43 protein-coding genes (1 of these 43 running past the window's edge) are annotated in these 57,671 nt (G+C 72.8%); 25 read left to right on the top strand and 18 right to left on the bottom strand.

Annotation, left to right across the window (positions count from 1 at the left end; genetic code table 11):
• Positions 1 to 1,059, top strand: partial view of an ABC transporter substrate-binding protein gene (locus ACIPN7_RS12600; protein WP_400542125.1) — the 3' portion only. 345 nt of this gene lie to the left of the window's left edge; the window shows 1,059 of its 1,404 coding nt (coding positions 346–1,404); its start codon lies beyond the left edge, outside the window; the stop codon is at positions 1,057 to 1,059.
• A 102-nt stretch (positions 1,060 to 1,161) separates the two neighbouring features.
• Here the strand turns inward: ACIPN7_RS12600 and ACIPN7_RS12595 are convergent, their stop codons facing one another.
• The 4 genes from ACIPN7_RS12595 to ACIPN7_RS12580 all read right to left on the bottom strand — a co-directional run bounded on the left by ACIPN7_RS12595 (position 1,162) and on the right by ACIPN7_RS12580 (position 9,652).
• A complete protein-coding gene (locus ACIPN7_RS12595) occupies positions 1,162 to 3,924 on the bottom strand; it encodes a PKD domain-containing protein (RefSeq protein ID WP_400542122.1) in 2,763 nt (920 codons plus the stop codon).
• A gap of 63 nt (positions 3,925 to 3,987) precedes the next feature.
• A complete protein-coding gene (locus tag ACIPN7_RS12590; RefSeq protein ID WP_400542119.1) occupies positions 3,988 to 5,163 on the bottom strand; it encodes a sugar phosphate isomerase/epimerase family protein in 1,176 nt (391 codons plus the stop codon).
• A 29-nt stretch (positions 5,164 to 5,192) separates the two neighbouring features.
• Positions 5,193 to 8,507: a family 16 glycoside hydrolase gene (locus ACIPN7_RS12585; RefSeq protein ID WP_400542116.1), complete on the bottom strand. Its 3,315-nt coding sequence runs from the start codon at positions 8,505 to 8,507 to the stop codon at positions 5,193 to 5,195.
• 116 nt (positions 8,508 to 8,623) lie between these two features.
• Positions 8,624 to 9,652: a LacI family DNA-binding transcriptional regulator gene (locus tag ACIPN7_RS12580; protein ID WP_400542113.1), complete on the bottom strand. Its 1,029-nt coding sequence runs from the start codon at positions 9,650 to 9,652 to the stop codon at positions 8,624 to 8,626.
• A 137-nt stretch (positions 9,653 to 9,789) separates the two neighbouring features.
• Here ACIPN7_RS12580 and ACIPN7_RS12575 point away from each other — a divergent pair, with 137 nt between their 5' ends.
• The 5 genes from ACIPN7_RS12575 (at position 9,790) to ACIPN7_RS12555 (ending at position 14,302) form a co-directional block, all read left to right on the top strand.
• The gene (locus tag ACIPN7_RS12575; RefSeq protein ID WP_400542110.1) at positions 9,790 to 10,119 is read left to right on the top strand and encodes a hypothetical protein; all 330 of its coding nucleotides are present in this window, start codon (positions 9,790 to 9,792) and stop codon (positions 10,117 to 10,119) included.
• 267 nt (positions 10,120 to 10,386) lie between these two features.
• Entirely contained in the window at positions 10,387 to 11,271 is an 885-nt protein-coding gene (locus tag ACIPN7_RS12570) for an ABC transporter permease (RefSeq protein ID WP_400542107.1), read from the top strand.
• A gap of 65 nt (positions 11,272 to 11,336) precedes the next feature.
• Positions 11,337 to 12,389 (top strand): ABC transporter substrate-binding protein, encoded by a 1,053-nt coding sequence (locus ACIPN7_RS12565; RefSeq protein ID WP_400542104.1) that lies wholly within the window; start codon positions 11,337 to 11,339, stop codon positions 12,387 to 12,389.
• The gene (locus ACIPN7_RS12560; RefSeq protein ID WP_400542101.1) at positions 12,386 to 13,216 is read left to right on the top strand and encodes an ABC transporter ATP-binding protein; all 831 of its coding nucleotides are present in this window, start codon (positions 12,386 to 12,388) and stop codon (positions 13,214 to 13,216) included. Before ACIPN7_RS12565 ends, ACIPN7_RS12560 begins: the two co-directional genes overlap by 4 nt.
• A 12-nt stretch (positions 13,217 to 13,228) precedes the next feature.
• Positions 13,229 to 14,302: a Gfo/Idh/MocA family protein gene (locus ACIPN7_RS12555; protein WP_400542098.1), complete on the top strand. Its 1,074-nt coding sequence runs from the start codon at positions 13,229 to 13,231 to the stop codon at positions 14,300 to 14,302.
• On the opposite strand, the gene ACIPN7_RS12550 is transcribed toward ACIPN7_RS12555, so the two are convergent.
• Both ACIPN7_RS12550 and ACIPN7_RS12545 read right to left on the bottom strand, forming a co-directional pair.
• Positions 14,275 to 14,844: a hypothetical protein gene (locus ACIPN7_RS12550; RefSeq protein ID WP_400542095.1), complete on the bottom strand. Its 570-nt coding sequence runs from the start codon at positions 14,842 to 14,844 to the stop codon at positions 14,275 to 14,277. The genes ACIPN7_RS12555 and ACIPN7_RS12550 overlap by 28 nt on opposite strands.
• Before the next feature lie 171 nt (positions 14,845 to 15,015).
• Complete coding sequence (locus ACIPN7_RS12545) at positions 15,016 to 16,182, bottom strand: epoxide hydrolase family protein (protein WP_400542092.1); 1,167 nt, start codon at positions 16,180 to 16,182, stop codon at positions 15,016 to 15,018.
• A gap of 100 nt (positions 16,183 to 16,282) precedes the next feature.
• On the opposite strand from ACIPN7_RS12545, the gene ACIPN7_RS12540 reads away from it, so the two are divergent.
• Positions 16,283 to 16,858 (top strand): CGNR zinc finger domain-containing protein, encoded by a 576-nt coding sequence (locus ACIPN7_RS12540; RefSeq protein ID WP_400542089.1) that lies wholly within the window; start codon positions 16,283 to 16,285, stop codon positions 16,856 to 16,858.
• A gap of 83 nt (positions 16,859 to 16,941) precedes the next feature.
• Here ACIPN7_RS12540 and ACIPN7_RS12535 read toward each other — a convergent pair whose 3' ends face one another.
• From ACIPN7_RS12535 to ACIPN7_RS12525, 3 genes are all read right to left on the bottom strand, one after another.
• Positions 16,942 to 20,793 carry a S8 family serine peptidase gene (locus tag ACIPN7_RS12535; RefSeq protein WP_400542086.1) on the bottom strand — a complete coding sequence of 1,284 codons (3,852 nt, stop codon included), beginning with the start codon at positions 20,791 to 20,793 and terminating at the stop codon, positions 16,942 to 16,944.
• Between the two features lie 163 nt (positions 20,794 to 20,956).
• On the bottom strand, positions 20,957 to 21,202 hold the full coding sequence (locus ACIPN7_RS12530; protein ID WP_400542083.1) for a hypothetical protein: 246 nt from the start codon (positions 21,200 to 21,202) through the stop codon (positions 20,957 to 20,959).
• 80 nt (positions 21,203 to 21,282) lie between these two features.
• Positions 21,283 to 21,516 carry a hypothetical protein gene (locus tag ACIPN7_RS12525; protein WP_400542080.1) on the bottom strand — a complete coding sequence of 78 codons (234 nt, stop codon included), beginning with the start codon at positions 21,514 to 21,516 and terminating at the stop codon, positions 21,283 to 21,285.
• Between the two features lie 106 nt (positions 21,517 to 21,622).
• Between ACIPN7_RS12525 and ACIPN7_RS12520 the strand changes: the two genes are divergently transcribed.
• The 6 genes from ACIPN7_RS12520 to ACIPN7_RS12495 all read left to right on the top strand — a co-directional run bounded on the left by ACIPN7_RS12520 (position 21,623) and on the right by ACIPN7_RS12495 (position 31,745).
• Complete coding sequence (locus ACIPN7_RS12520) at positions 21,623 to 22,498, top strand: phosphotransferase (protein WP_400542078.1); 876 nt, start codon at positions 21,623 to 21,625, stop codon at positions 22,496 to 22,498.
• 9 nt (positions 22,499 to 22,507) lie between these two features.
• On the top strand, positions 22,508 to 22,747 hold the full coding sequence (locus tag ACIPN7_RS12515; RefSeq protein ID WP_400542075.1) for a hypothetical protein: 240 nt from the start codon (positions 22,508 to 22,510) through the stop codon (positions 22,745 to 22,747).
• Between the two features lie 69 nt (positions 22,748 to 22,816).
• Positions 22,817 to 26,245: an exodeoxyribonuclease V subunit gamma gene (recC, locus tag ACIPN7_RS12510; RefSeq protein WP_400542072.1), complete on the top strand. Its 3,429-nt coding sequence runs from the start codon at positions 22,817 to 22,819 to the stop codon at positions 26,243 to 26,245.
• A complete protein-coding gene (locus ACIPN7_RS12505) occupies positions 26,245 to 29,622 on the top strand; it encodes a UvrD-helicase domain-containing protein (protein ID WP_400542070.1) in 3,378 nt (1,125 codons plus the stop codon). The genes recC and ACIPN7_RS12505 overlap by 1 nt, the downstream gene beginning before the upstream one ends.
• Positions 29,619 to 31,433 carry an exodeoxyribonuclease V subunit alpha gene (recD, locus tag ACIPN7_RS12500; RefSeq protein ID WP_400542067.1) on the top strand — a complete coding sequence of 605 codons (1,815 nt, stop codon included), beginning with the start codon at positions 29,619 to 29,621 and terminating at the stop codon, positions 31,431 to 31,433. The genes ACIPN7_RS12505 and recD overlap by 4 nt, the downstream gene beginning before the upstream one ends.
• A 78-nt stretch (positions 31,434 to 31,511) precedes the next feature.
• Positions 31,512 to 31,745: a hypothetical protein gene (locus ACIPN7_RS12495; protein ID WP_400542065.1), complete on the top strand. Its 234-nt coding sequence runs from the start codon at positions 31,512 to 31,514 to the stop codon at positions 31,743 to 31,745.
• A 9-nt stretch (positions 31,746 to 31,754) separates the two neighbouring features.
• Here ACIPN7_RS12495 and ACIPN7_RS12490 read toward each other — a convergent pair whose 3' ends face one another.
• A complete protein-coding gene (locus ACIPN7_RS12490; protein WP_400542063.1) occupies positions 31,755 to 34,994 on the bottom strand; it encodes a BTAD domain-containing putative transcriptional regulator in 3,240 nt (1,079 codons plus the stop codon).
• Between the two features lie 100 nt (positions 34,995 to 35,094).
• Positions 35,095 to 35,976 (bottom strand): C40 family peptidase, encoded by an 882-nt coding sequence (locus ACIPN7_RS12485; RefSeq protein ID WP_400542060.1) that lies wholly within the window; start codon positions 35,974 to 35,976, stop codon positions 35,095 to 35,097.
• A 139-nt stretch (positions 35,977 to 36,115) separates the two neighbouring features.
• Between ACIPN7_RS12485 and ACIPN7_RS12480 the strand changes: the two genes are divergently transcribed.
• The 5 genes from ACIPN7_RS12480 (at position 36,116) to ACIPN7_RS12460 (ending at position 42,838) form a co-directional block, all read left to right on the top strand.
• Positions 36,116 to 36,856, top strand: coding sequence for a YdcF family protein (locus ACIPN7_RS12480; RefSeq protein ID WP_400542058.1), 741 nt, complete (start codon positions 36,116 to 36,118; stop codon positions 36,854 to 36,856).
• A 78-nt stretch (positions 36,857 to 36,934) separates the two neighbouring features.
• The gene (locus tag ACIPN7_RS12475; protein ID WP_400542055.1) at positions 36,935 to 39,655 is read left to right on the top strand and encodes a hypothetical protein; all 2,721 of its coding nucleotides are present in this window, start codon (positions 36,935 to 36,937) and stop codon (positions 39,653 to 39,655) included.
• Positions 39,652 to 40,596, top strand: a complete 945-nt coding sequence (locus ACIPN7_RS12470) for a carbohydrate ABC transporter permease (protein WP_400542052.1) — start codon at positions 39,652 to 39,654, stop codon at positions 40,594 to 40,596. Before ACIPN7_RS12475 ends, ACIPN7_RS12470 begins: the two co-directional genes overlap by 4 nt.
• Before the next feature lie 11 nt (positions 40,597 to 40,607).
• Entirely contained in the window at positions 40,608 to 41,489 is an 882-nt protein-coding gene (locus ACIPN7_RS12465) for a carbohydrate ABC transporter permease (protein WP_400542049.1), read from the top strand.
• 20 nt (positions 41,490 to 41,509) lie between these two features.
• Positions 41,510 to 42,838: an ABC transporter substrate-binding protein gene (locus tag ACIPN7_RS12460; protein ID WP_400542047.1), complete on the top strand. Its 1,329-nt coding sequence runs from the start codon at positions 41,510 to 41,512 to the stop codon at positions 42,836 to 42,838.
• Here the strand turns inward: ACIPN7_RS12460 and ACIPN7_RS12455 are convergent.
• Positions 42,819 to 43,679, bottom strand: coding sequence for a helix-turn-helix domain-containing protein (locus ACIPN7_RS12455; RefSeq protein WP_400542044.1), 861 nt, complete (start codon positions 43,677 to 43,679; stop codon positions 42,819 to 42,821). The genes ACIPN7_RS12460 and ACIPN7_RS12455 overlap by 20 nt on opposite strands.
• A gap of 154 nt (positions 43,680 to 43,833) precedes the next feature.
• On the opposite strand from ACIPN7_RS12455, the gene ACIPN7_RS12450 reads away from it, so the two are divergent.
• Entirely contained in the window at positions 43,834 to 45,030 is a 1,197-nt protein-coding gene (locus ACIPN7_RS12450) for a Gfo/Idh/MocA family protein (RefSeq protein ID WP_400542041.1), read from the top strand.
• A 148-nt stretch (positions 45,031 to 45,178) separates the two neighbouring features.
• Positions 45,179 to 45,598, top strand: a complete 420-nt coding sequence (locus ACIPN7_RS12445; RefSeq protein WP_400542038.1) for a cupin domain-containing protein — start codon at positions 45,179 to 45,181, stop codon at positions 45,596 to 45,598.
• 81 nt (positions 45,599 to 45,679) lie between these two features.
• On the opposite strand, the gene ACIPN7_RS12440 is transcribed toward ACIPN7_RS12445, so the two are convergent.
• The 6 genes from ACIPN7_RS12440 to ACIPN7_RS12415 form a co-directional block, all read right to left on the bottom strand.
• On the bottom strand, positions 45,680 to 46,768 hold the full coding sequence (locus ACIPN7_RS12440) for a hypothetical protein (protein ID WP_400542035.1): 1,089 nt from the start codon (positions 46,766 to 46,768) through the stop codon (positions 45,680 to 45,682).
• Between the two features lie 124 nt (positions 46,769 to 46,892).
• Entirely contained in the window at positions 46,893 to 47,423 is a 531-nt protein-coding gene (locus ACIPN7_RS12435; protein WP_400542032.1) for a DUF1269 domain-containing protein, read from the bottom strand.
• 167 nt (positions 47,424 to 47,590) lie between these two features.
• Positions 47,591 to 48,154 (bottom strand): flavin reductase family protein, encoded by a 564-nt coding sequence (locus ACIPN7_RS12430; RefSeq protein ID WP_400542029.1) that lies wholly within the window; start codon positions 48,152 to 48,154, stop codon positions 47,591 to 47,593.
• A gap of 9 nt (positions 48,155 to 48,163) precedes the next feature.
• A complete protein-coding gene (locus ACIPN7_RS12425; RefSeq protein ID WP_400542026.1) occupies positions 48,164 to 48,940 on the bottom strand; it encodes an SDR family oxidoreductase in 777 nt (258 codons plus the stop codon).
• A 179-nt stretch (positions 48,941 to 49,119) separates the two neighbouring features.
• Positions 49,120 to 49,614, bottom strand: a complete 495-nt coding sequence (locus ACIPN7_RS12420; RefSeq protein WP_400542023.1) for a hypothetical protein — start codon at positions 49,612 to 49,614, stop codon at positions 49,120 to 49,122.
• 89 nt (positions 49,615 to 49,703) lie between these two features.
• Positions 49,704 to 50,540, bottom strand: a complete 837-nt coding sequence (locus ACIPN7_RS12415; protein WP_400542020.1) for a helix-turn-helix domain-containing protein — start codon at positions 50,538 to 50,540, stop codon at positions 49,704 to 49,706.
• Between the two features lie 414 nt (positions 50,541 to 50,954).
• Here ACIPN7_RS12415 and ACIPN7_RS12410 point away from each other — a divergent pair, with 414 nt between their 5' ends.
• The 5 genes from ACIPN7_RS12410 (at position 50,955) to ACIPN7_RS12390 (ending at position 57,457) form a co-directional block, all read left to right on the top strand.
• Positions 50,955 to 52,388 (top strand): amidohydrolase family protein, encoded by a 1,434-nt coding sequence (locus ACIPN7_RS12410; protein ID WP_400542017.1) that lies wholly within the window; start codon positions 50,955 to 50,957, stop codon positions 52,386 to 52,388.
• Positions 52,389 to 52,463: 75 nt separating this feature from the next.
• Entirely contained in the window at positions 52,464 to 53,228 is a 765-nt protein-coding gene (locus tag ACIPN7_RS12405) for an ABC transporter ATP-binding protein (RefSeq protein WP_400542014.1), read from the top strand.
• Positions 53,225 to 55,162, top strand: coding sequence for an FtsX-like permease family protein (locus tag ACIPN7_RS12400; RefSeq protein ID WP_400542011.1), 1,938 nt, complete (start codon positions 53,225 to 53,227; stop codon positions 55,160 to 55,162). The genes ACIPN7_RS12405 and ACIPN7_RS12400 overlap by 4 nt, the downstream gene beginning before the upstream one ends.
• Before the next feature lie 56 nt (positions 55,163 to 55,218).
• Positions 55,219 to 56,769, top strand: coding sequence for a Na+/H+ antiporter (locus ACIPN7_RS12395; RefSeq protein ID WP_400542008.1), 1,551 nt, complete (start codon positions 55,219 to 55,221; stop codon positions 56,767 to 56,769).
• A gap of 25 nt (positions 56,770 to 56,794) precedes the next feature.
• Positions 56,795 to 57,457: an Atu4866 domain-containing protein gene (locus tag ACIPN7_RS12390; protein WP_400542005.1), complete on the top strand. Its 663-nt coding sequence runs from the start codon at positions 56,795 to 56,797 to the stop codon at positions 57,455 to 57,457.
• Positions 57,458 to 57,671: the final 214 nt, after the last annotated feature.

The raw sequence follows: 57,671 nt of genomic DNA, 5'->3' as shown, positions 1-57,671 counted from the left end.
CACACCTCCAACTACCCCGAGTTCGTCGACCAGGGCCAGCTCCTCCCGCTGGACGACCTGATCGAGGAGTCGGGGTACGACGTCGGGCAGCTCGGCGTCGGCGTCGACACCTGGACGTACAGCGACGGCGCCACCTACGGCCTGCCGAAGGACTGGGCGACGGTCGGCTTCTTCTACGACAAGGCGAAGCTCGCCGACGCGGGCCTCACCGAGGACGACGTGCAGAACATGACCTGGAACCCCGACGACGGCGGCACCTTCGAGAAGGTGGTCGCCCGCCTCACGGTCGACGAGAACGGGGTACGCGGCGACGAGCCGGGCTTCGACAAGGAGAACGTGGCGACCTACGGGATCAACAGCCTCGGGTCCAACGGGATCAACGGGCAGGACACCTGGGCCAACTTCGCGTCGACCACCGGCTGGGAGCTGGGCGACAAGGACTCCTTTCCCACCACGTTCCGGTACGAGGACGAGCGGTTCGTGCAGACCGCGAAGTACCTGCGCGGCCTGGGGGAACGCGGCCTGTCGCCGGTCGAGGGGCAGTTCACGCTCGGCCCGGCCGAGCAGCTCGGCACGGGCAGCGTCGCGATGGTCTCCGGCGGGTCCTGGTACGCGACGACGTTCTTCGCGCTCGACGGCGTCGACGTCGGGATCGCGCCCTCGGTGCAGGGCGAGGACGGGCAGCGCGCCGGGCTCTCCAACTCGAACGCGGACTCCGTCTGGGCGGGCAGCAAGCACCCGGAGGCGGCGTTCAAGTGGGTCGCCTACATGAACTCGCCCGAGTGCCAGGACATCGCGGGTGCCGACGGCACCTTCTTCCCGTCGATCGACGCGTCGATGGAGAAGACGCAGGCCGCCCTGCTCGACCAGGGGATCGACGTGACGCCCTACACCCAGCAGTTCGTGGACGGGACGCTCTTCGAGACGCCGGTGTTCGCCGGCGGCCAGAAGATGGGCTCGGCGATCAGCCCGCTGATGGAGGGCTACTTCACCGGGCAGCGCGAGGACGACGTCTTCGCGGAGATGGACGAGCTGAGCCGGGAGATCCTCGCGGAGTAGCCGAGCCGGAGCACATCAGGAGCAGATCAGAGAGAAGCAGGGACAGGACGCCGGCCCGGACCACCGCGAGGAGGTCCGGGCCGGCGTCCGTCCGGAGCAGGCTCAGCGTCGGACCGTCAGCTCGACCGTCGTCCAGTCCCGGGTGCCCTCGCTGTCGGTCGCGATCAGCCGCGCCGTGTACCGGCCCGGGTTCTCGTAGACGTGCGTGACGCTCTGCCCGTCCGCGGTGGTCCCGTCGCCCAGGTCCCACTCGTAGGAGGCGATCTCGCGCCCCTCGGGTGCCACGGCCGAGCCGGACAGGTCCACCGAGAGGCCCGCACGTCCGCCCTCCCGGCCGGCCTCGGCCGTCACGACCGGGGCCGTGGCGTCGGCGACGCCGCGCCCGTGGAAGACGAGCCAGTCGAGGCCGAGGTCGGCGCCCCCGGCCGGCTGGCGCTTGCTCTTCGCGACGAGGTACAGCGTGGTGGCGCCGCCCTCCTCCTGGAGGTCGATCGTGGGCGAGACGACCTGGCCGGCGCCGGTCGCCGCGGCGACCGGGACCTGCCCGAGCTTGCGCCCGGTCGGGCTGCCGGCCCGCACCTCGACGGTCGCGTCGGCGGCGCCGCGGACGGCGCCGACCGTCAGGGCGTCGATGCCGCGCAGGTCGACCGGGCCGAACGCGATCCAGTCGCCGTGGTCCACGTCGGTCACCAGCCGGCCGCCGCGGGCGTCCGCGCCGTCCGCCACGGTGACGCCGGAGCTGTCGACGTAGAACTCGGCCTCCTTGTCGCGCACCTGCAGGCGGTTGGTGTCCTGGCCGGCCAGCGCGGGGACGCCGTCGGCCCCGAGGTCCTCGTAGCCCGCCCCGAGCACGGGGTAGACGTTCTGCCCCACACCGTGGTCGGCGGGGTCGAGGAACACCGACCCGGAGCACCCGGTGTAGTTGTCCAGCGGGTGCGCGTGGGTGTCGTGACCGAGCTGGGTGTTCACCGTGACCTGCTCGCAGTCGATGGTGCCCGCCGCGGTGGAGCCGTCCTCGGCGTCGGCCACGTCGACGGAGTACGGGACGGTGTCGCCGAGCTCGGCGAAGCCGCCGTGGTACGGCGCCCCGAAGGAGACGTCCGGCCGCGTGTTGCCGACCGTGATCTTCTGCACGGAGACACCGGCGAACCCCTCGCTGTCCGTGACCGTCAGGCGGGCGCTGAACTGGCCCCGGTCGGTGTAGGTGTGCGTCGGGTCGGCCTCGGTGGAGTCGACGACGCCGTCGTTCTCGAAGTCCCACGCGTAGGTGATGCCGAGCCCGTCGGGGCTCTCGCTGGTGGCGCCGTCGAAGGCGACGGTGAGCGGTTCGTGGCCGGAGTCGACGTCGGCGGTGAACCGCGAGATCGGCCGCCGGCCGTCGGCCGCGTAGTCGATGCGGTAGATGCCGGCGTCGGTGTTGCTGCTACCGCGGCCGGCGCCCGACCCCCGGCCGAAGTCGATGATGTAGAGCGAGCCGTCGGGGCCGAACTCGGCCTCGAACGGGGCGACGAACGTCTCGCCCTCCAGGAACGGGTCGATCGAGGCGAGCTCGCCGGTGGCCTCGTCGAGCGAGAGCACCTTGTAGTAGTTGCGGGCGTACTCGGAGACGAACCAGTGCCCGTCAAAGCTCTCGGGGAACTTCGTCTTGACGTCGAGGTCCGGGTCGTAGCGGTAGACCGGGCCGCCCATCGGGGCCGCCCCGCCGGAGCCGAGCTCGGGGAACTCCTCGGACGGTCCGTAGCCGTACCAGACGAGCGGCTCCTGCGACGGCGGGAGCTCGCGCAGGCCCGTGTTGTTGGGCGAGTCGTTGACCGGGTTGGCGCAGTCGAACGGCTCGCCCGAGGCCCCGGTGGCGAAGTCGTAGTCGATGTACGCCTGGTTGTCGGCGTGGCAGTACGGCCAGCCGTGGTTGCCCGGCTCGGTCATCCGGATGAACTCGACCTGGCCGTCGGGTCCGCGCAGCGGGTCGGCCACGCGGGCGTCGGGCCCGTAGTCGCCGATGAGCACCGCGCCGGTCCCGGGGTCCACGGTGATGCGGAACGGGTTGCGGAAGCCCATCCCGTAGATCTCCGGACGAGTGCCCTCGGTGCCCGGCGCGAACAGGTTGCCGTCCGGGACCGAGTAGGTGCCGTCGTCCTCCGGGGTGATCCGCAGGACCTTGCCGCGCAGGTCGTTCGTGTTGGCGGACGTCCCCTGCGCGTCCCAGCCGCGGCGGCCGGGACGCTCGTCGATCGGGGTGTAGCCCTGTTGGTCGAAGGGGTCGGAGTTGTCGCCGGTGGCCACGTAGAGGTCGCCGTCAGGGCCCATCGCGAGCGAGCCGGCCATGTGCGAGTTGGCGCGGCCCTCGCCCCGCCAGATGGTGTAGTCGAGCAGGCGTTCCTCCGACGCCGGGTCGATCACGTCGTCCGGCCCCATGGTGAACCGCGAGAGGTTCATCTTCGCCACGTCGGGGTCGCTCCAGAGCAGGTACAGCCACCCGTTCTCGGTGAAGTCGGGGTCCAGGGTCAGGCCCAGGAGGCCGTCGGACTGCGTGAGCAGGTCGAGCGAGTAGTCCAGGTCCAGGGCCGTGGTCTGGCGCAGCGTCTCCTGGTCCAGCACCACCACCTGGCCGGTGCGCTGGATGTAGACGACGCGGCCGTCGTCGGCCACGTCGAGCTCGAACGGGTCGGCGAGCCCCTCGGTGACCAGGGGGACCTTGTCGAACGCGGTGGCCTCGGCGTGGTCGGAGCCGGCGTGCTCGGAGCCGGGCGGGACGTCGTGGGCGGTGGCGGCGGTGGTGGCGGGGACCAGGGCACCGAGCGCGACGACCAGACCGGTCGTCGCGGCCAGTGCCCGGCGGTGTGCCCGGCGGTGCGGTGCGGACATCAACACTCCCTCGTGCTGGGTCGGATGGTGCGGGGTGGCCTCCGGGGGGAGGGCGGGTGCGGCTCAGTAGCGCAGCTCGGCGAGGTAGCCGAGGCTGGTGCACGCGGAGGTCACGCCGTCCGGGGACGGCTGGTCGTGCTCCGTGAAGCCGTACCGGACCCCGGCGAGCGGCGCGGCGGCGAAGATCTCGGCGAAGTCGATGGTGCCCGCGCCGACGTCGGCGAAGGAGCCGTCCTCGGCGATGTCCTTGAGGTGCAGCAGCTCGAACCGGCCCGGGTAGCGCGCGAACAGGTCGGTGGCGGCGGTGTCCGTGCTGGCGGCCCAGTACACGTCGAGCTCCATGGTGACGAACGCCGGGTCGGTCTCACGGACCAGCACGTCGTAGCCCGTGACCCCGTCCTCCTCGGTCTCGAACTCGAACCCGTGGTTGTGGTAGGCGACCCGGATGCCCTCGGCGCTCAGCCGCTCACCCGCCTCGTTGAGGATCGCGGCGGTCCGGGAGTAGTCCGCGAGGGTCCACGAGCCGGAGCCCGAGATGCGCACGTACCTCGCCCCGATCGCGTGCGCCTCGGCGACCACCAGGTCCACGTCGTTCTGCAGGTTCGACAGGCTCACGCCGAGCGACGGCACCTCCAGCCCCGCGGCGTCCGTGAGCGGCGCCAGCCCCGCGGCGGAGTAGCCGTAGAAGTTGCCGGCGCTGCCCGAGGGCTCGATGTTCCGGAAGCCGCACTCGGCGAGCGCCGCGAGCGTCCCCTCGGCGTCGGTGGGCATGGTCGCCCGGACCGTGTAGCCCACCAGGCCGATCGCGGACAGGTCGACGGACCGGCTGCCCGTGACCGGGTGCGGTCTGCCGACCTCCGAGACGGTGGCGGCCTGGACGACGTCCCGGCGCTCGCCGGCGGTCAGGACCCGCTCGCGCACGAGGTCGCTGGTCACGGCGGAGACCGTGCGGACGAACCTGCCGTGCGTCGCGAACGGCGCGTCGGCCATGATCTCGTCCATGACGGTGCAGCCGGCACGGGTCTCGCGGTTGGGCACGCCGGAGTCGGCGTCGGCGCCGAACCAGGCGGTGGCCTGGCTGGTGTAGCCGTAGGCGCAGGCGGTGGTTCCGGCCGTCGCGGACGGCGCCAGGACCGGCAGGGCCAGGGTGGCGACCACCGCGGCGGCGAGCCACGGCTTGGTGGTGCGGGTGCGGGTACGGGTACGTGTGCGGATCGTGTTGCGGGCAGTGCGTTCCATCAGATGAACCTCTCCGTCGAGGGACCAGGTCAGCGGACGGTCAGGTAGACCGTCGTCGTGCTCCGCCGGTAGACGGTGTCGCCCAGGTACTCGACGGACACCGGGTGCACTCCGGCCGCCAGCCCGGACGTGGGGAGCCGGAGCCGGGCGGGGCCGCGGCCGAGGGTGGCCTTGACCGACGTGTCCCCGACGGTGACCCGGACGGTCCCCGTCGGCGCCGGGCGGCCCGTGGTGCCGGCCACCTGTACCACCGACACCACCTCGCTGCCCGCCCGGACCGTCGACGGGGTGAGCTGCGCCGAGACCCCCGACGCCAGGCCCTGCCTGGTGGTCTCCTGCTCGGCCAGGCGTTCGATCCAGACGTTGCGGAACTGCGGGTTCAGGCCGGGGTCGCCGTGGTCCTGGAGGCGGATGTGGCCGGGGGCCGGGCCCTCCGCCCGGCCGTTGCCGGTCTTGCCGTCGATCGCCACGTCGTCGTGCACGAGCTGCCCGTTCCACCAGAGCGACAGCCGCGCGTCCTCGGTCTTGGTCCCGGCGGCGTCGAACCGGGCGGCCCGGAACACGAGGTCGTACGTCTGCCACGTGCCCATCGCGGTCGCGGCGTTCACGTCCGGGGCCTTCTTCAGGTAGATCGAGCCGGCGTCGTTCGTGGCCGGCGGGTCGATGCCGAAGGACTCCAGGACCTGGACCTCGTAGCGCTCCTGGATGTAGACGCCGCTGTTGCCGCGGGCCTGACCCGTGACGTCGTCGGCGTGCTGGGGCTGGTACCACTCGGCGTGCATCCGGAAGTCGCCGAACGTCTCCTTGGTGCGGATGTCGCCGCCGAAGGACTCCATCGTCCCGTCCGCGACGGGCCACGTCGCGGCCCCGCCGCCCACCTTCTCCCACGCGTCGAGGTCGCCGCCGTCGAACAGGGGGATGCGTTCGGTGGGGGTGACGGTGAGGCTGTCGAGGTTGACGTGACCCACGTCGTCGCCGTCGTACGCGTAGGCGATGGTGTTCGCGCCCTCCCGGAGCTCGATCGTCTCGGTCTGCGTGGCCCACGTGGACCAGCTCACGGTGCTGTCGAGCCAGACCTGCTTCTGCTTGATGCCGTTGACGTACAGGCTCATCGACCGCGGCACGGGGCTGGGGTCGGAATTCTGGCCGTTCGCGTAGCGCAGCGCCAGGTCGTGCGGGCCCGCCTCGTCGGCCTCGACCGCAAAGGCGGTGCGCGCGCCGGGCTCCCAGTTGTGGTCCACGAACCCGGCGCCCGAGTACCCGGCATGGTTGGTGTTCCAGCCGGCGCCCCCGGAGATGTCGGCGGCCTCGGCCTCGTAGACGGGCGGCGGCGTCGAACCGTCGGGCAGGCGGTTCAGCGTGTACCAGGCCTCGGTGCTCCACAGCTCCTCGCCGCCCTCGGCCGCGAACGGCCGCGGGGAGTGCACATTGACGACCCGGCCCGGCTTGAGCCCGTCGATGGCCAGGGTCACCGTCCTGCGGTCCGCGGACAGCGTCGCCGAGGTGACGTCCAGGTCCTCCTCGTCCACCTTGGGCCCGCCGTACTGCGGCGTGGAGACGTACCGCCACTGCGCCGCCTCGTACTTCCCGGCCAGGTCTTCGGCGGTCTCCTGCGAGAGCGGCTGCGTGTACTCGATCTCGAAGCCGCCGTCCACGGCGCGCATCTCGAGCATGTCGAACGCCCGGCTCTCGTCGAAGGTGAGCTTCTGCAGGCCGTAGCCGAGCTTGCCCGCCTGGCCCCAGTTGCCCGACCAGCCGATGCCGCCCACGTAGATCGAGCCGTCCGGGCCCACGCTCGTCCGGCTGACGCCGGACTCCAGCCCCTGCGTCATGCGGAACACCGCGCCCTGCTCCTGGCCGGCGACGTCCTCCAGGTAGACGCGCTGCAGGCCGCCGTAGGTCACGTCGCCGATGGCCATCTGCCCGGCGAACACGCCCTCGGTGAGGATGACGGGGTTGCTCGGAGAGTTGGAGATCTCGCCGTGCGGCATCCACACCACGGGCTCGGTCACCGGCTGGTCGTCGTAGGGGCCGTCCGGGTTGGTGTAGTGGTTGTAGAACGCGCCCTCCTGGACGCGCACCAGCTTCGACGTCGGCACGTGCATGCCCTGGTTGTCGGTGACGTACATGCCGCCGTCCGCCCCGAAGCCGAGGCCGTTCGGGGTGCGCAGGCCGCCCGCGAGGTACTCGACCTCGCCCGTGTCCTCGTCGATCTTCAGCACCGAGCCGCGGTTCTCGACGAGCTGCGGGTCGCGGGTCGCCCCGCCGGGCACCATTGCGATGCCCGTGGAGACGTAGAAGTAGCCGTCCTCGTACAGCAGGCCGAACGCGAACTCGTGGTAGTTGCCGCCGAACGGCCAGGTCGCGACCTCGCGGTACTCGTCGGTGACCTCGTCGCCGTCGGTGTCCACGAGCTCGGTCAGCCCGTGCTTCTCGGAGACGTAGATGCGGCCGTCGACGACCTTGAGGCCCATCGGCTCCTCGAGCTCCTCGGCGATCTTCGTGTACGTCACGTCGTCGGCGCCGCCGTCGCCCGTCACGTTCTCGACCAGGTACACCTCGCCGAGCACCGTCTCGCGGTCGCCGCCCCACGTGGCGATGGCCATGCGCCCGTCGGGCAGCCAGTCCATGCCGGTGACCTGCGGCTCGAAGCCGTCCGGGCGCAGGTTCGTCAGCGTGTAGTCGGGGTGCACCTCGGTCAGGGGCAGGCCGTCGCCCGGCGCCTCGTCGACGCCCTCGCAGACCTTGCGGCCCGGCGAGGTCACGCGCGTGACCTCGGCGTCGGTGCTCAGCACAGAGGTGGGCACCAGCACGAATGCCGCGGCACCCGGCGGGCGCCACTCCAGCTTCAGGCGCTGGTCGAAGTCGCCGTCGAAGTGGTCGATGCGCAGGGCGTGGTAGCCGGCCTCCAGGGCGGCCGAGCCGTCCTTCGGCGTCGCCCCGTGCTTGCCGGGGTGGTCCACCACCAGCGTCTCGTCGAGGAGCAGCCGCGCGCCGTCGTCGCTGGTGACCCGGAAGTCGTAGGTGCCGGCGTCGGGCACGTTCAGGTAGCCGCTCACCTCGGTGACGAACCGGTCGGCGAGGCCGAAGTCGGCCGCCGTGGTCCAGTCGATCGTCGGCATCAGCTTGTCGACGTTCGGCGTCTGGCCCGGCTTGAGCGTGCAGTAGTCGTCCAGCGGGACCTGGACGTCGAACACCCGCAGGGTGACGCCGGGCTCCTGGGGCCGGGTGGGGTCGGTGGCCGCCTGGGCCGAGGCTTGCGCCGCAGCCGGGAGCACCGTGAGCGGCAGCACGAGCACGCCGAGCATCGCGGCGAGCGTGCGGTGGGTCGATCTGCGTTCCATGGGCCTGCCTCTCCATCGAGGACCTTGCCTGGCTGGGACCGTGCCTACGCCACGTCACTATGCGGTGAGCGGTAACCCCGGACAACGAGTTGCCACTTGTTGCCCCTGGCCCCGGGTCAGGCGCGGCGGGCGGTCGAGCCGCGTTCGACGAGCTTCGCCGGGAGCAGCGCCGGGGCCGACAGGCTGGGCGAGGCGCCGGACGACGGGGCGCGGAGCTGGTTCAGCAGGCGCTGGACGGCGAACGTCCCGAAGTGGCGCAGGGGAGAGGCCACCGTGGTCAGCGGCGGGGTGCAGAAGTCGGAGCCGAAGATGTTGTCGAACCCGACGACGCTCAGGTCACGGGGGATCTCGACCCCGAGCCGCGTCAGCCCGCGCATCGTGCCGATCGCGACGAGGTCGTTGTAGGCGACGGTCGCGGTCGCGGAGTGGGTGGTCAGCGCCTGGGCGGCCGAGAGCCCGCCGGCGAGCGTCGGCGCGAACGGACCGAGGCGCCACGCCCGCAGGCCGAGCTCCTGGGTCGCCTCGCGGAAGGCGCGCCAGCGCATGCCGTCGGCCCAGGACGCCTCGGGGCCGGCCAGGTACGTCAGCCGGGCATGCCCGAGGCCCGCCAGGTGCTCGACGGCGCGCCGCATCCCCTGGGCGTTGTCGGTCACCACGCTCGGGACGTCCGTGACGACGCGGTTCATCACGACCGTCGGCCGCTGCTTGGCGACGGCCCGGATCGCCGCGTCCGAGAGCCGTGACGTGGCGAGGACGACCCCCTCTACCAGGGGCAGCGTGCGCTCCAGGGCCCGGCGCTCCGCGCCGCTCGACTCGTGCGCGTCCACCACCAGCAGCGTGTACCCGGAGTCGATGGCGGTCTTCTCGGCGCTGCGGATGATCTCGAAGAAGAACGGGTTGGTCAGGTCGGCCACGACGATCGCGAGCAGCGCGGTCCTGCCGTCCGGCAGGCCGCGCCCGATGGGGCTGGTCCGGTAGCCGAGCTCGTGGGCCACGCGCCGGATGCGGTCCGCCGTCTCCGCGTTGACGCGCCCCGGCCGGGAGAACGCCCGCGAGACGGTCGAGGGCGCGACGCCGGCGGCCCTGGCGACGTCGTAGATGGTCGGTCTGTTCCGAGAGCTCCCTGTTTCGCCAGTTTCGCCCATGCGCGGGGAGCGTACGGCGAGCGGACGGCCACGGCAACCATTTGCCGTCGACGGCCCGGGCGCGGCACGTCCTTGCCTGCCCGGCAAGAGGTGGCAACACCTTGACCGCCCCGGGTGCGGCACCCTCGAATGACGGCATGACCCTGCCTACCGGCCCGCTCGACGTGCCGCCCGAAGCGCTCGCCGGCCCCGTGGCGGACGAGGCGGTGGCGGACGAGGCGGTCCAGGTCGAGGCCGCGGAGAGCGAGCTCAGGCGCCTCGGCCTGGAGGAGATCCGCGTGCGGCACCACGGCGACCTGGCGCGGCTCGAGGCGCCGCACGCCGACCTCGCGAGCCTGGCGGTGGAGCCCCTGCGCGGGGAGGTGCTGCGGGCCGTGCGGTCCGCGGGCTTCCGGTCGGTGGCCGTCGACCTGGAGGCCGTCACCGAGGCCGGCGCGGACGCCGTCCTCGACCCGGGCGACCGCTGACGGCGGCTGACCCGAGCCCGGTGGCAACCGCCGCCGCCCGGGGGCGTGCGGCGGCGGGGCAACAAGTGGCAACTCGTTGTCCGGCCCGGGCGCGGCTCATAGTGTCCGTCGTGACGCGCAGCTCCACCGGCCGGGGCTGCTGACCTGCTCTACCGACCGGCACCACCCGGACGACGACGTCCGGCGTGCCCCGACCCGCTGCCCCACGGGTGTCGACGTCCGCCCCGTGCGACGAAACGGAAAGAGCGAACTATGGAGGATCACGCCATGGTGACCACCCAGGAGGCCCGCCCCGCGACCCCGTCCTCGCGCGGGCCCGGGTCCCGGCCGACGACGCCGCCTGCCGGCGGGACACCGCTCGGGACCCGGGCGCTGACGCTGCTCGCGGAGTCGTGGCGGCCGGTGGCGGTGCTGTTCGCGCTCTTCGCGCTGTGGTGGTTCGTGGCCTGGCGCGAGCTGGTCCCGGCCTACCTGGTGCCCTCGCCCGGCGCCGTCGCCGAGACGATGGTCGCCGAGTGGGCGATGCTGCTGGAGCACACGTGGGTGACCACGCTGGAGACGATCGTCGGCTTCGTGCTCGCCGCCGTGATCGGCGTGGCGGCGGCCGTGCTGCTGGTCTACTCGAGGACCGCGGAGAAGTCCCTCTACCCGCTCATCCTCTTCGCCCAGGTCATCCCGAAGATCGCCATCGCCCCGATCCTGGTGGTCTGGTTCGGGTTCGGGATGACGCCGAAGATCGTCCTGGCCGTCCTCATCGCCTTCTTCCCGGTCGTCGTCTCGGCCGTGGCGGGACTGCGGTCGGTCGACCCGGAGCTGCTGGAGATGTCCGCGACGATGGGCGCCTCGCGGTGGAAGACGTTCCGCAAGATCCGCTTCCCCGGCGCTCTCCCGCAGCTCATGTCCGGCCTCAAGGTCGCGGTCACCCTCGCGGTCGTAGGCGCCGTCGTCGGCGAGTTCGTCGGCGCCGACCGCGGTCTCGGGTACGTGCTGCTGCTCGCCAGCGGCAACCTCGACGCGCCGCTGCTCTTCGCCGACCTGATCCTCATGTCGCTCATCGGCGTGGTCCTCTTCGTGCTGGTCGAGGTGCTCGAACGCCTCTTCATCCCGTGGCACGCGTCGCGGCGCGGGAACCTCGCGCTCGCGACCGTCTGATCCCCGGACCGCACTCTTCCGCGTTCCCGCCGTCCCCGTGGCGGCACGACCAGAAAGGCTCTCCCATGCGTGGTGGCAACAAGCGTGACGGCAGGATCCGTGGCCGCAAGACCGTGCTGTCGCTGGCCGTGGGCGGCGTCGCCCTGGCGACGGTCGCGGCCTGCGGGCAGACCGCGGGTGGCGGGTCGGGCGAGCAGAACGCCGAGGGCCTGAGCGAGGTCACGGTGACCCTCAACTGGGTGCCGTACGGCGAGCACGCGCCGTTCTACTACGGCGTGGCAGAGGGGATCTTCGAGGACGAGGGGATCGACCTGACGATCCAGCCGGGCAACGGGTCCGGCAACACCGTGCAGCAGGTGGCGCAGCGCAACACCGACTTCGGGTGGGCGGACACCCCGCCGCTGGCGAACGGGATCAGCTCCGGCATGCCGGTGCGCAGCGTCGGCGTCTTCCTGCAGACCGGCCCCAGCTCCGTCGAGTTCTTCGACGACCAGGGCATCACCGAGCCCGCCGACCTCGTGGGCAAGACGGTCGGCGGCACGCCCGGCGACGCCATGTACGGCACCTTCCCGGCGTGGCTGGAGATCAACGGCGTGGACCCGGACGACGTGACCGTGGTCAACGTCGACGCCGCGGGCAAGATCGCCGCGCTGATCGAGGGCAAGGTCGACGCCATCCAGGGCTTCTACCACGACCAGGCGCCGACCATCGAGAACCAGACCGGCAAGGAGGTCTCCGCCCTGCCGTTCTCGGAGTTCGGCATGAACATGCTCGGCACCGGCCTCCTGGCGCACGAGGCGACGATCGAGAGCGACCCCGAGCTGGTCCAGGCGATGGTGCGGGCGACGTCGAAGTCGTTCCTCGCGGCGTCGGAGGACCCGGACGCCGCCGTGGCCGCGATGGCGGCCGGCGCCGAGCAGGCGCCCGAGGAGAGCGTGCTCGCGGCGCAGCTCGAGGCGACGATCGGCCTGCTCAACCTGGAGGCGGCCCCCGCGCCCGGCGTGAACACCGAGGAGCAGTGGACGGACACGCTCACGTTCCTGACGGAGAACACGGAGTTCGAGGGCGAGTCCACGCCGGACGCCTACTGGGACGCGACCTTCGGGGAGGACCTGTGACCGCGACGACCGGGCCCACGACCGAGCACGGCGCGGCCGCGCGGCCCGCCGACGTCGAGCCGATCATCGAGGTCGCGCACCTCACGCGGCGCTTCACGTCCAAGCGGTCGGAGACCGTCGCGCTCGACGACGTGTCGCTCGCCGTGCGGCCCGGGGAGTTCGTCACGATCGCGGGGCCGTCGGGCTGCGGCAAGTCGACGCTGCTCAAGATCATCGCGGGGCTCACCCTGGCCACCGAGGGCGACGTGCGCCTGTACGGGCAGCCGGTCACCGGGCCGCAGCGCGAGATCGGCTTCGCCTTCCAGCGCTCGGCCCTGCTGGAGTGGCGGGGCGTGCGCAAGAACATCCTGCTCCAGGCCGAGATGCGCGGGATGGACCGGCGTCGGGCGGAGGAGCGCGCGGACCACCTCATCGAGCTCACCGGCCTGACCGGGTTCGAGCGGGCCCTGCCGCACGAGCTGTCCGGCGGCATGCAGCAGCGCGTCGCGCTGTGCCGCGCCCTGCTGCACGAGCCCCGGGTGCTGCTCATGGACGAGCCGTTCGGCGCGCTCGACGCGCTCACGCGCGAGCAGATGAACATCGAGATGAACCGGATCTGGCGCGAGACCGGCACCACCGTGGTGCTGGTGACCCACTCCGTGCCGGAGGCGGTGTACCTGGGCAGCCGGATCGTCGTCATGAGCCCGCGACCGGGCCGGATCGTGGAGACGCTCGAACCCGGGCTGCCGGAGCGCCGCGAGTACGGGCCGACGCTCGCCGACCCGCGGTTCACGGCGGCGGCGGAGCGCCTGCGCGAGCTGCTCGGCGCGAGCCATGCGACCGAGTGACCGGGTCCGGCCGTGACCGCGGGCTCGCCAGGGGCCGGTCTCGGGGTGGGCATCGTCGGGATGGGCGGCATCGGCGCGATGCACGCCCGGGCGCTCGGTGAGCTGGGCGGGCGGGCGCGGCTCGTCGCGTACAGCGGCCGGGCGCGCCCGCCGGAGCCGGCGGACCCAGGCGTCCCGCCGGCGGTGCGTCTCGAACCCAACGAGGTGATCGCCCACCCCGACGTCGACGTCGTGGCGATCTGCACGCCGAGCGGCACGCATGCGGCGCTGGCGCTGGCGGCGCTGGAGGCCGGCCGGCACGTCGTCGTCGAGAAGCCGCTCGCGCTCGACGTCGACGACGCGCTGCGGGTCGCGGCTGCGGCGCACGAGCGCGGGCTGAGCGTCTCGATGATCTCCCAGCGACGCCTGGAGGCCGAGCACGTCTCGCTCCGGCGGGCACTCGACGACGGCGCGCTGGGCGAGCTGCGGCTCGCCATGACGCACGTGCACTGGCACCGCGACGACGACTACTACCGCGCGGCGGGCTGGCGGTCCACGACGGCGCAGGGCGGCGGGTCCCTGATGAACCAGGGCGTGCACAACGTGGACCTGCTGCGCTGGCTGTGCGGCACGGTCGAGTCGGTGACGGCGCAGTCCGCCACGCTCGCGCACACGATCGAGGCCGAGGACACGACCGTGGCGACACTGCGGTTCGCCTCGGGGGCGCTGGGCCTGGTGACCACGACGACGGCGACGCCGCCGGGGTTCCCCGCGACGATCGCCCTGTTCGGGTCCCGGGGCTCGGTCGAGCTCGGGCAGGGGGAGGTACGCCACTGGGACGTCCCGGGGGTGCCGGAGCCTCGGCCCGGCCGCACCGCGAGCGGCGCGGCCGAACCGCTGGCGATCGGGCACGCGGGGCACCTGGCCCAGTGGACGCGGATCATCGACGCGCTGGAGACGTCCTCACCGGTGCCCGTCGGGATCGACGACGCCGTGGAGACCGTGCGGCTGCTGTGCGCGATCCAGACGGCGGCGGTGACTGGGGCGACGGTGCGGCCGACGGACCTGGGCCGGACCTGTCAGTCCCAACCGGGACCGCAGTTGTGAATCATCCACACGGGGTTCCAGTTCGCGTCGAGCGCCGGGGCGCCTGACCCGGTGTACGGGTTATAGGTCGACGTGTGGGACCAGAGATTGTTGTAATAGCTCTGGCCCTTGAAATATGACGTCTGACCATAGGTCTGCTTGTCGACGTACCATCCGTCCAGCTGCCAGTTGTGCACCTGATAGACATGGCACGCGTACAGCTTGAAGATCTTCCATGCGTCGTGGACCGGGTCCCACACAGCGGTGCAGAGGGTGCCGTTGCTGCAGCTGTACGTTCCGCCCCTCCGCACGAGCTCGAATGACACCGACGGTGTGATGGTCGGCGAGACGGCCTGGACCCCGATGCCCGTGGTGGCGGCGACCTCGCCGCGCGGAGCGGGCGGAGCCTGGTAGAGCCGGCCGTCACCCGGCGTGTCGGAAAGCTCTGTCACCGCGCTCGCGCTCTCGGGTGTCTGGGCCGAGGCGGGGCCCGCGACGAAGAGGCCCAGCAGGACCGCGGCCACTGCTGTGAATGCGGCGGCCCCCGTATGCAACCTACTCATATGAACTCCTCCATTGTTGTTGTGCTCGGCGAGCACATCTGGAGGTTGTCACCCCGGAGAATTGGTTTCCATCACGTTCGGTCACGACCGAATGAAAGAGGTGTTATTCGGTTCTGACCGAATGGGAAATGCGGGAAGCGCTCGGACCGCGACGGTGAGATACCGCCGGGTTCACCCGCGAGCGGCCAGCACCGCGGCGAGGCCGTCCCGCAGGTCCTGGACGAAGTACCCGGGAACCTCCAGCGACGGGAAGTGCCCTCCGGTCTCCGGCGTCGTCCACCGCACGATCTGGCGGAACCGCTCCCGCGCCCAGGGGCGCGGCCACCGCTCGATGTCGCGGGGGTAGGTGGTGATCGCCGACGGGACGTCGACCCGGAGGTCGGGGTCGAGCGAGGCGTGGCTCTCGGCGTAGATGCGGGCCGACGACGCGCCGGTCGCCGTCAGCCAGTAGAGGGTGACGTCGTCCAGCACGCTGTCGACGGGGATCGTCTCGAACGGGCTGTCCCGTGTGTCCGTCCACTCCGCGAACTTGTCGAGGATCCAGGCGAGCAGCCCGACCGGTGAGTCGACGAGCGAGTAGCCGATGGTCTGCGGCCGGGCCGCCTGCTGCTTCGCGTACGCCGCGCGGCGTCCCCAGAAGTCGTGAGACTCCTCGACCCAGGTGCGCTCGGCCGCCGTCAGCCCGTCCGTCGACAGGCCGGGCGGCGCCTGCGCGACCGTGGTGTGGATGCCGATCACGTGCTCCGGGAACCTGCCGCCGAGGATCGTGGTGATGACGCCGCCCCAGTCGCCGCCGTGGGCCAGGAACCGGTCGTAGCCGAGCCGCCCCATCAGCTCCACCCACGCGGCGGCGATCTTCTCGATACCCCACCCGGTGGTGGCCGGCCGGTCGCTGTACCCGAACCCCGGCAGCGACGGGACGACGACGTGGAACGCCGGCGCGTCCGCGCTCGTCGGGTCGGTCAGCTCGTCGACGACGTCGGTGAACTCGGCGATGCTGCCCGGCCAGCCGTGCGTCAGGACCAGCGGCGTGGCGTCGGGCCGTGGGGAACGGCGGTGCAGGAAGTGGATGCCCAGGCCGTCGATCATCGTGCGGAACTGGCCGATCTGGTCAAGGCGCGCCTCGAAGCGCCGCCAGTCGTACCTGGTGCGCCAGTGATCGACGACGTCCACGAGGTCGGCGAGGGGAACGCCCTGGTCCCATCTCTGGGACGCCGGCGCGGCGCGGACTGTCTCGGCCTCCGGCAGCCGGGCCGCGGCCAGCCGGGCACGCAGGTCGTCGAGATCGGCGTCGGTCGCATGTGCTTCGAACGGCTGCACGTCGCTGGGCTGGTTCATGAGACCTCCTCGTCGGTGGCGCCGGCTCAGGGTCGAAGGAACCGGCTAAGACGGTTCTAACAGGCCTCCGCGACGGGACGCAACCGGCTAAGGTGGTTCCATGAGTGCTCGGTTCCCTGACTTCCGCCTCGGCAAGGTGCTCGCGACGAGCTTCACGGGGACCCTGTCGGAGCGGCACGGCGACCCCGTGGAGCGCATCCCGACGCCGGGCCGGCTCGTCGACTGGCTCACGGTGAGCGGCCTGGCCGTGGAGTCCGCCACCGCGGCCCAGCTCGACCGCGCGCGGGAGCTGCGGGAGGCGATCCACGAGGCCGCGACGGCGGCAGCGCAGCAGGAGCCGCTCCCTGCCGCCGCCGTCGAGGTCATCAACGACTTCAGCACGCAGGGTCGGGCCTCGGCCGTCCTTACCCCCGAGGGCGGTCGGCGATGGCGGCTCTCCTCGGCGTCAGCCGTCGACGATGCCCTCGGGGTTGCTGCCGCCGACGCGATCAGCGTCCTCGCGGGGGAGCGGGACGGAAAGCTGTCCCTGTGCGCCTCCCCGACGTGTCGGGCCGCCTTCTTCGACACCAGCCAGAGCCGGTCGCGCCGATGGTGCGACATGGGCACGTGCGGGAACCGCGAGAAGAAGGCACGCTTCCTCGCCAACCAGCGCAAGGATGCCGGGTCGCGGAGCTAGCGGGCGGCTTGCTTCTCGTTCGGGCAGCAACGAAGGCCCCCGCCGCAGGGCGGGGGCCTTCGTGTCCTACCGGACCGGACAACTCAGTGGCGGGCGTTCACCGCGAACGCGTCGATCACCGTCTCGGAGAAGGTGGCTCCTGCCGCGTCCCGTGCCTCGGAGCGCAGCGAGACCGTCGTCGACCCCGGCGGGGCCGTGACCGTGGCGGAGTACGCGCCGGCCCCGTCATGCCCCGGGCCGTGCCCGGACGCCCGGTTCACGCGCACCGGCGTCCAGTGCTCGCCGCCGTCCGTGGAGGACCACAGCTTCAGGCTCGTGACGGGTGCTGCCCCGGCGGCGCCGTCCTGGTGCGAGACCTGGAGGTCCAGCTCCGTGGAGCGCCGGCCCGCCGTGTTGTACGCGTCCAGGCCCTGTACGCCGTAGTCGAGCTGGAGCAGCGGGAGCACCTCCGGGGCCTTGCTGCTGCCCGAGACGAAGCCCCACTCGGTCGTCACGTCCGTCGACATCGGCCACCAGGGCGTGTCGCGGTGCGTGTCCAGCCGGATGCGGAACCGGTCCTTGCCGGTGCCGACGTCCTGCGTCGCGTACGTGCCGTTCGCGTCGTCGGTCAGCAGGTCGTCGCCCTGCCAGACCCGGAGCCGGCCCGTGGAGGCCTCGTCCGGACCCCACTCCTGGGCGTGGCCCTCGCCGTCGACCCGGTAGGGCAGGTCGATCCCGAGGGTGCTGCCGTCGCGGTAGACCGCGGCGTCCTGCGGGGCGGCCGGGGACGCCCAGAGCCCACCGTGGTGCACCTGGGCGTTGTAGGTCTCCTGAGGCTGCCGCCCCGGCTCGTAGGTCACCGCCTCACCATCGATCCACGCGGGCCAGGCGTTGAGGCCCTGGGCGGCGGTGGAACCGCGCTGGAACCGCACGCCGGGCTGGGTCGAGTAGTAGACCGTCCGCCCGCTCACCGCGCCCGTGGTCCAGGACTGCTGCCAGCCGCTCATCGTGCTGCCGCTGGTGATGGTGAGCCGCTCGGCGTTCCGGAGCCCCGCGGCGAACGGCTTGAACGACCGCAGCTCGGTCTCGACCGCCGCGAGGTCCTTGGCCGAGGGCCGGTAGGTGAGCGATCGGGGGATCGTCCGCCCCTGTTCGCTGTAGCCCAGCGCGTACTGGTAGGACGGCGTCGCGCGGCCTGTGCCCCGCAGCGTCGCGCCTCGCTGTGCGGCCTCGACGAGCTTCAGACCGAGGTCGCGCTTCAGCGTCAGCGTGGGCACGGCCTGGTCGTTCATGGTGTTGATCGTCCGGTTGTCCACCTGGTGGTAGAACGGGCCCGGGGTGGACCCGTACACGATCACCGCCACGGCGCCCGCGTCCCGCGCGGCCTGCGACTGCGGGTTCAGCGTGAGGTCGCCGGTGTCCTCGACCAGCACGACGGCGCCGTCCGCGTGCACCGCGGCCAGCTCCTCGGGGGTGCCGGTCCCGCCGTCCACGAGGCGTGCCGAGATCCGTCCCTCGTACCGCGGGGACCGGACCGCATGGCCCAGCTCGCGCGACACGTCGAGCGTCCGGCCGGCGCCCACAGCGGCGACGTCGAGCAACGGCTGGTCCAGCAGGTAGCGCGACGTCACCGTGGTCTCGCCCGCGAGCGGGCCGCCGTCCCGCAGCACGTACGCGTTCAGCTCCATGCCGCCGGTGTAGTCGCCGGTGCTGAACGAGGTGCCCGTGGTCACCGGGCCGCTGCGGCCCGGCAGGTCGCGGACCAGGTCCGAGGCCAGGGCACGGGGCGCCACCTTCTTGGGCGTCTCCATGCGCACCGGCACCGCCGCGCTGCCGTCCAGCGTGAGCGTGGCGTCACCGGCCGTCAGGTCGGCGTCGCGCGTGAAGCTGACGACGCCGTCGAAGTAGGCGGCCGACGGCGACACCGCGTCGAAGAGCTGGCCCTGGACCGCGTAGCGGCCGGCGGGCAGGCGCACTTCGGCCACGCCGTCGGTGAACTGGAACCACTGGTTCACGTTCGGGTCGTCGATGCCGTGGACCCAGCCCGCGTCCGGGTTGCCGGCGGGCCGGCCGCCGAGGCGGCTCGCCTCGATGCGCAGCGTGTACATGTCCGGGTCGCTCTGGAACGCCAGCACGGTCCGCACGGCGGGGAACCCGGCCCCGGTCGCGCGGAGCACACCGGCGAAGACGTCGGGCTCGTCGGAGCGCGGGTCGATGGTCACGTCCGCGGACGCGGAGCCGTGGGCGGGGATCGTCAGGGTGTCCGTGGACAGGGACGCCACGCCCGTGGGGACGGGCACACCGTCGCCCGCGTTGACCGAGAGGGCGAGGTCCACGTCGACGGCGGTGCCGGAGTCGTTCGTGTACGTGACGGTCTGCGTGCGCGGGGTCTGGTCGGCACGGGGCGAGTCGAACAGCCCGAAGGAGAGCGAGGCCGGCGTCGCGTAGACCGCCTCCCCGATCGCCCCGGGCACCCAGGCGCGGCCCGCGCCCTCGGCGAACACCGAGTTGCCCGCCGGCTGGGCCGAGCCCATGAGCACCGACTTTAGGGCCTCGCCGTCCAGCTCCGGCCGTGCCTGCTTGAGCAGCGCGGCCGCCCCGGCCACGTGCGGCGTGGCCATCGACGTGCCGGACATGGCGGCGTAGTGGTCGCCGACCGGCACGTCGGGGGTGGTCCCGGCGGCGCGGGCGGCGACGATCCCGTCGCCGGGCGCCGCGATGTCGGGCTTGATCGCGTAGTCGCCGGCCCGCGGTCCCATCGAGGAGAAGTACGCGATGTCGTCGGAGTCGGTCACCGCGCCGACCGTCAGGGCGCTGTCCGCGGTACCGGGCGTGGTGACCGTGAAGGGGGTGCCCCAGTTGCCCTCGTTGCCGGCCGCGATGGTGACGAGGGTGTCGTAGCGCTCCGAGATCGAGTCGACGGCGAGGGCCGCGGGGTCGGTGCCGTCGGTGTACGCACCCCGTACGCCCAGGCTCATGTTGATGACGTCCGCGTCGTTCGAGGCCGCCCACTCCATGGCGTCGATGGCCCAGGACTCGTCGCCCTCGCCGTCGTCGTTCAGGACGCGGCCGTTCAGCAGCCGGGCGCCGGGTGCGACGCCGCGGTTCTCGCCGTCGGACGCCTCGCCGCTGCCCGCGATGATCGAGGCGACGTGCGTGCCGTGGCCGAGGGCGTCGTGCGTGCTGCCCGAGCCGGTGAAGTCCCGTTCGAGGGCCACGGTGCCCTGGTCCAGGTCGGGGTGGGTGGTGTCGATGCCGGAGTCGAGGACCGCGACGGTCACGCCGGTGCCGTCGATGCCGAGGTCCCAGGCGTCGGTCGCGCCGATCTGGGGCGTGGAGTCGGCGTCGGACACCTCGAGCGGGGCGTCCAGCCACACCTTGCTCACGGTCCGGCCGTCCTCGACGGCGTCCACGAGCGGGCGGGCGCCGTCCGCCGGGACGTCGCCCGCGACCGCGTCGATCGACTCCAGGGTCCGGTCGACGTCGAGGTCGAGCGTCCGCCAGGTCGGCTCCGTCGATCGGGCCGCGCGGGCGGTGGTGGTCTGCACGATCACCGGCAGGCCGGTGTCCGCGTCGTCGTCCTGCGCCGCCTCCAGTGCGGTGACGTCGAAGAGCCGGAGGTCCAGCCTCGCCGGCACCAGGTCGGCGACGTCCGACGGGACGACGAAGTAGTGGCCCGCGGCGTCGCCGAAGGCGGCGTAGCTGACCGGGCGACCGTCGGGCCGCGGCGCGGCCTCGAACCCGACGGTCGGTGCGCCGTCGGCAGCGGTGCTGGTGGTGACCCGGTCACCGGTGACGAGGACGACGTCGGTGTCCGGGACGTCCGGGACCGAGGGTGGTGCCTCAGGTGTCGCGGCCACTGCCGGCGGCGCGGAGCCTACGGCTGCCGCCGTGGGCAGGCCGCCCACGACGAGTGCGGCGGCAGTGGCCGCGACAACCAGTCTTCTTGCTCTCACAACGATCTCCCAGTGATTCCGCAGCGGTACGGAGGGTGGAACAGTCGCTGCAGACGCTGACAGGCCTGGGAGCCGTTGCTGTGTCGTGCGTGTGTCGTAACGATTTCGAAGTCGCCGGACGTTCCGGGGAACGCCCCGTCCGGCGGGCCGTGGGCCCGGGCGCTCAGCGCAGCGTCGGCCCTTCCACGGCCACGGGGCCGTGGGCACCCGGGTGCTTGATCTCCAGGTTGAGGGTGCTGCGCGACGTCGGGATCACGACGAGCTGCGCCTCGCCACCGTCGGTGTCGATCGCGCGCACGTGCAGGTGCCCGTCCTTGAGCTTGAGCGCGAACTGGTCGGCCCCGGCGACGAAGCGCACCTCGCTGTCGTCGGTGATCACGGTGGGGCCAGTGGGCAGGGTCTTCGGCATGGGTACAGCATGCCTCAGCGGTGGGCGGCGGGGTGATCTGCGCGGGTGGTGGCGGGCATGCACGTGGTTGCGGCAGGCGTCTATGCCAGTACGCCTGTCAGCGAGAGGATTCCTATCGTGAAGCCGACAACGACCATCACCATGCCGGCCACGCGTGCGCCCAGGAAGTTGCTTCGGTAGCTGAGCTGGATCCACAGCCACTCGGGCCCTCGTTCAGCGGCGTCCGCGAACTTCCTCGCGAGCGTGAACCAGCCGATTCCCATGATGACGGCGATGACCGACCAAGCGAGAGCGAAAAGCTGCGGTCCGGTCATGGCTGGACGATAGCGCGGCCCGAGAGCACCACGACGCGACGCGGGTGCACGGGATCCCCCAGGACTGGTCGGAATTGCCCTTGCCCGCCCGTGCCAGGATGCGACGGTGGAGCCCACCGACGTCACGCGTGCCATCGCGGCTGCGACCTCCCTCGCCGCATCGCTCGACCTGCCGGCCGACGACGCCGTCGTGCTGCACGACTCGAACAAGCTGGCGCTGCGGCTGACACCGTGCGACGTGTTCGCCCGGGTCGCCCCGGTGGGACAGGAGGTCGCGCAGTTCGAGGTCGACCTCGCGCAGCGGCTCGTCGAGGTCGGAGCACCGCTGGCCCCGTTGGAACCCCGGGTGGACCCGCGGGTGTACAGACGCGACGGCTTCGCCGTGACGCTGTGGACCTACTACGAGCCCGTGACACCCGGCGCCGCACCGGTCGACGTCGCCAAGGCGCTGGAGGAGCTGCACGCCGGGATGCGCGCGGTCGACCTGCCGAGCCCGCGGTTCACGGACCGGATCACGGAGGCGGAGGAGATCGTCGCCGACCCGGTCCGCTCGCCGGAGGTCGCCGACGCCGACCGCGCGTTCCTCGGCGGCAGGCTGGCAGACCTGCGGCGAGCGATCGAGGGCCGCGGCGCGGCGGAGCAGCTGCTCCACGGCGAGCCGCACCCGGGCAACGTGCTCAGCACGACCAGCGGCCCGTTGTTCGTCGACCTGGAGACGTGCTGCCGCGGACCGGTCGAGTTCGATCTCGCCCATGTTCCCGAGGCGGTCTGCGCGCACTACCCCGGCGTGGACCAGGAGCTCCTGGACGAGTGCCGGCAGCTCGTGCTCGCGATGGTCGCCGCCTGGCGGTGGGACCGTGACGACCAGTTCCCGCGGGGGAGGCTGTTCGGCGAGGAGCTGCTGCGCGTGCTGCGCGCGGGTGCGCCGTGGCCGACCCTCGACACGGTGGTCGGGCGGCTGGACGGCCGGCCTGTCCGATAGCGTGCCCACATGACCGAAACGCCGGGCGAGAACACCCCTGACCAGCACATCGTGCAGCTCATCCCCGCCGACGGATGGGTGGCCGTGTACAAGGACGAGCAGACCGAGATGCGCGCGCCGCTGGTGGCCTGGGGGCTGCGGCGCGACGGGCAGGTGGTCCCGTTGGACACCGACCCCCAGGGCGACGTCGGGGATCCCCGGGAGACCGCCAACTTCGACCGCGTCGAACGGGCAACGCGGGGGCGCTGACGCAGGCGAGGCGGACCGCCACGCCGCTCCCTGCGCTCCAAAGCGCGCCCTGAGCTATACGTTGGCGTGATGGCGGTCGTCCTGCATCGAGCTCCGCGCACGGACCTGCTCGCGGAGGCGCTGGGGGACCTGCTGGCCACACCCCTGGTGGACCCGTTCGCGACCGAGGTCGTGGTGGTGCCCGCCCGGGGCGTCGAGCGGTGGCTCGCGCAGCGTCTCAGCCACCGCCTCGGCGCGGTCCCCGGGCAGGACGACGGCGTGTGCGCGGGCGTGGACCTGCGGTCGCCGGGCTCGCTGTTCGCCGAGGTCACGGGCACGCGCGACGACGACCCGTGGGCGCCGGACGCGCTGACCTGGCCGCTGCTGGCGGCGATCGACGCGAGCCTCGACGAACCGTGGGCGGCGCTGCTCGCCCAGCACCTCGGGCACGGGATGCCGGGCGAGGAGGGTGACCTGCGGCGCGGTCGGCGGCTGTCCGTCGCCCGGCGGCTGGCGCGGCTGCTGGCGGGCTACGCCGCACAGCGCCCGGCGCTGGTCGCGGACTGGGCCGCGGGCCGCGACACCGACGGGTGCGGGCGCGCGGTCCCGGCCGACCTCGCGTGGCAGCCGCCGCTGTGGCGCGCCCTGGCCGAGCGGGTCGACGCCGAACCGCCGCACGTGCGGCACGCCGCCGTCGTCGAGCGGCTGCGTGCCGAGCCCGGCGGCTTCGACCTGCCCCCGCGCGTGTCCCTGTTCGGCCACACCCGCCTGGCCGTGAGCGAGGTGGAGCTGGTCGGCGCGCTCGGCGCGCACCGCGACGTGCACCTGTGGCTGCCGCACCCCTCCGCGCCGCTGTGGTCGGCGCTCAAGGACCTCGGCGGCCCCGTCGACCGGGCGCAGGACCGGTCCCACGAGCGCGTCGGACACCGGCTCCTGGCCACGCTCGGCCGTGACACGCGCGAGCTGCAGCGCACGCTGTCCGCGATCGAGCTGCGCGACGAGCCCGTCGTCATGGCGGACGACGGCGGCGGCAGCGACGGCGCCACTGCCGGCGAGAAGGAACCGCCGTCGACCCTGCTGCGGATGCTGCAGCACGACCTGCGGGCCGACGCCGTGGGCGATGCCGGCGCACGCCTCCTGGACCCCGCCGACCGGTCGGTCCAGGTGCACGCCTGCCACGGCCCGGCCCGGCAGGTCGAGGTGCTGCGCGACGTGCTGCTCGGCCTGCTCGCCGACGACCCGGCGCTCGAGCCGCGCGACGTGCTCGTCATGTGCCCCGACATCGAGACCTACGCGCCCCTGGTCACCGCCGCCTTCGGGCTGGCCGACGTCGTCGGGCCGAACGGCCACCCCGCGCACGGCCTGCGGGTGCGGCTCGCCGACCGGGCGCTGGACCGGACCAACCCGCTGCTCGCGGTCGTGCTGCGCCTGCTGGACCTCGCCGGCGGCCGGGCGGGCGTCGGCGACGTCGTGGACCTGGCTCACGCCGGGCCCGTGCGCCGCCGATTCGGGTTCCGCGACGACGACCTCGAACAGCTCGCCCGCTGGGCGCGCGAGACCGGGGTGCGGTGGGGGTTCGACGCCGGGCACCGCGCCGACTTCGGCCTGGCCGGCTACGGGTCCGGCACCTGGCAGGAGGGCCTGGACCGGCTGCTGGCCGGGGTCGCGATGTCGGACGACACGGGCACCTGGCTGGAGCGCGTCCTGCCGCTGGACGACGTCGGCAGCGGGCAGGTCGAGCTGGCCGGCCGGCTGACCGAGCTCGTGGAGCGGCTCCGGGGCGTCACCGACGCGCTCGTGGGCGGGCACCCGCTGGAGCACTGGCTGACGGCGCTGGAGGACGGCGTCGCGGCACTCACCACCGTGCCGGCCACCGACGCGTGGCAGCTCACCCAGGTGCGGCGCGAGCTGGCCCGCGTGCGCGCCGACGCGCCCGACCCGGCGGTGCCCCTGCGGTTGCCGGACGTGCGCGCGCTGCTCGCCGACCGCGTGGCCGGCCGCCCGACCCGCGCCAACTTCCGCACCGGCACGCTCACCGTGGCCACGCTCGTGCCGATGCGGTCGGTGCCGCACCGCGTCATCGCCCTGCTGGGGCTCGACGACGGCGTCTTCCCGCGCGTGGGCATCACCGACGGCGACGACGTGCTGGCCCGCGAGCCGAGGACGGGCGAGCGCGACCCGCGCAGCGAGGACCGGCAGCTGTTCCTCGACGCGGTCCTCGCCGCCACCGATACCCTCGTGGTGACGTACAGCGGCGCCGACGAGTACTCGGGCCAGGAACGCCCGCCCGCGGTGCCGCTGGGCGAGCTGCTCGACGCCCTCGACGAGACGGCGCGCACGCCCGACGGCCGCCCGGTGTCCAAGGCCGTGACCGTGCGCCACCCGCTGCAGCCGTTCGACCGGCGCACCGTCGAAGCGGGCGCGCTCGTGCCCGGCACCGCCTTCACGTTCGACCCCGCGGCCCTGGCCGGGGCGCGCGCCGCGGCCGGGCCGCGCACTCCCGCCGGGCCCTTCCTCGCCGCACCGCTGGATCCGCCGGCGCCGCCCGCGCCAGGGATGGCCGACGACGGCGTCGTCGCCCTCGACGACCTGCTCGCGTTCTACCGCTCGCCCGCGCGCGGGTTCCTCGTCCAGCGCCTTGACGTCGGCCGCCCCTGGGACGAGGAACCCCTCGACGACGGTCTGCCCGTCGAGCTCGACGGCCTGGGCCGCTGGGCCGTGGGGGAGCGCGTGCTGCGGGACGTGCTGCACGGCACGACGCTGGAGGTCGCCGTGCAGAAGGAGTGGCGCCGCGGACAGCTCCCGCCCGGCCGCCTGGGCTGGCGCCCCCTGGTCCGCGTCGCCGACGAGGTGGGCCCGCTCGCCGACGCCGCGCGCGGGCTGCGGGCGAGCCCCGCACGCGTCGTGGACGTCGACGTCGACCTGGGCGACGGGCGCAGCCTGCGCGGCTCCGTGCCCGGCGTGCACGGCGACCGCCTGGTCGCGGTGTCGTACGCCCGGCTCGGCGGCCGGCAGCGCCTGCAGGCCTGGATCCGGCTGCTGACGCTCGCGGCGTCCGACGACGACCGCCCCTGGGTCGCCTACGCGCTCGGCCGGCCGGCCAACCCGCGGTCGCGCAGCACATGGCAGGGGTCGCGGCTGGGACCGCTGGACCACACGGCCGTCGACCTGCTGCGTGACCTCGTCGCGCTGCGCGACCGCGGGCTCACCGAGCCGCTGCCCCTGCCGGTCAAGGCGTCGGTGCTCTACGCCGAGGCACGCCGGAGCCGCACCGATCCCGCCGACGCGCGGTTCCGCGCCGGGCAGACCTGGACCGGGCAGCGGGGGCCGGGCGGACGCCTCGACGGCGAGGGCGCCGCACCCGAGCACGTGCGCGTCCATGGTGCGGGCGCCCCGCTGCCCGGGACCGACCAGGAGCCGCGCCCCGGCGAGGAGCACCCCGGGGAGACCACCCGCTTCGGCGCGCTGGCGATGCGCGTCTGGAGCCCGCTGCTGGAGAGCGAGAGGTTCAGCGAGTGATGGACGGCTTCGACGGTGTCTTCGACCTGGCCGGGCCGCTGCCCCGCGACACGGCGCTGCTGGAGGCCAGCGCGGGCACCGGCAAGACCTTCGCGATCGGCGCGCTCGTGACCCGCTACGTCGCCGAGGGCGTGGTGCCGCTCGACCAGATGCTCGTGGTGACCTTCGGCCGTGCCGCGACCCAGGAGCTGCGCGACCGGGTGCGCGGCGCCCTGCTCCGGGCCGAGCGCACCTTCGCCGCGGCCCTGGCAGGCCGCGACACCGGCCCGGTGGACGCCGTCCTGGAGGCGCTGCTCGACGCCGACGACGCCGAGCGGGCCCTCCGGCACCGGCGGCTGGCCGACGCCCTGGCCGCGTTCGACCACGCCACCATCGCGACGATCCACCAGTTCTGCCAGCTCGTGCTCCGCTCGCTCGGCGTCGCCGGGGACACCGAGCCCGGTGCCGAGCTGGTCGAGTCCCTGACCGAGCTCACCGTCGAGGTGGTCGACGACCTCTACCTGCACCAGTACGGCAGCGACCCCGAGCCGCCACCGTTCGACCGGGCCTGCGCCCTCAAGGTCGCCACGGCAGCCGTCGAGGACCCGCGCGCGGCGCTCGCCGACGCGGACCCGGACGACGCCGTCGGCTCGGCGCGCGTCTCCTTCGCCCGCGCGGTGCGCACCGAGATGGAGCGGCGCAAGCGGCGTCTCGGCATCCTGTCCTACGACGACCTGCTCGGCCGGCTCGCCGACGCCCTGGACCCGGCGTCGGCCGACGGCGGCGCCGCCGTCGGCGCGCGCATGCGCGAGCGCTGGAAGGTGGTGCTGGTCGACGAGTTCCAGGACACCGACCCCGTGCAGTGGCAGGTGCTGGAGCGGGCGTTCGGCGCCGGGCAGCAGGGGGCGCAGCCAGCGGCACATGCGGCACCGACGCAGGCCATGGTGCTGGTCGGCGACCCCAAGCAGGCCATCTACGCCTTCCGCGGCGGCGACGTCGTCGCCTACCTCGACGCCGCCCGGGGCGCGACCACCCGCGCGACGCTGGGCAGCAACTGGCGCTCGGACGCGCCGCTGGTCGACACCCTGGGAGTGCTGCTGGGCAACGCGGCGCTCGGCCACGACGAGATCGTGGTGCACCGGGTCACGGCGGAGGGCGGGGGCAGCCGACTGGCCGGCGCGCCGCACCCGGCGCCGTTCCGGCTGCGGCAGGTGCTGCGCGACGGGCTGCCCCAGTACAAGGGCCTCGTCAAGGCCGCCCCGGCGCGCGAGCACGTCGCGACGGACCTCGCCGCCGACGTCGCCGGCCTGCTCGCCTCGGGCGCGACGTGGGACGGGCGCCCGCTGGTGCCCGGCGACGTCGCCGTCCTCGTCTCGGCGCGGACGCACGGCCGGCTCGTGCAGGACGCGCTCGCCGCGCGTGGCGTCGCGGCCGTCATGCCCGGCGGCGACGTGTTCGAGACGCCGGCCGCCGACGAGTGGCTGACGCTGCTGGAGGCGCTGGAGTCCCCGCACCGCTCGGGCCTGGTGCGGGCCGCCGCCCTCACGCCGTTCCTCGGCCGCACGGCCGCCGACCTCGACGCGGGTGGCGAGGCCCTGACCGCCCGCGACGCCGACACGCTGCGCGGCTGGGCGCTCCTGCTCCGCCACCGCGGCGTGGCCGCCCTCCTGGAGGCCGCCGAGGAGCGCGGGCTGAGCAGCCGGGTGCTGGCCCGGGCCGAGGGCGAGCGGCTGCTGACCGACGTCCGCCACCTGGGGCAGCTGCTCCACGAGGTGAGCGTCACCGAGTCGCTCGGCCTGACCGCGCTGCTGGCCTGGTTCCGCGACGAGCGGCGCCGCACGGGCACGGCCGAGCGGCCACGCCGCCTGGACTCCGACGCCGCCGCCGTGCAGATCGTCACCGTGCACGGCAGCAAGGGCCTGCAGTACCCGGTGGTCTACCTGCCGTTCGGCTACGACAACTACGCGCGCCCGGTCGAGGTCGCGCTCTACCACGACGAGCACGGCGCGCGGACGATCGACGTCTCCGGCTCCGGCGCGCAGTGGGACGCCCGCTGCGCCACGCACCGCGCGGAGGAGGACGGCGAGGAGCTCCGCAAGCTCTACGTGGCCCTGACCCGCGCGCAGTCGCAGGTCGTGGCGTGGTGGGCGCCGACGTCGAGCACCCCGACCAGCGGGCTGCACCGCCTCCTGTTCGGCCGCACCCCCGGCACGCGGCGGGTGCCGGGCACGCAGCCCGTCAAGGACGACGCCTACGTCACGCGGGTGCTGGGGCTCCTCCAGGAGCTGGGCGGACCCGCGGCCGAGGTCGCCGTGCCCGCCGCGGCGTCCGCCCCCGTCCCCGCGGACCGCAACGCGCCGTACGAGGCGCGGACCTTCGACCGCGCCGTCGACACCACGTGGCGACGCACCTCCTACAGCGGCCTCGTCGCGGCCGGTGAGGACGCCGCGGGTGCTGGTCCCGGCGCGGGGGTGGGCAGCGAACCCGAGGCCGCCGGGACGGACGACGAGCCGGCCGCTCCCGAGACCGACGCCGACGAGCCGGCCGCGCCCGACGCCGCCGCGGCGTCGCCCCTGGCCGACCTGCCCACGGGCGCCACGTTCGGGTCCCTGGTGCACGCGGTGCTGGAGCACGCCGACCCGTTCGCGCCCGACCTGCGCGCCGAGCTGCTGGAGCACGTCATCGACCAGCTGCGCTGGTGGCCCGTGCCGGCCGACCCGGCGGCGCTCGCCGACGGCCTCCTGCCGCTGCACCGCACGCCGCTCGGCCCGCTGGCCGGTGGCCTGACGCTGGGCGAGATCGGCCGGGCGGACCGGCTCCGCGAGCTGACGTTCGAGCTGCCGCTGAGCGGCGGTGACCTCGGCGACGTCGGCCGCGCCCCCGGCCGCGCCGAGCCGCGGCTGGGTGACCTCGCCCCGCTGCTGCGCGCGCACCTGCCCGCCGACGACCCGCTCGCCGCCTACGCCGACCGGCTCGAACAGCCCGCGCTGGGGGACCAGACGCTGCGCGGCTACCTCACCGGCTCGATCGACGTCGTCCTGCGGCTGCCGACCGGGCGGTTCGTCGTCGTCGACTACAAGACGAACTTTCTCGGCCCCGCCGTCGCCGACTACTCGCGCGACCGGATGGCCGAGGCCATGCTGCACTCGCACTACCCGCTGCAGGCCCTGCTGTACGGCGCGGTGCTGCACCGCTACCTGCGCTGGCGGCTGCCCGGCTACGACCCCGGCACCCACCTGGGCGGGGTGCTCTACCTCTTCGTGCGGGGCATGGCCGGGCCGGACACCCCGGACTCCGGCGGCAGCCCCGCGGGCGTGTTCGCGTGGCAGCCGCCGCCGGCGCTGCTGGTCGGGCTGTCGGACCTGCTCGCCGGTCTCGCGGACCCGGAGGCCGCATGACGCCGTCGATCGAGCGCTGGACCAGCGACGACCCCCACGACGCCCGCCGGGCGCTCGGCGCGACCGGGCTGCTGCGCGCCTTCAACGACGCCGGTGTGCTCACCGCCGCCGACGTGCACGTCGCGCGCCGCACGGCCGACGTCGTCGGCGAGGACGACGAGGCCGTGCGGCTCGCCGTCGCGCTCGCGGTGCGCGCGGTTCGGCAGGGGTCGGTGTGCGTGGACCTGGGCGGGTTCGGCGACGGGTCCGACGAGGTGGCGCTGCCCTGGCCCGCGGCCGACGGCTGGCTCGACCGGGTCGCCGCCGGCCCGCTGGCCGAGCGGTCGGTGGTGCGGGCCGACCTCGGCCTGCTCTACCTCGACCGCTACTGGCGCGAGGAGCGGCAGGTGCGCGACGACCTCGCCGCCCGGCTGGTGGCGCCCGCCCCCGCCGTCGACGACGCCCTCCTGGAGGACAGCGCGGCGCGGCTGTTCCCCGGCGACGCGTACGCCGAGCAGCGCGTGGCCGCGCTGTCCACCGCGCGTCGCCTGACCACCGTGCTCACCGGCGGCCCGGGCCGCGGCAAGACGACGACGGTCGCCGGCCTGCTCGCCCTGCTGGCGGAGCAGGCCGAGCACGCCGGCGGACGTCGCCTGCGCATCGCGCTCGCCGCGCCGACCGGCAAGGCGGCCGCCCGGATGCAGGAGGCGGTGGCCGAGTCGCTCGGTGCCGTCCCGGAGCCCGGGCGGCCGCAGTTCATCGACGACGACCGGCGCCGGCTCGACGGCCTCCAGGCGGGTACCCTGCACCGGCTGCTGGGCTGGCGGCCCGGGTCGGGCACCCGGTTCCGGCACGACCGCTCCAACCGCCTGCCGCACGACGTCGTGGTGGTCGACGAGACGTCCATGGTCTCGCTCACGCTCATGGCCCGGCTGCTGGAGGCCGTGCGCCCCGACGCCCGGCTCGTGCTCGTGGGCGATCCCGACCAGCTCGCGTCCGTCGAGGCCGGCGCCGTGCTCGCCGACCTGGTGGCCGGCCTGGGGGAGCGCGCCGACGGCGTCGTGACGGCCCTGCTCGCCGACCACCGGTCGGAGAGCGCGGCGATCACGGGCCTGGCCGCCGCGATCCAGGACGGTGACCCGGAGGCGGTGCTCGCGGCGCTGACGGCGGGCGACGGCGTCGTGGAGCTCGTGCACCCCGACGACGCGGCGGCGCTGGCCGGCCTCCAGGACGAGCTGACCCGGTACGCGCTCGCCGTGCGGGGCCTGGCGCTGGCCGGGGACGCCGCCGGGGCGGTCGAGCTGGCCGAGCGGCACCGCCTGCTGTGCGCCCACCGGGAGGGCCCGTGGGGCGCGGCGCACTGGAACCGGCTGGTCGAGCGCCGGCTCGGCGAGGCCTCCGGTGCCTATCTCGGCGCCGCGGTGGGCTCCGAGTGGTACGCGGGGCGGCCGGTGCTGATCACCGCGAACGACTACGGCCTGGGCCTGTTCAACGGCGACACCGGGGTGGTGGTCGCCGACGGCGAGAACCTGCGCGCCCACATCAGCGGCGGCGCGTCGTTCGGGGTCTCCCGGCTGGGGGACGTCGAGACGCTGCACGCCATGACCGTGCACAAGAGCCAGGGCAGCCAGGCCGAGACCGTGACGGTGCTGCTGCCGGACGAGACGTCGCCCCTGCTCACGCGCGAGCTGTTCTACACCGCGGTGACCCGGGCGCGGCGCCGGGTGCGGGTGGTCGGCACGCCGGAGGCGGTGCGGGCGGCGGTGGTCCGGCGGGCGCGGCGGGCGAGCGGGCTGGCCGTGCGGCTGCGGGACGGCTCGCCGACGAAGTAGGCCCCCAGGGGGACGGCCCGGCGCAAGATCAGACCTCGGGGGGAGGACGTGCGTGCTGCGACTGCCTACGTTGGGGACATGGCACACACCGGACCGGACGACCAGGGCGGGGACGACGCCACATCGACCACCGGCTGGAGCTGGGGCGCCGGCGTCGCCGTCGGCCTGTGCATCGGGGTGGCGCTCGGCATCGCGCTGGACAACCTCGCGATCGGCATCGCGCTCGGTGTGGCGTTCTTCCCGGTGTTCGCGATGGTGCGGGGCACTGCTGCCTCCGAGGACGACGCTCCCGGCGACGACAAGAGGCCGTAGCCGCTCGGGTCAGGCGTGCTTCTGAACGGCTGCCAGTCCCTGCACCCGCCGTGCTTCGACGACGACGGGCGTCGCGTCACACGCCTCCGCGAGGATGGCAGCGCGCGCGGCTTCGTCCGTCGCCTCCTGGGCGTTGCCCAGCTGAAGGTGCGCACTCGCCAGGTGGGCACGTGCCCGGGCCTCCCACGACCGGTAGCCGTGAGCGGTCGCGAGCGCTGCGGTGTCGGTCAGGGTGGCTGCCGCCTCGGCGGTGTGCCCGCTCGCCAGGAGGCTCATGCCCAGGCCGTCACCGGTGATGACCTGTGCCCTGGGGTCGTTCAGCCGGGACGCGGCGGCGTGTGCCTCGCGGGCGGTCTCGACCGCTTCGTCGGGCCGGCCGGTCTGGGCGAGGAGCCTGCCGAGCTCGTCCAGCGTGGAGAGCTCCCCGCGGGTGTGGCCGCGTCGGCGGAATCCGTGGAGGACGTCGTCGAGCTGGGCTTCCGCGGTCCCGGTGTCGCCGAGGAGCCGCAGCGCGCTGGCGAGGTTGCCACGGATCGTCAGGTCGGCCACCTCGCGCTTGTTGCCCTCGCTGATGCGCAGCGCGGCACGGAACGAGTCCGCGGAACGGGCGAGCTCGCCCTGTTCCAGGTAGGTCATGCCGAGCCCGTTCAGGGCGAGGGCGCGGGTCTGGCTCTCGGGCTCGGTCTGGGACAGCGTCTGGTCGAAACAGGCCGCGGCCTCGACGAGCCGGCCGGCCTCGTAGTGCTCCCAGCCCACGTTGTGCGCCAGGTAGGCGACGGCGTCGGTCCAGCCGCAGAGCTCGGCGAGGCGGGTCGCGTGGACGGTGTCCGCGTGCGAGTCGTCGATGCGTCCGTGGGCCCAGTGGGCGTAGCTGCGGGAGATGTACATCGCCGCGCGTGCCCGGTCGTCGCCGGTACGGACGGCCGCCCCGAGGCCGGCTTCGGCCAGGTGCTCCCAGCTGTCGAACCGGCGGAGCAGGAGGTACCCGCGGAGCTGGTCGACGAGCCGCCAGACGTCGGGCCCGCGATCGGGGTCGTCGGCCGACGTGGTCGCCAGGGCCAGCATCGACGGGTACTCCAGATCCATCCATCTCATGGCGGCGTCCTCGTCGCCGAACACCGCGGTGCGGTCCGGGTGGCCGGTCAGCCGGAGCAGGTGCGGGTGGATCCAGTCGACGGCAGCGGTGGCCCGGTCGAGGTACCAGTGCCGGAGGCGGCTCTCGGCCTCGGGAACGCGGTCGCCCGTGGTGAGCTTGCGCCGGGCGAACAGCCGCAGCAGGTCGTGGCTGCGGAACCGGTCGGCGGCGTGCTCGGTCAGCATGTTCGCGTCGAGCAGCTCGTCCAGCGCGCGGGCGGCCGTCCCGTCGCCCACCAGCACCTCCGTGGCCTCCGTGCCGAAGTCGATGCCGGGGTGGAGCGACGACATCCGGAACACGCGCTGCGCCGTGCGGGAGAGCTCCGTGTAGCTGAGCTCGAAGCTGTTCCAGAGGCTCGACGTCCCCACGGCGAGGTGGTCCAGACGGTCCTGCCCGTCCTGGAGGCGATGGACCAGGTCTGCCGGCACGAGCTGCCGCCGGCTCCGCAGCTGCGCGGCCGTGATCTGCAGGGCGAGCGGGAGGTCGCTGCACAGGCGCGCCAGCTCGTCGAGAACCGCCGCGTCGTCCCCGTCCGGCGTCGTCGTCGCGGCTGCCAGCAGACGGACCGAGTCGGTGCGGTCGAGCACGTCCAGGCGGACCAGGACGGCGCTGTCGAGCTCGGGCAGCAGGCTTCTGCTGGTCACGAGCACGTCGCTGTCGCCGAGGCCCGGGATGAGCGGGCGTACCTGGGCCGCGTCCCGGGCGTTGTCGAGCACGATCAGCATCTTCCGGTCCGCGAGCCGGCTGCGGAACAGCGACGCCGCCTCGGGCAGGTCCGCGGGCGGCGTCCCGGGGCCCGTGGCACGCAGGAACCGCTGCAGGATCTCCAGGGGCGGGACGGGAACACCCGCGGCGTCCTGCAGGTCGGCGAACAGCTGACCGTCGGGATACCGGTCGTGCAGCTCGTGCGCCACGGACAGGCACAACGCGGTCTTCCCGATGCCCGCGGCGCCGCTGACCACGACAGGCACGTTTCCGCCGTCAGGACCGCGGTCGAGCGCCGCCGTGATGCCGGAACACTCGTCCGTGCGTCCCACCAGGCGCGGTGGAGCCGCAGGAACCTGCCAGGGGACCGGAGCCGTGGCGGTGGACTCGTCCGTCCAGCGCTGCCGCAGCGCGTCCAGGTGCGCGGTGCGCAGCCGTTCCCCAGGGTCCACGCCGAGCTCGGCGGCGAGGGCCTGCCGCGTGGACTCGTACCGGCCGAACGCCTCCGCCTGGCGTCCCGCCGCGGCGAGCGTCTGGACCAGCGACGCCTGGACCACCTCGTCGAGCGGGCGACGGTGCGCCATGGCCGTGAGCGGGACGACGGCGTCCTCCGGCACGCCGAGCTCACGGGTGATCCTCGCGTACGACAGCAGTGCCGCGACGTACTCCTCCTCGACCGCCGCGATCCGGTCGGGTGACGTCACGAGGTCCGGGTCCGGACCACCGCGCCACAGCGCGACGGCAGCGGCGAGGTCTTCCTTCGCGCCGCTCGTCGCCCCTGAGCGTTGCGCGTGCCCGGCGAGCTTGCGGAACCTGAGCAGGTCGAGCTGGTCGGCAGGGACGAGGAGCCGGATGCCGGCGCGGTCCTGCTCCACGACGGGCTGCCGGTCGTCGGAGTCCTCCAGCAGGCGACGCAGGCGGGTGAGGTGGATGTTCAGGGCCGCTGTCGTGGTCGGGTTCTCGCCCGGCCAGAGCGCTGCCACGAGCTCCTCGCGGGGTACGGGCGACCCCGCTGCGACTGCCAGCTCGGCGAGCAGCACCTGCTGCATCCGGGACCGCAGGGGGATCCGCACGTCGCCCCGACGCAGCAGCAACGGCCCGAGCACACCGATGTGCACGGTTCCGGGACCCGCCGTCGTGCCACCGGACCGGGACCGTACGAGCGTCTGGTCGAACCGCCCGCGAAGTCGGTCGGCCTCGGGGCCGACGAGCGCGAGGGCAGCGATCAGGGCGGCGACGGACTCCCGTCGGGGACGGCGGCTGCGCCCCTGCTCGATGTCCCGGACCGAGGCGAGGCTCACCCCGGACGCCTCGGCGAGCTCGCGCTGGGTCAGCCCGCCGGCCTCTCGATGCCGGCGGAGCAGATCACCTGCTGAGTCCTGGACCCTCTCGACATCGGACGACGGCACGCCGTGATCATAGGCGAGGACCGATCGACGGCGGCTGCCGACCGCACGGGCGGCAGGCACCCGGGGCCCGCCGTCCGGAGGCGGGAGGCCTTGCGGCGCCTCAGTCGGACCACTCCACGGCGCCGAGGATGCGGTACGCGCCCACGCGGGAGTTCACCCAGTCGGCGTGCGGGCCGACAGGTGTGCCGGCCTGGTGGGCGTCGAAGACGGTCCCGTCGCCGGCGTAGAACGCGACGTGCGTGACGGTGCCGTCGTACGTGCCGTCGGCGTCGTAGAAGATCAGGTCACCCACCTCGAGCTCGGAGTACGGCACCTGCCGGGCGTAGATCCTGTCCTGGCCGGTGTGGGTCCGGGCCCAGTCGTACATCGCCTGCGACGAGCGCACCGGCCACCCGGGGAAGTCGGCCACCTCGTCGTAGGACGCGTACACGAGTCCCGAGCAGTCGTAGGCCGGGCCGTCCCCGCCGGTCCCGGAGTACGGTGCGCCTTCCTTGTCGAACGCGTTCTGGAGCGCGAGGCCGGACCAGCTGTACAGGTTCGCGTACCGCGTGCACAGGGTGCCCTCGGCCGTCGTGCCGTTGGAGACCTTGATGCTCAGGTGGTTGATGGAACCCACGGTCCCCGGGTTCCAGTCGTTCTCGCCGTACCAGGAGCCGAAGCCCTCGCCTTCCGTGCGGACGTGGGTGACCGTGCCGTCGTCGAAGACGTGGTCGGCGGTCACGCCGTTCCCGGCCACCGCGGAGATCTTCAGGACCGGGCTCCGGCCGTCCGCGGCGGTGTCGTGCAACCGGTACCGGAGCGACACGCCGTCCGCCCCCCAGGTGACCTGGATCGCCGCCTCGGCGTCTCCGCAGCCGACCACGATCTCCTGACCGGGGACCGAGAAGGGGGCCGCCTCGGCCGCCTCTGCTGCCGGCGCGACGGCTGCCAGGCCCCAGAAAGCGGTCACGAAGGCCACGATCCCGCTCAGCAGTCTGCGCATGGTTCTTCCGTCCCGGTTCTCGAGGGGGTTACTCGCGGCTCCTCCGACACTGATGAAGGTAGAAACCTGACTCGACAATCGGCTTTCCGTACCCCGCCCGTACGCTCGTGCTGGGTCGTCCCTCCGCTATCGTTCCGCCGTGAACCTGCTCTGGATCGTCGTCGGAGCGGCCCTGATCCTCGATGCCCTGGTCGTGTCGTTCACGATCAGCCTCAACTCCGGCGTCATCGCGACGTTCGTGATCGGCGTCCTCTACCTGCTCCACGGTCTCCACCGGGACCGGACCGGGGCCGGCACACGGAACGGCCCCTTCCGGTGGGTGCAGGTGCTCGTCCTGGCCGCCACGGCACTGATGCTCCTGCTCTTCGCGTTCCTCGCCGCGTTCGGCAGGACGGACACCGTCTCGCACCAGGAGGATGCCGTCGTCGTCCTCGGGGCCGGACTGCGGGGCGAGGAGGTGACGCCGGCGCTCCGCTCCCGGCTGGACGTGGCGGTCGGGTACTCCGTCGCGAACGCGGATGCCGTCGTCGTCGTCGCCGGAGGTCAAGGGCCTGGGGAGTCCGTCACCGAAGCACTCGCGATGGAGCGGTACCTGGTCTCGCACGGGGTCTCGGAAGACCGGATCATCCGGGAAGACCGGTCGACCAGCACCTACGAGAACTTCGTCCTCACGAAGGGTCTCCTGGACGCGCGCTTCGACGCGGACTACACGACGGCCTTCATCACGAGCGACTACCACGCCTTCCGGGCAGGCGAGATCGCCGAGGCAGCGGGAATCGGCAGCACCCGCGCACACGCGGACACGCCGTGGTACGAGATCCCCGTCGACTACGTGCGGGAGCTCCTGGCGATCACGAAGCTCGTCCTGACGGGGCGGTGATCACCGCAGCAGTTAATTGACAGTGACAAAAAAAGACGGTTGAGTGTCCGCACCAGCAACGACGCCGGAGGGGCACTCATGTCAGTCAGATCCGCATCCGACCAGGTCGGGCGAGCCGACCGTGCCTGGCTCGCCGCCGGCCTGGCGCTCGGCGTCGTGGTCACCCTCGGGGCGGCGCCCGCTCCCGCGGCCACCGCGGCCGATCCGAGCGGGGCCACCATCGAGGCCGAGGCCACCCAGGTGGTCCTCGACGGCGCGAGCCGCAACGGCTGCTCCACCTGCTCGGGCGGGAGCAAGGTCGGCAGCATCGACCCGTCCGCCACGGCGACGGTCCCCGGCGTCATCGCGCCCGAGGACGGCACCTACGAGGTGACGCTGCACTACCTGAGCGGCGACGACTCGCGTGCGCTCACGATCACGCCCGACGGCGGCTCGACGGTCACCGTGCCGGTCGCCTCGACCGGCGGCTGGGACCGCGTCGGCACCACCACGGTGGACCTGCCCCTGCACGCGGGCGAGAACAGCCTGACGTTCAGCGCCCCGGCCGGTGCGCTCGGCCCCGACCTCGACCGGGTCGACGTCGCCGGCGCGACCAGGAAGGACTACACGCTCACCGACCCCGACGCGGCCGACCCGGTGCCCGTCGACCCCACCCGCGCCACGCCGGGCGGCAGCCGGACGGTGCTCCGTGGCGGCGACGTCGTCATCGACTACTCGCTCTCCAGCGGTACCGCCGACGCCCGCTGGGGCGGCCGTGAGGCCGTGACCGGCTTCTACAGCGGCGTGCGCCTGGGCGACGAGTTCGTCACCACCAAGCAGTACGACGGCGCCTGCCGGCTCACCGCCCGCACCACGGTCACCTGCGCCAAGCCCGGGCTGCCCACGCTCCGGCAGGTCTTCGTGTTCGACGGCGACCACTCGTTCTCGGTGCGGCTCGACGTGACGGGCACCGACGGCCCGGTCTCCACCTCGATGATGGTGCCGGTCATGACCGACCGGCGCGGCTCGGTCGACCTCGGGCGCACGGGCGACAACCGCATGGTGCTCGTGCCCTTCGACAACGACCACTGGGTCCGCTACGAGACCCCGGCGATCAAGGACGTGACGCCGGCCCGGCGCAGCTTCGAGGTCACCGCGTTCATCGACGACACCTCGCGCCGCGGCCTCGTCGTCGGCTCCCTGGACCGCGACACGTGGAAGTCCGGCGTGGTGGCCGACGGCAACGCGCGCGGCGGCCTGGACCGGCTGCAGGCCGCGGCCGGCCTGACCGACTGGGGCTACGACTACGGCGACGGCATGAACAAGTACCAGTTCAACCGCGAGCTCAAGCCGCACGCCGAGGTCAGCGGCACCACGGTGCGCTCCCCGCGCATGTTCGTGGGCCTGTACCCGGACTGGCGCGAGGGCATGGAGACCTTCGGCAAGGCCGCCGCGCAGGCCGCGCGCTCCCGCACCTGGGACGAGGGCACGCCCTTCGGGTTCAACAGCTGGGGCGGCCTCGGCGCCCGCGGGGGCGACGCCGCCGTGATGGACGAGGTCTCGGAGTTCCTGGCCGAGGAGACCCCCGGGTTCCGGAACGCCGGTTCGGCCAAGGGCCTCTACGTGGGCGTCGACTCCTACTGGGACAAGATGCTCGCCCCCGAGTACGCGTTCGAGGACCCGAACACCTCCTGGGCGGAGCTCGAGCAGTACGTCACCGACGTCGAGGCGCGCGGCCAGGAGCCGGCCCTGTACTTCCAGCCGTTCGCCAACTTCTGGCGCGAGGGCCTGGACGAGCCCATCGGCGGGACCGCGCTGTGCGACACCTGCGAGAACCAGACCTACCGCCAGATGGCGCTCAAGGTGAACGGCGTCCCCGTGAACATCGACGGCGCCTGGGCGCTCGACCCGACCAACCCCGGCGTGCAGAACCGCGCCAAGATCGCGCTGGGCACGTTCCGCGAGCTCGGCGTGCGCTACGTCAAGCTCGACTTCCTGACCCACGGCTACGTCGAGGCCGACGACTGGTACGACGCCGACGTGCACACCGGCCAGCAGGCCTTCCGCCAGGGCATGGCGCAGGTGGTCGACGTCGTCGGCGACGACATGTTCGTCGACCTGGCCATCTCGCCCCTGTTCGCCTCCGAGTTCGCCCACGCCCGGCGCATCTCCTGCGACGTGCACGGCGCCCTGAACAACTGGCACCCCACGCAGCCCGACCGCTACCAGAAGAGCACCGAGTACCTGCTCAACTCCCTGACCTACGGCTGGTGGCTCGACGAGGTCTACGCCTTCAACGACGGCGACCACGTCCAGTTCGGCAACTACGAGTACGACGGCAACGCGAACGCCTACCTGCTGGACGACCCCTACCCGAGCATCTGGCCCGAGGGCCAGAACCGGGCGCGCGTCACCTCCGCCGCCATCACGGGGATCTACCAGGTCAGCGAGGACCTCACCGCCACCGGCCACCCGGTGATCAAGCAGCGGGCCCGCGACCTGCTGCAGAACCCCGCCATCAACCACCTCGCCGAGCTCGGCCGGTCCTTCGCCCCCGTGCAGGCCGGACCCGACGCCTTCACCGCCGCCGACACGTTCGTGCTGCACGACGACGGGACCACCTACGTCGCCGCGTTCAACTACGGCGCGACGCCCCGCACCGCCGACCTGCCGCTGCGCGACCTGGGACTGAGCGGCGGCCGGTACGACGTCACCGAGCTGTGGACCGGCCAGGAGAGCCACGCCGCGGGCCGGCTGCGCGCCGTCGTGCCGGGCGAGGACGTGCGGGTCTGGGCCATCACGAAGGGACGGCGCTCATGACCACGACCGCCCTCGACCGCCCCGCCGGCCGGACCGGCGGCGGGGGAGTGTCGGCCGGTCCCGCCCGCCGGCGCCCCCGCAACCAGCTCTGGCCCGCCCTCGGCATGATCGCCCCCGCGGCCCTCGGGTTCCTGGTCTTCTACCTCTACCCGACGCTGCGCGGCGCCTACCTGTCGTTCACCGAGTACAACGTGCTGGGCAGCCCCGTCTTCGTGGGCCTGCAGAACTACGTCGACATGGCCCAGGACGACGTCTTCTGGAACGCCGTCCGCGTCACGTTCCTGTACGTGGTGCTGAACATCGGGTTCCAGACCGTCCTCGCCGTGGGGCTGGCGGTGCTCATGCACCGCCTCACCAAGTCGGTGCTGATCCGCGGCAGCCTCCTGCTGCCGTACCTCATCGCCAACGTCGTCGTGGCCCTGCTGTGGTTCTGGATGCTCGACTACAACATCGGCATCGTCAACGCCGTGATCGACGCCGTCGGCCTGCCCAAGGTCGCGTTCTTCGGCGACGAGGCGTGGACCGTCGCGACCATCGCGGGCGTGAACACCTGGCGGCACCTGGGCTACACCGCCCTCCTGGTCTTCGCCGGCCTCCAGATGATCCCGGCGAGCGTCTACGAGGCCGCCGCCGTCGACGGCGCGGGGGAGTGGCGCACCTTCTGGCGCATCACCCTGCCGCTGCTGCGCCCGGTGCTCGTGCTCGTGCTGGTCATCACCGTCACCGGGGCCTTCCAGGTCTTCGACACGGTGGCCGTGACCACCGCCGGCGGGCCCGGCAACGCCTCTCGCGTGCTCCAGCTCTACATCTACGAGCAGGCGTTCGCCCGCGGACACTTCGGCTACGCGTCGGCCATGTCCGTGGTCCTGTTCCTCATCCTCGCCGGGGCGGCCTTCGCGCAGATGCGACTGCTGCGCGCCGGCGAGTCCGACCTCTCCTGATGGGAGCGCACATGCGTACACGGATCACCTGGGGCCGGGCGCTCGCCTGGATCGTGCTGTGGTTCTTCGTGCTGGCCACCGTGCTGCCGTTCTACTGGATGCTGCGCACCGCGTTCTCGGACAACCAGGCGCTCGCCGCCCAGTCCTTCTCGCTGCTGCCCGCCGACTTCACGCTCGGCCCGTTCAAGCGGGTGTTCGGCCTGGCCACGCCCGAGGAGGCGCTCGCGGAGGGCGGTTCGGGCGCGTCGCTGAGCTTCTGGCTCTACCTGCGCAACTCGCTCGTGGTCGCCACGGCCGTGACGGTGGGCCAGGTGCTGTTCTCCTCGATGGCGGCCTACGCCTTCGCCCGGCTCAGCTGGCCGGGGCGGGACGCCTGGTTCGCCGTCTTCCTCGGGGCGCTCCTGGTGCCGCCGATCTTCACCTCGCTGCCGAACTTCCTGACGATCAAGTCGCTGGGCCTGCTGAACACGCTGCCCGGGATCATGCTGCCGAGCCTGTTCATGACGCCGTTCGCGATCTTCTTCATGCGGCAGTTCTTCCTCGGCATCCCGAAGGAGATCGACGAGGCGGCGATGATCGACGGCGCCCGGCCCTGGCGCATCTTCTTCCGGATCATCCTGCCGATCTCGGCGGCGCCGGTCACCACGCTCGGCATCCTCACGTTCATCAACACCTGGAACGACTACTTCTGGCCGCTCCTGGTGGGCCAGGCGGAGGAGTCCAAGGTGCTCACCGTGGCCCTGGGCGTCTTCCGCTCGCAGACGCCGCAGGGCGCGCCGGACTGGGCCGGGCTCATGGCCGCGTCCCTCGTCGCGGCCCTGCCCATCGTGATCCTCTACGCCGTCTTCGGCCGCCGGGTCATCAACTCCATCGGTTTCTCCGGCATCAAGTAGCCGGGCCAGAAAGGAACACCATGAAGCGAAAGATGCTCGCGGGCGCCGTCGCCCTCGCGTCCCTGTCCCTGACCGCCTGCGCGGGCGGGTCGTCCGGCGCCGAGGCGGAGGGCCAGATCGACTACTGGCTCTGGGACTCGAACCAGCAGCCCGCCTACCAGCAGTGCGCCGACGCCTTCCACGAGGCCAACCCCGACCTGACGGTCAAGATCACGCAGCGCGGGTGGGACGACTACTGGTCGGCCCTGACCACCGCGTTCTCGTCGGGCACCGGCCCGGACGTGTTCACCGACCACGTGTCCAAGTACCCCGAGTTCGTGGCGAACGGGCAGCTCCTCGCCCTCGACGACCACGTCGCCGACGTCGACCTCGACCAGTACTCGGCCGGGCTCGCGGACCTGTGGGTCGCGCAGGACGGCAAGCGGTACGGCCTGCCCAAGGACTGGGACACCGTCGCGATCTTCTACAACCAGAAGATGGTCGCCGACGCCGGGCTGACCGAGAAGGACATGCAGGACCTCGACTGGAACCCGGACGACGGCGGCAGCTACGAGGAGGCCATCGCGCGCCTGACCGTCGACGCGAACGGCGTGCGCGGCGACGAGCCGGGCTTCGACAAGGAGAACGTCGCGGTCTACGGCCTGGGCATCCCCGGCGCCGGGTACGAGAACGGCCAGACCGAGTGGAGCATGTACACCGCCACCACGGGCTGGACCCACACGGACGAGAACCCGTGGGGCACGCACTACAACTACGACGACCCGCGCTTCCAGGAGACCATCGCCTGGTGGTACTCCCTGATCGAGAAGGGTTACGCCCCGCCGCTGGAGACCACGATCGGCGCGTCGGTGAACGACAACTTCGGCGCGGGCAAGTCCGCCGTCAACATCAGCGGTGACTGGATGCTCTCGACCTACTTCGGCTACGACGGCGTCGACGTCGGCCTGGCGCCCACGCCCACCGGTCCGAACGGGAAGCGCGCGAGCATGTTCAACGGCCTGGCCGACTCCGTCTGGGCGGGCACGGACAACCCGGAGGGGGCCGCCAGGTGGGTCGCGTTCCTGGGCTCGACCGACTGCCAGGACCTCGTGGGCGCCGCCGGCGTCGTGTTCCCGGCGATCACCAGCTCGGCCGAGATCGCCACGGAGGCGTTCGCCGAGAAGGGCATCGACGTCTCGCCGTTCACCACCCACGTCGAGGACGGCACCACGTTCCTGTTCCCGGTGACCGACCACGCCTCGGACGTGCACGCGATCATGACCCCTGCGATGGACGAGGTGCTGGGCGGCAAGTCCGACGTCAGCTCGCTGACCGAGGCCAACGAGCAGGTCAACGCCCTGTTCGACTGACCGGGAGGCGCGGCTGGTCGTGCTGGTTCTCGCGCCGGTACGCCGCCGGAGGCATGCCGCAGACGTCGCCGAACGCGGTGTAGAACCGGCTCACGGAGCTGAAGCCGGACTCTGCCGCGACGTCGGCGACCGGCAGGCCGGTGGTCACCAGCAGCCGCCGCGCCTCGGCCAGCCGGCACCGGGTCAGGTAGTCGACCATGGTGGTGTGCACGACCTTGCGGAACTGGGCCATGGCGTAGTTGGGGTGCAGCCGCACGGTCCGCGCGACGTCCGCGACGGTGAGCGGTTCGCGGAAGTGCTCGGCGATGTGCCGCACCATCGCCAGCACCTGGCGCAGCGCCGGGTCGCCCGCCGCGAACTGCCGCACCGGCTGCCCCGGTGTGGCCAGCCCGAGCCGGCGCACCCGGGCCTCGATCTCCAGCATCGCGATGCGACGCAGCTCGGGCTGGTCGCCCGACAGGTCGGCGGCCCACTGCGTGAAGTTCGCCGGGTCGGTCGTCAGCGCCACCTCCGGCGGTGAGATCAGCGGCATGCCGGACAGCAGGCGGCCGACCAGGGCGGTGGGCAGTCCCCAGCCGAGGAAGGTCGAGAACGGCACGTGCACCCAGTGCGCCCGGGTCGCCGTGCTGGCGATGAGCTGGTGGGGCACCGCCGCCCAGAACGCGGCCACCGACCCGGGGCCGATCTCGACCGGCGCGCCACCGAACAGGTAGAGCATCGTGCCGCCCTCGGTGACGAGGTTGATCTCCAGGTCGTCGTGCTGGTGGGCGGTGCCCATCAGGGTGGGGCGGCCGGACCAGCTCACGAGGGCGGGCGGCTCGATCTCGATCTGCGACGTCATCTGAAACCCCCGGCATCTGATGATCCGGGAAGAACCGGCTTGGATCCATGAAGAGTTCGCTGATCGTAGGTACGTAGGGTCGAGGCCGTCAACGCGGCCGCCGGCCGTCGTCGCCCCCTGGCCGCATCGCCGCGGCCCGAGACAAGGAGCATCTGTGTTCACACTTGGCATCGTCGGAGCCGGGCAGTTCGCCGGGCAGTTCGTCAAGCTCTGGAACCTGCACCCCGGCGTCGGGGACATCTACGTCACCGACCTGCTGCCCGAGCGTGCCGAGCGGCTCGTCGACGAGTACGACCTCGCCGGGACCGTCCCGTCCTTCGAGGACCTGCTCGCCTCCGACGTCGACGCGATCGCCGTCTTCACCCAGCGCTGGACGCACGGACCCCTGGTGGTCCAGGCGCTGCGCGCCGGCAAGCACGTCTACTCCTCGGTGCCGATGGCGATCTCCGAGCCGGAGATCGAGGCGATCGTCGAGGCGGTCCGGGAGACCGGGCTGACCTACATGATGGGTGAGACGAGCTACTACAACCCGGCGACCGTCCACGCCCGCGACCAGGCCGCGAAGGGCGCCTTCGGCCGGCTGTTCTACGCCGAGGGCGACTACCTGCACGACATGGACCTCGGCTTCTACGACGCGTACAGGTACAGCGGCGGCGAGAACTGGAGGTCCACCGCGAGCTACCCGCCCCTGATGTACCCCACGCACTCCCTGGGCGGGATCCTCGGCGCCTGGCAGACGCACGCGACCAGTGTCTCGGCGATCGGCGTGCTCGACGACCGCGGGGACGGGGTGTTCGACAAGGACGTGAGCCAGTTCGCCAACGACTTCTCCAACGCCACCGCGCTGTTCGAGGCTGCCGGGGGCGGCGCGTTCCGGATCAACGAGTTCCGCCGGGTCGGGTTCCCCTCGCACTTCCGCGAGTCGCGGTTCCGGTTCTTCGGCACCGAGGCCAGCATGGAGCAGCTCGTCAACGTCAGCCTCTGGCAGGACAAGCAGGAGGTCGTGGACATCACGGAGCACCTGGCTCCCAAGCCGACGCTGTCACCCGACGACCCGTCGCTGGAGCACGTCTCGCCCGCGCTGCGGGACGCCTTCACCTCGGGCTCCGCGCCGGTGCACGACCGTTCGCGGCTGCCGAAGGAGTTCGCGAACGTGTCCAACGGCCACGAGGGCAGCCACCACTTCCTGGCCGACGACTTCGTCACGGCCGTCACGACCGGCGCCCTCCCGCCGGTCAACGCCTGGGTCGCCGCGCGGTACACGATGCCCGGCATCGTCGCGCACGAGTCGGCGCTCAAGGGCGGCGTCCGCCTGGACATCCGCGACTTCGGGGACGCGCCGCAGGGCTGACGGGCCGGGGGCTGCGGCGATTCGCGGCGCCGCGTTCCGATCGCCTCCGCGCGGGAGGCCCGGGCGTGAGGTGTACCAGCAGGGACTGGCAGGGCGTCCAGGTACCGCCTTGACTTGAGGCCGTACGTACGGAGACACAGGAGACGACATGAACGACGCCGAGCTCGACCAGATCTTCCCCCGGGGAGAGAAGAACGACGCCTACGCGCAGTACTTCACCGGCCAGAGCTACCTGGCGCCCCTCGCGTCGGGGAGCGTTCCCGTCAGCAACGTCACCTTCGAGCCGGGCTGCCGCAACAACTGGCACATCCATCACGGCACCGGCGGCGGCGACCAGATCCTGCTGTGCACGGCGGGCAGCGGCTGGAACCAGGCGGAGGGCGAGGACGCCGTCAGCCTGGAGCCGGGATCGGTGGTCCGTGTACCGGCCGGCACCAAGCACTGGCACGGCGCGAAGGCCGGCTCGTGGTTCTCCCACGTCGCCTTCATCACCCCGGCCGACGACCTCGGCAACGAGTGGCTCGAACCGGTCACCGACGAGGTGTACGGCGCGCTGCCGAGGAGCTGAGGCGACCGTCGGCGTGGACCCGGCGGACCCGGCCGTACGGGAGTGCGGGTCGGATGTGGGACGACGCGACCCCGGATCGGGTCAGCCGTCGGCAGAGGCCGGAGTGCCGGCGGTCGCGGTGGCCCGCCGGCTCTCGCCGTTGCTGGATCTGGCGGAGCCGCCCGACGCAGCGGCCGCCGCCGCAACCGCGACGGTCAGGCCTTGCGTCGCGGCCGCGTTGGCTTGTTCGACGCCCTGGTCCAGCGCCGATGCGCTTGAGCTGGTGCCGGCCGTGGACTCCGAGGGGGAGGTTGCGCCGGCCCCCTGGTCGGCGGCGGTGAGCTCGGTGTCGGCCCCCGTCGCGGTCACCTGGGTCGTCCGGGCGGCCCCCGCGACGGTCTGCACGGCTGCGGCGGCGTCGTCCTTCGGCGTGGTCGACGGGCGGGAGTGTCGGTTCGTGGGACGGATCGAGGGCGGCGGCGGGGCTTCCCGGTTCCCCGGGTCGTCGACTCCCGGGACGTCGGTTCCCGGGACGCCCTCGTCGATGCCCGCGCTCTCCAGCACCTGGCCCGCGGGTTCACCGGTCTGATCAGCGACATACGTCGACGCACCGATGACGGTGACCGCGACGAGCGCGGCAGCGGCCACGGCGGTCTCCCTCCGGTTCGCCCGGGTGCCGATGTGCGCGGGGCGGGCGGTGACGTCGGCCGGCGCACCCTCGACGACGGCGTCGGTCCCGGCTTCGCGGAGCGCCCAGGAGACGTCACACACGTCGACGAACGCGCGGGTGCACCGGGCACAGCCGTTCATGTGGACCTCCAGCCGCCGCTGGCGGTGGGGCAGGAGGTGCCCGGCGAGGTAGTCGTGCATGGCCGCGCAGCCGGCGCGGCACTCGGGTTCGGCCACGTGCCGGGCGTGTGCGGCGGCCAGTGCGGCGGCAAGGTTCTCCTCGGCACGGCGGAGCCGGCCGGGCACGGCGTGCGGGTGGAGGCCGAGCTGCTCGGCGATGCTCGTCGTGGTTCTGCCCTGGACGTGACGGCCGACCAGGATCGTGCGGTCGGCGTCCGCGACGTCGCGCATGGCCGCGCGCAGCACGACGAGGGCTCCCCGGCGCTCGACGTCGACGTCGGCCGGCAGCGCACGGACGTCGCTCGGACGGTCCCACGCCCAGTCGCGATGAACGGCGGCCACGTCAACCGCCTCCTCTCGCTAGGACGTCGTCTGGTCCGAGTCGAGCGCAACGTCCGTATCGTACCTTCCGTGCCGCGAAGATCCTCCTGGTTTCATCCTCCGGGTGCGGGGGTGATCGACGAACTCACCTCGCGGTGGCCTCGTCGATCGCGGCCTCCAGCGCCTTCTCGTCGGCCTTCAGCTCCTTCTTCTCCAGCTTGGCCGCGCGGGCGATCGCGCTCTCCACGTGTGCTGCCACGTCCGACGCGGCGATGACGACCAGGCCGCTCTGCCCCTCGTCGAGCAGCTCGCCCAGGTCCTTCAGGTCGCCGCGGCTCATCCCGCCGGCGACGTGCCCGGCGATCGCGCCGATGGCGCTGCCCCCGGCGCCGCCCGCGAGCAGGGCGCCACCCAGACCGATCGCCGGGAAGAGGGCCACGAGCGCGCCCCCGGCCAGGCCGAGGCCCAGGCCGCCCCAGGCGCCCTGCCGGGTCGGCTGCTCGTGCTTCTTGACGATCTTGACCTTGCCGTCGGCGTGCCGCGAGATCACCGCCGCGTCGTAGGTGTCGATGAGGCCGCTGGTCTGGTAGAACTCCTTCACCGCCTCGTAGTCGGTCACCGCGTCGTCCTCGTTGCCGTAGCTGGCCGCGAAGGCCACCAGGGTGTCGAGCGCCATGTCGTCTCTCCTCGATAGCGTGGCCCGCCGTCCGCGGGGCACTCGTCCGATGATTCGTCCGCGACGGTAGGCCGGGGTGCGCCTCGTCGAGTCACATGATTCGGGTGACCTGCGCAATGCGGCCCGGGAATCCAAGGATTCCCGGGCCCTCATTGTGGTCTGGCAGGTCAGTCGCGGGTCAGCGACTCCCACTTCGTCATGCGCGACCGCAGGTCGATCAGCTCGCCGTTGGTCGAGAACGTGCCGTCGCCCCGGTGGTGGACCTCGCCGGCGGCCGGCGCCGCCGGATCGATCCACGCCCGCTCGACCCGCAGCAGCCACAGGTCGTGGTCGTCCACGAGGCGGTCGTCGGCAACGGTGCACTCGACGTCGGCGAAGCACTCCATGACCAACGGAGCCCTGACAGTGGCCGCGGGTGCCGGCGTCAGGCCGAAGCGGTCCCACTTGTCGACGTCGGCGCCCGACACGTTGCCGATGTCGACGACCGTCTCGAGGATGTCGCGGCCGGGGATGCCGATGACGCACTCACCGGTGTCCCGGAGCGCCTCGTACGAGTGGTCCCAGGGCCCGACGACGAGAGCGAGCGTCGCGGAGTGGCGCACCGGCATGTTGAACCCGTTGGTCATGAGGTTCGCGCGGTGCCCGTCGAAGGTCGAGACCAGCACGACAGGCCCGGGCTCGAAGAGGCGATGGACCTTGTCCAGCGGGTAGGGCGTGAATCGGTCGTCCATGACGAGACCTCAGATGACCTGCTGCGTGGGCAGGATCGTGATCTCGGTGAGGTTCACGTGCTTCGGCAGGCCCGCGAGGAACGCGACCGTCTCGGCGACGTCCTCGGACTGCAGAACGTCGATCTGCTCGATCAGGTCTGCCATGAGGGCACTGGCGTCCGGGTCGGTCACGTGGTCGGGCAGCTCGGTGTCGACCATGCCGGGCTCGACGGTCGACACGCGAATGTTCTTGCGGCCGAGCTCCGTGCGCAGCAGGCGGGTGATGTGGCTGACGTAGGCCTTGGTGCCCGAGTAGACCTGGAACTTCTCCAGGATCCGCGTCGCGGCGATGGAGGAGGTGGTCACGAGGTCCGTCGTCCTGCCCGCCGCCGCGGCGGCCTCCAGGTCGGGCAGGAACGCCTGGATGGTGTTCATGACGCCCTTGATGTTCAGGTCGATCTGGGCGTCCCAGTCCTCGACCTTCAGGTCGCTGATCGAGGCGATGAGCTGGACGCCGGCGTTCGCGAACACGAGGTCCGCCCCGCCGAGCTCGTCCCGGACCCGCTCGGCGGCGGCCAGGACCTGTGCGCGGTCGGTGACGTCGGTCGGCACCGCGATCGCCGTGCCGCCCTTCTCCTGGATCCGGGCCACGACGGCGTCGAGCCGGTCGCCGCGGCGGGCGAGCAGGGCAACCTTGGCACCGAGCGCGGCGAAGGTCTCCGCGGTGGCCTCGCCGATGCCGCTGGATGCGCCCGTGATGACCGCCACGCGTCCGTCGAGGGCCCCGGGGATGATGATTCCGCTCATGGTGATGACTCCTTGTCTGGTGCTACTTGTCTGGTGCTACGGCCCCTCGTTCGGGGGCACATCCAGACTCACGCCCGGGCCCACGTCGAACCAGGCCGCCAGTTTCCTAGCAGTGCCGCAGCCAGGGTGCGCGGACAGGCGGGTACGGCCGGCGGTACGTCGTCGGGCGGGCACGGCGTTCAGCCGGGCAGGTGATCGAGCAGCGGCAGCATGCGCGACGTCGCCGGACGAGGCGTGGCGACACGCAGCACCATGCCGTCGTGCCGTGCGGTCCGGCGATCGAAGGTCAGCTCGCCGAGGTCCGGGTGGCGCACCACGTAGGTGTCCAGGAGCCGTTGGCGCACGCGCAGACCACCCCACAGGGCGTCGAAGCGCGGGCTCTGCTCCCTGAGGTCCCGCACGGCAGCCTGTGCCGCCTCCCGGGTGCGCTCCGTGCCGATCCCGTCGAGCAGCGCCGCCACCACGTCGTACTCCTCGTGCCGGCGGTTCACGAAGAACGTGGCGGCGGCGGGGTCGCAGAAGACCATGTGTCCGACGTCGGATCGGCTGGCGAAGGGGAGATGGAGGGACCGCCACCGCCGGTTCGCGTCGACGACGAGCAGGCCGCCGTCCAGGACGACGGCCGGTTCGTGCTCCGGGAGCGGCAGGACCGGTCGGGCGTTCGGGGCATGCACGGTTGGCACGCTAGCCGCGCCACGCCGGACGAGCCTGGCCCTGCTCCTCCCAGGCGCACGCGGGTGCACGCGGTGCGTCCGGCGCGTGCTCAGCCGGTGACCAGGTCGTCCTGCGCCGAGGTCGTCGACATCTCGGACAGCTCGTGGAACGCCCGTTCGCCGGCGCTCGCGGGTTCGGTGCGGTAGACGACGAGCTGGTGCCCGGGCAGGGCGGAGACCTCGAAGGCGTCGAAGTCGATCACGAACTCACCGACGGCAGGGTGCCGGAGCGTCTTCTGGTCGTGGGTCTTGGGCTCGACCTCGTGCGCGGCCCACAGCTCGGCGAAGTACGCGCTGCCGGAGGTGAGCCGGTCCAGGAGCTCCTTGCGGCGTGCCGTGCCGGCGTAGAGGCCGGAGGTTGCCCGCAGGTTGGCCACGCATCCGGTGGCCGCGCGTTCCCAGTCGGCGTAGAAGGTGCGGCCCTCGGGGTCGAGAAAGACCATCTCGACCAGGTTCCGCGTCGTGGAGAACGGCTGGAACAGGTTGGTCGCGAGCCGGTTCATCGCCACGATGTCGAGCAGCGGGTCGAGCACGAAGCACGCTGCTCCGGGCCAGCGCTCCATCAGGCGCGTGAGGGTGGCGTCGACCGGCTCGGGGGCCTCGGCGAGCTCCGGGACCCACGCGATCTGCGCGAGCCCGTAGGCGTAGCGCCGCTCGTGGAGGGTGAGGTCGAGGGAGTGGGCGAGGGCGTCCAGCACCTGCGCCGACGGGTTCGTCTCCCGCCCCTGCTCGAGCCGCGTGTAGTAGTCCACGCTCACCCCGGCGAGCAGGGCGACCTCGTCGCGGCGGAGGCCCGGGACGCGTCGTCGTCCCGAGGAGGGGAAGGGCAGCGCCTCGACGGAGGCAGCGGCCCGCTTGGCCCGGAGGAAATCGCCCAGCTCGCTCACGTTCGCTCCCATCGGACGGGCGACGGTCGCGGCGTTCTGTGAACCTCCGCAAGGAGGGTGTCGCACGGTGGTACCTGACTGCGAAACGATCCTAACGCGCTCGGCTTGCCGAACTGTTACCACCTGGTTCGGTCGCGGTCAGCACGGAGTCGAGGAGTCCCGGAAAGCGGTCGTCCAGGTCGCGCCGGCGCAGCGTCATCGTCATGAAGCGACCCCCCCGTGCGTTGGTGCAGCAGCCCGCTCTCGCGCAGGACGCGCCAGTGGTGGTCGCGCTGGACTTGGGCACGTCGGGGAGCGCGGTCGTGCCACGGTCGGCGAGGGTCGCCGCGCGCTTCCTAGGTGCGCGGCGGCCTGGTTCGGCATCGGGAGACCCGCCGAGCATGGGGGCAGTCCACCCGACCGGAAGGAATCCCTATGAGCTCCCTGCCCGCCGACGCCGTCTCGAACCACGTCCTGCGCAGCGCCTCCGACGACCGCCGTCGGATCCTCGTGAAGGGCGCGTACGTCGTCACGATGGATCCCACCCTGCCCGACCTGCCCCGCGGTGACGTGCTGATCGAGGGCAGCGGGATCGCGGCGGTGGGGCCGGACCTCTCCGCCCAGGGCGCCGAGAACGACGCCCTCGTCATCGACGCGGAAGGGTCGATCGTGGCGCCCGGCCTGGTGGACACGCACCGGCACGCCTGGGAAGCGACGCTCCGGCGCAGCATCCCCGACGTGAACGACCTCGGCGAGTACGTCGTGTCGACGCTCAGCGGCGTCGCCCCGGTGCTCGACCCGGAGGACGTGTACGTCGGGACCCGCCTCGCCGCCCTGACCGCGCTCGACAGCGGGATCACCTGCATGCTCGACTTCGCGCACAACTCCCGCTCCGCGGAGCACTCCGACCGCGCCATCGCGGCGCTGGCCGACTCCGGGATCCGCGGCGTGCACGCCTCGATGGGCCCGCACTTCGGCGACTGGAACCACCAGTGGCCGGCCGACCTGACCCGGCTGCGCTCGACCTACTTCGCGAGCGACGACCAGCTGCTGACCCTGCGCGTCGCGGCACTCGCCACGGACGAGATCGCCGGGCCTGAGATCGCCTACGGTCCCCGGCTCGCGGCGGTCGCGCGTGAGCTCGGCATCGGCGTGAGCGTCGACGCCGTCTTCGGGGAGCCCTCCTCCCGCGCGGTGCTGGAGTGGGCGCGCCAGGGCATCCTCGGCCCGAGCACCACGCTCATCCACGCCACCGGTCTGACGACGGAGGCGTGGCAGGCCATGGGCGACGCCGGGGCGACCGTCGCGCTCGCCCCGACGTCCGAGGCGCAGATCGGCCTGGAGACCGCGATCCCGGCTGTCGACGAGGCGCTGGCGGTCGGGATCCGCCCGGGGCTGAGCATCGACGTCGAGGTCGCCCTCGCGAGCGACATGTTCACCCAGATGCGCGCGCTGCTCGCGATCCAGCGGATGCGGGCGGTCAACGCGGCCTACGGCACCACCGACGAGGTGCGGCGCATCACCGCGCGCGACGTGCTCGACCTCGCGACGCTCCAGGGCGCCCGGACCAACGGGCTCGACCACGTGACCGGCTCGGTCACGCCCGGAAAGCAGGCCGACCTGATCCTGGTCGACGCCGAGGCCGTGAACAACATGCCCCTCAACGACGCCGTCGGCACCCTCGTGCTCGGCAGCGACCCGCGCAACGTCCGGGCCGTGTTCGTCGGCGGACGGGCACGCAAGTGGGACGGCGAGCTCGTCGACGTCGACCTCGCCGAGCTGCGGCGCAGCGTGCACGCCTCCCGCGCGGGGATCCTCGCCCGCGCCGGTGCCGGCGCGGCCGCGCTCTCCGTGCCCGGCCGGCCGTGAGCTTCGGGACAACCCGCACGTCGGCCGGGGGCCCACCGGCTGTCCCGGACAACGCACCACGAGTGGAGTAGAGACATGACCACCACCACCCTTGAGCCGGTCCCCGTCGGTACCGGCACCGCGCTGTCGCTCACCGGAGTGACACGCACCCACGGCACCGGAGAGACCGGCGTCACCGCACTGGACGACGTCTCGCTCGAGCTGCGCCAGGGCAGCTGGACTGCTGTCATGGGGCCCTCCGGCTCCGGGAAGTCGACGCTGCTCCAGGTAGCGGCGGGGCTGGACCGGGTCGACGGCGGCCGCGTCGTCCTCGGCGGCACGGACATCACCCACGCCTCGGACCAGGAACGCACCGAGCTGCGCCGGGAGCGCATCGGGTTCGTGTTCCAGAGCTTCAACCTCATCGGCTCGCTGACCGCCGAGCAGAACGTCGCACTGCCCCTGGAGCTCGCCGGGCGGCGCCCCGGACGTGACACGGTGCGACAGGCACTCGCTCTCGTCGGCCTGAGCGAGCGCGCCACCCACCGGCCGCGGGAGCTCTCCGGAGGCCAGCAGCAGCGGGTCGCCATCGCACGGGCGATGATCACGCGCCCGCAGGTGCTGTTCGCCGACGAACCGACCGGCGCGCTCGACTCGAACGCCGCACGGAACGTGCTGGAACTGATGCGTGACATGACAGGGACGGGACAGACCATCCTGATGGTCACGCACGACCCGGCCGCGGCGGCGGCCGCCGACGAGACGGTCTTCCTCCGCGACGGCCGGCTGGTCGACAGGCTCGCCGGGGCGGACGCTGCCACGATCGCGAACCGGCTCGTCGCGCTCGAGGCCGGACGATGAACCGCCTCGGTGTGAGCGGCTTCGTCGAGCGCCGGCAGACCTACGTCGGCGCGCTCGTCACCGTGACCTTCGGCGTCGGCCTCGTGCAGTCGTCGCTGCTGCTCCTGCTCTCCGTCGCCGGGATGGAACCGGCCGCCGGAGCGGACGCCGTGGCACGTGCCGGCTTCGACAGCGCGCGGCTCGTCGCCCTGACCGTCGTCTCCGTGACGCTCGGGTTCGGCGCGTTCCTCGCCGTGTTCATCATCGCCTCCACCTTCGCGTTCTCCGTCACGGAGCGACGTCGCGACCTTGCGCTGCTGCGCATCGTGGGCGCCGACGCCGGCCAGCTCCGCCGCATGCTCCTGACCGAGGCGGTCGTGCTCGGCTCGCTCGGAGCCGCCGCCGGCATCCCCGTCGGTGTTGCCCTCCAGCAGGTCCAGACCGGCCTGCTGGCCAGGTTCGGCTTCGTGCCCGCCACCTTCACCGCCGCCTGGCAGCCGTGGACCGTGCCCGCCTCGCTCGTGCTGGGCATCGCCCTCGCGCTGGCCGGCGTGGCGCTCGCCGCACGACGGGCGGCCCGGATCGACCCGCTGGACGCCCTGCGTTCGACGGGCGAGGCCGAGCGGCCCATGACCCGGGCCCGCTGGGCGGGCGGGGGAGCGCTCGTCCTCGCGACGGCCGCCCTGGTCGTCACCGCACCCTTCGGCGGCATCGCCGGAGCGCAGGCGATGGCCATGTCGGCCGGCATCACGGCGGCGCTCGCGCTCACGGTGCTCGCCCCCGCCCTGGTACCGGCCGTGGCGGCGCTCGCGCCCCGGTCCTCCTCGCCGGTCGCCAGGCTCGCGGTCGCGAACCTCCGCGACGGCGCCACCCGCTCCGCGTCCACCGCGGCGCCACTGATCGTGCTGGTCGCGCTCGTCCTCAGCCAGCCGATCGCCATGCTGTCGTTCGGCGACGCGGCCATGGCCCAGACGGTGCGCGGCACCGAGGCCGACCTGGTGCTGCGCACCACCGGCGCACCCGAGGAGGACCCCGGTCAGCTCTCCGGCGTGGCGAACGCGTCGACGGAGTGGACGGTGCCCATCGGGGTCCAGCCCAGCGGCTCCGCGATACCTGGCATGTCCGAGGAGCTCGCCGGGACGCCCCTGGCGGTGACCACCGAGGCGCTGGTGGTCGACCCCGTCGAGTTCGGTGTCGCCCACCCCGGAGCGGCAGCGGCGGTCGACGGCCTCCGGGCCGGCGACGCCGCACCGGGTCCCGGCGCGGCCGGCCTCGGACTCGGCGCCGCGGGCACGGTCAGCATCGGCGACCGCGACCTCGGCGCCGTCCGGTTCGGCACCGCGGTGCCGTCCGGCAGCGGCAGCCAGGCCGGCGTCGTCCTCCCGCGCGACCTCGTGCCCGCCGACCTCCTCGAGGACGTGCCTGCCACGACGTTCGTGGCGCTGGACGACGGCGCCGACCCTGCTGCCGTCGCCGCCGAGCTGGCCGGCCTCGGCCAGGTGTCCGACCTGGAGACCTGGGCCGAGGAGGCGGGCGCCGCGGGCCAGGACCAGAACGCGCAGGTGCTCGTCGTCGTGATGGCGGTCGGAGCGGCATACGCGGTCATCGGCGTGGCCAACGCGATCGCCATCGCGACCTCGGGCCGGCGTCGCGAGTTCGCCGTCGCCCGGGCGAGCGGCCTGACACGCACCCAGGCGCTCAGCGCCGCGATCCAGGAGACCCTCCTGGTCGGCGGTGCGGCGACCCTCCTCGGAGTCGTCGCCACGGTGACCACCGTGCTCGCGGTCCTGACCTCGACGGCCCACGTCACCGGAGCCGCGACGCTCCAGGTGCCGTGGCTGCTCGTGGCAGCCGTCGTGGCGGGCGGCCTGCTTCTGACCGGCATCGCCGGCACGGTCGCGGCCGTCACGGTGACCCGGCGCGAGCCGGCGAGCCTCCTCGCCGAGCGCGCCTAGCAGTACCCGGCCACCACACCGGCGCCATACCCCACCGACCGACCTGGAAGACCTCGATGCACACCCTTGAACTCGTGGCCGCCGTGGTGGTGGCCGTGCTCGCCGGCGCCTGGCTCTCCCGCAGGTTCCGCCTGAGCGAGCCCGTCGTGCTGCTCGCCGTCGGCGTGCTGATCGGCCTCACCCCGCTGGGCCACGCCGAGCTGTCACCCCACGTCGTGCTGTTCCTGTTCCTGCCCGCGCTGCTGTACTGGGAGGCCCTGAACTCCTCGGTCCACCTGATCCGCAGCAACCTGCGGGCCATCACGCTCCAGGCGACCCTCCTGGTCATCGCCACGGCCGCGGCGGTCGCGGCCGTGGCCCACCTGCTGGGACTGCCCTGGCCCATCGGGCTCGTGCTCGGGGCGGTCCTCGCCCCCACCGACGCGGTGGCGGTCTCGGCCGTCTCCGGCTCGCTGCCGCGCCGCACGCTCACCGTGCTGCGCACCGAGAGCCTCCTGAACGACGGCACGGCCCTGGTCCTGCTGGCGGTCACCCTGGAGTTCCTCGTCGAGGGCCGGCCGCTGTCCGTCGGCGGCACCGCGCTGCGCCTGGCGGAGTCCTTCGGGGGCGGCATCGCCATCGGCGCCGCCGTCGCCTACGTGCTCGTCCCGCTACGGCGCCGGCTGGGCGAGCCGATCCTGCACAGCGGTCTGAGCGTCGCCACCCCGATGCTCGCATTCCTGCCAGCCGAGCTCATCCATGTCTCCGGGGTGCTGGCGGTCGTCACGTGCGGGCTGCTCACGAGCCGTATCGCACCACGCCACATCGAGGCCCAGGCCCGCCGCCAGTCGTACGCGTTCTGGGAGGTGACGGCGTTCCTCCTCAACGGCGCGCTCTTCGTCCTGATCGGCACCCAGATCCCCGGCGTCGTGGGCGGCCTGTCCTCCACCGGTCTGCGGGACGCGACGTTGATCGCGGTCCTGGTGGCGCTGACCGTCATCGCCGTCCGCCTCGCCTGGTTCTACACGGTGCCGTACGTCGTGCGGGCCCTCGACCGCCGCGCCGCCCAGCGTTCCCTGCGCATCAGCTCCCGTGAGCGGCTACCCATCGCGTGGGCAGGTATGCGTGGCGCGATCTCGCTGGCCGCCGCGCTCACCGTCCCGGTCGCGACCGCCTCGGGCGAGCCGATCGAACAGCGCGACGCGATCGTGTTCATCACCGCCGTCACCGTCACGCTGACCCTCGCACTGCTCGGCCCGACCCTCCCTCTCGTCACCCGGGCAGTCCGCCTGCCTGCCGACCACGAGGGGGCCCGCGAGGCGGAGCTCGTGCGACAACGGATCACAGCCCGCGTCCAGCGCGAGCTTCCGGTGCTGCTGGAGCAGTTCCCCGCCCCGCGCGCCGCCAGCGGAATCGCCGAGGAGTCGTATCTCCCGGAGCAGGAGTCCGCCGAGACCGACGATCCCTCGACTGCGCGCGCGCTGCGGACCGCCGTGCTCGACGTCAGACGAGACGAGCTCGCCCGGATCCGCGCCGAGGGGACCATGGACGACGACGTCCTCCGCGCCGAGGAGAGTGCCCTCGACGCCGAGGCCGTGCACCTGGCGCACGCGCCTCAGGCCTCATGACCCCGCCAGGAGAACGGAGCAACCGATGACCGAGCAGACCGACATCGAGCAGACCGGCAGGCAGTTCGTCCTGAGGGGCGCGACCGTCATGAGGACGCCGAGCACGTCAGCTCGCGAGAACCTGTACGTCTCGGACGGTGTCCTCGTGGAGCCGCTCACGGGCGAGCCCGCCGTGGTCGAGGCCACGGGCACCTACGCGGTCCCGCTCACGGTGGACAGCGCCGTGGCACAACGACCCGTGCCGCAACGGCATGTCCATGACCTGGTCCCCGGCAACCGTGCGACGTTCGCGCTCGTCCGCCGCCCGGTCGGGGAGTCGCAGATCCGTCGCATGCTCGTGATCGATCCCGCGGACCTGGCCGCGGTCTATGTGTCCGGGCACCTGGAAGCACGCGACGGTCGCCCGACGCGGCCCGCCGGCGCGGACCTGTCCGATCCCGCCGTACGGGAGACGTGGGTCGGGACGTGGGTCGACCCGGCCCGTGGCCTGGAGCAGCACCTGATGGCCGACGGACGCTACTCGGAGACCCGGAACGGACGCGCGGACGCCTACACCGGGCGGTACTGGGTTCGTGACGGCCGGATCACCTATCTGGACGACTCCGGTTTCTGGGCCTTCGGTGAGCTGCTGGACGGCACGCTGCACCACGCGGGGTTCGTGATGAACCGACGGTGCCACGGTTCGTGACCCCGGTGGGGGAACCTCACACGGAGAAGTACTTCGCTTCCGGGTAACTGGCTTTCGACCAGCGCAAACACGCTCGTGACCCCCGGGGTGACACGAACTGGACACGCTTTCGCGAACTTAGAGCCCTATTCAGCGCGTGAGTCGGTAGAACTCCAGGTTGGTGATCATGTGGATGATGCTTGGTAGTTCGGCCAGTCGGCCGCGGTAGCCGGCC

The organism is Promicromonospora sp. NPDC090134, from assembly GCF_044746965.1.
Taxonomy (GTDB): domain Bacteria; phylum Actinomycetota; class Actinomycetes; order Actinomycetales; family Cellulomonadaceae; genus Promicromonospora.
This window is presented reverse-complemented; position numbering and strand designations above follow the sequence as displayed.

Excerpts from the sequence above, each read along its gene's own strand:
- ACIPN7_RS12595 (WP_400542122.1), bottom strand. The coding sequence starts at position 3,924 with ATGTCCGCACCGCACCGCCGGGCACACCGCCGGGCACTGGCCGCGACG.
- ACIPN7_RS12590 (WP_400542119.1), bottom strand. The coding sequence starts at position 5,163 with ATGGAACGCACTGCCCGCAACACGATCCGCACACGTACCCGTACCCGC.
- ACIPN7_RS12585 (WP_400542116.1), bottom strand. The coding sequence starts at position 8,507 with ATGGAACGCAGATCGACCCACCGCACGCTCGCCGCGATGCTCGGCGTG.
- ACIPN7_RS12580 (WP_400542113.1), bottom strand. The coding sequence starts at position 9,652 with ATGGGCGAAACTGGCGAAACAGGGAGCTCTCGGAACAGACCGACCATC.
- ACIPN7_RS12575 (WP_400542110.1), top strand. The coding sequence starts at position 9,790 with ATGACCCTGCCTACCGGCCCGCTCGACGTGCCGCCCGAAGCGCTCGCC.
- ACIPN7_RS12570 (WP_400542107.1), top strand. The coding sequence starts at position 10,387 with ATGGTGACCACCCAGGAGGCCCGCCCCGCGACCCCGTCCTCGCGCGGG.
- ACIPN7_RS12565 (WP_400542104.1), top strand. The coding sequence starts at position 11,337 with ATGCGTGGTGGCAACAAGCGTGACGGCAGGATCCGTGGCCGCAAGACC.
- ACIPN7_RS12550 (WP_400542095.1), bottom strand. The coding sequence starts at position 14,844 with ATGAGTAGGTTGCATACGGGGGCCGCCGCATTCACAGCAGTGGCCGCG.
- ACIPN7_RS12545 (WP_400542092.1), bottom strand. The coding sequence starts at position 16,182 with ATGAACCAGCCCAGCGACGTGCAGCCGTTCGAAGCACATGCGACCGAC.
- ACIPN7_RS12540 (WP_400542089.1), top strand. The coding sequence starts at position 16,283 with ATGAGTGCTCGGTTCCCTGACTTCCGCCTCGGCAAGGTGCTCGCGACG.
- ACIPN7_RS12530 (WP_400542083.1), bottom strand. The coding sequence starts at position 21,202 with ATGCCGAAGACCCTGCCCACTGGCCCCACCGTGATCACCGACGACAGC.
- ACIPN7_RS12525 (WP_400542080.1), bottom strand. The coding sequence starts at position 21,516 with ATGACCGGACCGCAGCTTTTCGCTCTCGCTTGGTCGGTCATCGCCGTC.
- ACIPN7_RS12515 (WP_400542075.1), top strand. The coding sequence starts at position 22,508 with ATGACCGAAACGCCGGGCGAGAACACCCCTGACCAGCACATCGTGCAG.
- recC (WP_400542072.1), top strand. The coding sequence starts at position 22,817 with ATGGCGGTCGTCCTGCATCGAGCTCCGCGCACGGACCTGCTCGCGGAG.
- ACIPN7_RS12505 (WP_400542070.1), top strand. The coding sequence starts at position 26,245 with ATGGACGGCTTCGACGGTGTCTTCGACCTGGCCGGGCCGCTGCCCCGC.
- recD (WP_400542067.1), top strand. The coding sequence starts at position 29,619 with ATGACGCCGTCGATCGAGCGCTGGACCAGCGACGACCCCCACGACGCC.
- ACIPN7_RS12495 (WP_400542065.1), top strand. The coding sequence starts at position 31,512 with ATGGCACACACCGGACCGGACGACCAGGGCGGGGACGACGCCACATCG.
- ACIPN7_RS12485 (WP_400542060.1), bottom strand. The coding sequence starts at position 35,976 with ATGCGCAGACTGCTGAGCGGGATCGTGGCCTTCGTGACCGCTTTCTGG.
- ACIPN7_RS12475 (WP_400542055.1), top strand. The coding sequence starts at position 36,935 with ATGTCAGTCAGATCCGCATCCGACCAGGTCGGGCGAGCCGACCGTGCC.
- ACIPN7_RS12470 (WP_400542052.1), top strand. The coding sequence starts at position 39,652 with ATGACCACGACCGCCCTCGACCGCCCCGCCGGCCGGACCGGCGGCGGG.
- ACIPN7_RS12465 (WP_400542049.1), top strand. The coding sequence starts at position 40,608 with ATGCGTACACGGATCACCTGGGGCCGGGCGCTCGCCTGGATCGTGCTG.
- ACIPN7_RS12460 (WP_400542047.1), top strand. The coding sequence starts at position 41,510 with ATGAAGCGAAAGATGCTCGCGGGCGCCGTCGCCCTCGCGTCCCTGTCC.
- ACIPN7_RS12455 (WP_400542044.1), bottom strand. The coding sequence starts at position 43,679 with ATGACGTCGCAGATCGAGATCGAGCCGCCCGCCCTCGTGAGCTGGTCC.
- ACIPN7_RS12445 (WP_400542038.1), top strand. The coding sequence starts at position 45,179 with ATGAACGACGCCGAGCTCGACCAGATCTTCCCCCGGGGAGAGAAGAAC.
- ACIPN7_RS12435 (WP_400542032.1), bottom strand. The coding sequence starts at position 47,423 with ATGGCGCTCGACACCCTGGTGGCCTTCGCGGCCAGCTACGGCAACGAG.
- ACIPN7_RS12430 (WP_400542029.1), bottom strand. The coding sequence starts at position 48,154 with ATGGACGACCGATTCACGCCCTACCCGCTGGACAAGGTCCATCGCCTC.
- ACIPN7_RS12425 (WP_400542026.1), bottom strand. The coding sequence starts at position 48,940 with ATGAGCGGAATCATCATCCCCGGGGCCCTCGACGGACGCGTGGCGGTC.
- ACIPN7_RS12410 (WP_400542017.1), top strand. The coding sequence starts at position 50,955 with ATGAGCTCCCTGCCCGCCGACGCCGTCTCGAACCACGTCCTGCGCAGC.
- ACIPN7_RS12405 (WP_400542014.1), top strand. The coding sequence starts at position 52,464 with ATGACCACCACCACCCTTGAGCCGGTCCCCGTCGGTACCGGCACCGCG.
- ACIPN7_RS12400 (WP_400542011.1), top strand. The coding sequence starts at position 53,225 with ATGAACCGCCTCGGTGTGAGCGGCTTCGTCGAGCGCCGGCAGACCTAC.
- ACIPN7_RS12395 (WP_400542008.1), top strand. The coding sequence starts at position 55,219 with ATGCACACCCTTGAACTCGTGGCCGCCGTGGTGGTGGCCGTGCTCGCC.
- ACIPN7_RS12390 (WP_400542005.1), top strand. The coding sequence starts at position 56,795 with ATGACCGAGCAGACCGACATCGAGCAGACCGGCAGGCAGTTCGTCCTG.